Annotated in this window: 51 protein-coding genes and 1 tRNA gene (2 of these 52 cut by a window edge); 37 read left to right on the top strand and 15 right to left on the bottom strand. The window is 46.3% G+C overall.

The features are described from left to right. The 5 genes in view from AXF12_RS04055 to AXF12_RS04035 are tightly spaced (at most 25 nt apart) and all read left to right on the top strand, a layout consistent with a single transcriptional unit that may run on beyond the window. Positions 1 to 617: the 3' portion of a hypothetical protein gene (locus AXF12_RS04055; protein ID WP_066428548.1), read on the top strand. It extends 265 nt beyond the left edge of the window; the window shows 617 of its 882 coding nt (coding positions 266-882); its start codon lies off the left edge, out of view; its stop codon occupies positions 615 to 617. A gap of 25 nt (positions 618 to 642) precedes the next feature. Continuing rightward, positions 643 to 903: a hypothetical protein gene (locus AXF12_RS04050; RefSeq protein WP_143325006.1), complete on the top strand. Its 261-nt coding sequence runs from the start codon at positions 643 to 645 to the stop codon at positions 901 to 903. Then, a complete protein-coding gene (locus tag AXF12_RS04045; protein ID WP_066428543.1) occupies positions 891 to 1349 on the top strand; it encodes a phage holin family protein in 459 nt (152 codons plus the stop codon). Before AXF12_RS04050 ends, AXF12_RS04045 begins: the two co-directional genes overlap by 13 nt. 19 nt (positions 1350 to 1368) lie before the next feature. Beyond that, entirely contained in the window at positions 1369 to 1881 is a 513-nt protein-coding gene (locus tag AXF12_RS04040) for a glycoside hydrolase family 73 protein (protein ID WP_066428541.1), read from the top strand. After that, complete coding sequence (locus tag AXF12_RS04035) at positions 1874 to 2356, top strand: hypothetical protein (RefSeq protein WP_066428540.1); 483 nt, start codon at positions 1874 to 1876, stop codon at positions 2354 to 2356. Before AXF12_RS04040 ends, AXF12_RS04035 begins: the two co-directional genes overlap by 8 nt. A gap of 36 nt (positions 2357 to 2392) precedes the next feature. Here AXF12_RS04035 and AXF12_RS04030 read toward each other — a convergent pair whose 3' ends face one another. Continuing rightward, a complete protein-coding gene (locus AXF12_RS04030; protein WP_066428538.1) occupies positions 2393 to 3136 on the bottom strand; it encodes an NYN domain-containing protein in 744 nt (247 codons plus the stop codon). Positions 3137 to 3366: 230 nt separating this feature from the next. Here AXF12_RS04030 and AXF12_RS04025 point away from each other — a divergent pair, with 230 nt between their 5' ends. From AXF12_RS04025 to moaCB, 24 genes are all read left to right on the top strand, one after another. Next, a complete protein-coding gene (locus AXF12_RS04025; RefSeq protein WP_066428537.1) occupies positions 3367 to 3927 on the top strand; it encodes a hypothetical protein in 561 nt (186 codons plus the stop codon). Positions 3928 to 4115: 188 nt separating this feature from the next. Beyond that, positions 4116 to 5333, top strand: a complete 1218-nt coding sequence (locus AXF12_RS04020) for a beta-ketoacyl-[acyl-carrier-protein] synthase family protein (protein WP_066428535.1) — start codon at positions 4116 to 4118, stop codon at positions 5331 to 5333. 213 nt (positions 5334 to 5546) lie between these two features. Then, positions 5547 to 6602 carry an MFS transporter gene (locus tag AXF12_RS04015; protein WP_066428533.1) on the top strand — a complete coding sequence of 352 codons (1056 nt, stop codon included), beginning with the start codon at positions 5547 to 5549 and terminating at the stop codon, positions 6600 to 6602. 90 nt (positions 6603 to 6692) lie between these two features. Continuing rightward, the gene (locus AXF12_RS04010) at positions 6693 to 8945 is read left to right on the top strand and encodes a molybdopterin oxidoreductase family protein (protein ID WP_066428532.1); all 2253 of its coding nucleotides are present in this window, start codon (positions 6693 to 6695) and stop codon (positions 8943 to 8945) included. A 100-nt stretch (positions 8946 to 9045) separates the two neighbouring features. After that, positions 9046 to 9621, top strand: coding sequence for a 4Fe-4S dicluster domain-containing protein (locus tag AXF12_RS04005; RefSeq protein ID WP_066428531.1), 576 nt, complete (start codon positions 9046 to 9048; stop codon positions 9619 to 9621). A gap of 23 nt (positions 9622 to 9644) precedes the next feature. Further along, positions 9645 to 10181 carry a QcrA and Rieske domain-containing protein gene (locus tag AXF12_RS04000; RefSeq protein WP_066428530.1) on the top strand — a complete coding sequence of 179 codons (537 nt, stop codon included), beginning with the start codon at positions 9645 to 9647 and terminating at the stop codon, positions 10179 to 10181. Positions 10182 to 10250: 69 nt separating this feature from the next. Beyond that, positions 10251 to 10550 carry a C4-dicarboxylate ABC transporter permease gene (locus tag AXF12_RS03995; protein ID WP_066428528.1) on the top strand — a complete coding sequence of 100 codons (300 nt, stop codon included), beginning with the start codon at positions 10251 to 10253 and terminating at the stop codon, positions 10548 to 10550. After that, complete coding sequence (gene moaA / locus AXF12_RS03990) at positions 10540 to 11532, top strand: GTP 3',8-cyclase MoaA (RefSeq protein WP_074860767.1); 993 nt, start codon at positions 10540 to 10542, stop codon at positions 11530 to 11532. The genes AXF12_RS03995 and moaA overlap by 11 nt, the downstream gene beginning before the upstream one ends. Before the next feature lie 53 nt (positions 11533 to 11585). Then, the gene (locus tag AXF12_RS03985; RefSeq protein WP_066428525.1) at positions 11586 to 12782 is read left to right on the top strand and encodes a molybdopterin molybdotransferase MoeA; all 1197 of its coding nucleotides are present in this window, start codon (positions 11586 to 11588) and stop codon (positions 12780 to 12782) included. Continuing rightward, complete coding sequence (locus AXF12_RS03980) at positions 12779 to 13117, top strand: winged helix-turn-helix domain-containing protein (protein WP_066428523.1); 339 nt, start codon at positions 12779 to 12781, stop codon at positions 13115 to 13117. The genes AXF12_RS03985 and AXF12_RS03980 overlap by 4 nt, the downstream gene beginning before the upstream one ends. Then, positions 13083 to 13652 (top strand): molybdenum cofactor guanylyltransferase, encoded by a 570-nt coding sequence (gene mobA, locus AXF12_RS03975; protein WP_074860764.1) that lies wholly within the window; start codon positions 13083 to 13085, stop codon positions 13650 to 13652. Before AXF12_RS03980 ends, mobA begins: the two co-directional genes overlap by 35 nt. Before the next feature lie 19 nt (positions 13653 to 13671). After that, a complete protein-coding gene (locus AXF12_RS03970) occupies positions 13672 to 15774 on the top strand; it encodes a TonB-dependent receptor plug domain-containing protein (RefSeq protein WP_066428520.1) in 2103 nt (700 codons plus the stop codon). A 29-nt stretch (positions 15775 to 15803) separates the two neighbouring features. Next, positions 15804 to 16439, top strand: a complete 636-nt coding sequence (locus tag AXF12_RS03965; protein WP_082752971.1) for a molybdopterin-dependent oxidoreductase — start codon at positions 15804 to 15806, stop codon at positions 16437 to 16439. Between the two features lie 362 nt (positions 16440 to 16801). Continuing rightward, on the top strand, positions 16802 to 18889 hold the full coding sequence (locus tag AXF12_RS03960) for a TonB-dependent receptor plug domain-containing protein (protein ID WP_074860761.1): 2088 nt from the start codon (positions 16802 to 16804) through the stop codon (positions 18887 to 18889). A gap of 31 nt (positions 18890 to 18920) precedes the next feature. Next, the gene (locus tag AXF12_RS03955; RefSeq protein WP_066428516.1) at positions 18921 to 19568 is read left to right on the top strand and encodes a hypothetical protein; all 648 of its coding nucleotides are present in this window, start codon (positions 18921 to 18923) and stop codon (positions 19566 to 19568) included. Beyond that, positions 19565 to 21637: a TonB-dependent receptor plug domain-containing protein gene (locus tag AXF12_RS03950; protein WP_066428515.1), complete on the top strand. Its 2073-nt coding sequence runs from the start codon at positions 19565 to 19567 to the stop codon at positions 21635 to 21637. The genes AXF12_RS03955 and AXF12_RS03950 overlap by 4 nt, the downstream gene beginning before the upstream one ends. 192 nt (positions 21638 to 21829) lie before the next feature. Further along, positions 21830 to 22624 carry a hypothetical protein gene (locus tag AXF12_RS03945; protein WP_143325005.1) on the top strand — a complete coding sequence of 265 codons (795 nt, stop codon included), beginning with the start codon at positions 21830 to 21832 and terminating at the stop codon, positions 22622 to 22624. A 22-nt stretch (positions 22625 to 22646) separates the two neighbouring features. Continuing rightward, positions 22647 to 24047: a hypothetical protein gene (locus AXF12_RS03940; protein ID WP_066428511.1), complete on the top strand. Its 1401-nt coding sequence runs from the start codon at positions 22647 to 22649 to the stop codon at positions 24045 to 24047. Between the two features lie 310 nt (positions 24048 to 24357). Beyond that, a complete protein-coding gene (locus AXF12_RS03935; protein WP_066428509.1) occupies positions 24358 to 25830 on the top strand; it encodes an MFS transporter in 1473 nt (490 codons plus the stop codon). 40 nt (positions 25831 to 25870) lie between these two features. Continuing rightward, positions 25871 to 27232 carry an MFS transporter gene (locus AXF12_RS03930; RefSeq protein WP_066428507.1) on the top strand — a complete coding sequence of 454 codons (1362 nt, stop codon included), beginning with the start codon at positions 25871 to 25873 and terminating at the stop codon, positions 27230 to 27232. A gap of 4 nt (positions 27233 to 27236) precedes the next feature. Then, the gene (locus AXF12_RS03925; protein WP_066428505.1) at positions 27237 to 27476 is read left to right on the top strand and encodes a MoaD/ThiS family protein; all 240 of its coding nucleotides are present in this window, start codon (positions 27237 to 27239) and stop codon (positions 27474 to 27476) included. An 11-nt stretch (positions 27477 to 27487) separates the two neighbouring features. Continuing rightward, positions 27488 to 28579, top strand: a complete 1092-nt coding sequence (locus AXF12_RS03920; RefSeq protein ID WP_066428503.1) for a HesA/MoeB/ThiF family protein — start codon at positions 27488 to 27490, stop codon at positions 28577 to 28579. Positions 28580 to 28984: 405 nt separating this feature from the next. Then, positions 28985 to 29359, top strand: a complete 375-nt coding sequence (locus AXF12_RS03915) for a molybdenum cofactor biosynthesis protein MoaE (RefSeq protein WP_150114613.1) — start codon at positions 28985 to 28987, stop codon at positions 29357 to 29359. A 325-nt stretch (positions 29360 to 29684) separates the two neighbouring features. Next, positions 29685 to 30593, top strand: a complete 909-nt coding sequence (moaCB, locus tag AXF12_RS03910; protein ID WP_066428502.1) for a bifunctional molybdenum cofactor biosynthesis protein MoaC/MoaB — start codon at positions 29685 to 29687, stop codon at positions 30591 to 30593. 38 nt (positions 30594 to 30631) lie between these two features. Here the strand turns inward: moaCB and AXF12_RS03905 are convergent, their stop codons facing one another. Next, positions 30632 to 31807: a porin gene (locus AXF12_RS03905; RefSeq protein ID WP_074860754.1), complete on the bottom strand. Its 1176-nt coding sequence runs from the start codon at positions 31805 to 31807 to the stop codon at positions 30632 to 30634. Between the two features lie 137 nt (positions 31808 to 31944). On the opposite strand from AXF12_RS03905, the gene AXF12_RS03900 reads away from it, so the two are divergent. The 6 genes from AXF12_RS03900 to AXF12_RS03875 all read left to right on the top strand — a co-directional run bounded on the left by AXF12_RS03900 (position 31945) and on the right by AXF12_RS03875 (position 44234). Beyond that, the gene (locus AXF12_RS03900; RefSeq protein WP_066428498.1) at positions 31945 to 34743 is read left to right on the top strand and encodes a triple tyrosine motif-containing protein; all 2799 of its coding nucleotides are present in this window, start codon (positions 31945 to 31947) and stop codon (positions 34741 to 34743) included. 247 nt (positions 34744 to 34990) lie between these two features. Further along, the gene (locus AXF12_RS03895) at positions 34991 to 38005 is read left to right on the top strand and encodes a SusC/RagA family TonB-linked outer membrane protein (RefSeq protein ID WP_066428496.1); all 3015 of its coding nucleotides are present in this window, start codon (positions 34991 to 34993) and stop codon (positions 38003 to 38005) included. Between the two features lie 11 nt (positions 38006 to 38016). Beyond that, the gene (locus tag AXF12_RS03890; RefSeq protein WP_066428494.1) at positions 38017 to 39492 is read left to right on the top strand and encodes a RagB/SusD family nutrient uptake outer membrane protein; all 1476 of its coding nucleotides are present in this window, start codon (positions 38017 to 38019) and stop codon (positions 39490 to 39492) included. A 12-nt stretch (positions 39493 to 39504) separates the two neighbouring features. After that, entirely contained in the window at positions 39505 to 41064 is a 1560-nt protein-coding gene (locus tag AXF12_RS03885; protein ID WP_066428492.1) for a PKD domain protein, read from the top strand. Positions 41065 to 41071: 7 nt separating this feature from the next. Beyond that, positions 41072 to 42739: a glycoside hydrolase family 16 protein gene (locus tag AXF12_RS03880; protein ID WP_066428491.1), complete on the top strand. Its 1668-nt coding sequence runs from the start codon at positions 41072 to 41074 to the stop codon at positions 42737 to 42739. A gap of 184 nt (positions 42740 to 42923) precedes the next feature. Beyond that, positions 42924 to 44234, top strand: a complete 1311-nt coding sequence (locus AXF12_RS03875; RefSeq protein WP_143325004.1) for a glycoside hydrolase family 2 TIM barrel-domain containing protein — start codon at positions 42924 to 42926, stop codon at positions 44232 to 44234. A gap of 283 nt (positions 44235 to 44517) precedes the next feature. On the opposite strand, the gene AXF12_RS03870 is transcribed toward AXF12_RS03875, so the two are convergent. The 13 genes from AXF12_RS03870 to AXF12_RS03810 all read right to left on the bottom strand — a co-directional run bounded on the left by AXF12_RS03870 (position 44518) and on the right by AXF12_RS03810 (position 55252). Further along, positions 44518 to 44591: transfer RNA gene (locus AXF12_RS03870), tRNA-Asp, on the bottom strand. Between the two features lie 186 nt (positions 44592 to 44777). Further along, on the bottom strand, positions 44778 to 46127 hold the full coding sequence (gene dgt, locus AXF12_RS03865; protein WP_066428489.1) for a dGTP triphosphohydrolase: 1350 nt from the start codon (positions 46125 to 46127) through the stop codon (positions 44778 to 44780). Between the two features lie 12 nt (positions 46128 to 46139). Continuing rightward, positions 46140 to 46349: a membrane protein insertion efficiency factor YidD gene (gene yidD, locus AXF12_RS03860; RefSeq protein WP_066428487.1), complete on the bottom strand. Its 210-nt coding sequence runs from the start codon at positions 46347 to 46349 to the stop codon at positions 46140 to 46142. 73 nt (positions 46350 to 46422) lie between these two features. Beyond that, positions 46423 to 47232 carry an enoyl-ACP reductase FabI gene (locus AXF12_RS03855; protein WP_066428484.1) on the bottom strand — a complete coding sequence of 270 codons (810 nt, stop codon included), beginning with the start codon at positions 47230 to 47232 and terminating at the stop codon, positions 46423 to 46425. Positions 47233 to 47562: 330 nt separating this feature from the next. Continuing rightward, positions 47563 to 48942 carry a prolyl oligopeptidase family serine peptidase gene (locus AXF12_RS03850; protein WP_074860750.1) on the bottom strand — a complete coding sequence of 460 codons (1380 nt, stop codon included), beginning with the start codon at positions 48940 to 48942 and terminating at the stop codon, positions 47563 to 47565. 44 nt (positions 48943 to 48986) lie between these two features. Then, complete coding sequence (locus AXF12_RS03845) at positions 48987 to 50492, bottom strand: sulfatase (protein WP_082752969.1); 1506 nt, start codon at positions 50490 to 50492, stop codon at positions 48987 to 48989. A gap of 91 nt (positions 50493 to 50583) precedes the next feature. Beyond that, on the bottom strand, positions 50584 to 50982 hold the full coding sequence (locus AXF12_RS03840; protein ID WP_066428478.1) for a DarG family dialkylresorcinol biosynthesis protein: 399 nt from the start codon (positions 50980 to 50982) through the stop codon (positions 50584 to 50586). Beyond that, entirely contained in the window at positions 50979 to 51419 is a 441-nt protein-coding gene (locus tag AXF12_RS03835) for a hotdog family protein (RefSeq protein ID WP_066428476.1), read from the bottom strand. The genes AXF12_RS03840 and AXF12_RS03835 overlap by 4 nt, the downstream gene beginning before the upstream one ends. An 89-nt stretch (positions 51420 to 51508) precedes the next feature. Further along, positions 51509 to 51925, bottom strand: a complete 417-nt coding sequence (locus tag AXF12_RS03830) for a hotdog family protein (protein WP_066428474.1) — start codon at positions 51923 to 51925, stop codon at positions 51509 to 51511. 74 nt (positions 51926 to 51999) lie between these two features. Then, complete coding sequence (darB, locus tag AXF12_RS03825) at positions 52000 to 53136, bottom strand: dialkylresorcinol biosynthesis protein DarB (RefSeq protein WP_066428472.1); 1137 nt, start codon at positions 53134 to 53136, stop codon at positions 52000 to 52002. Positions 53137 to 53221: 85 nt separating this feature from the next. Beyond that, a complete protein-coding gene (locus AXF12_RS03820; protein WP_066428470.1) occupies positions 53222 to 54118 on the bottom strand; it encodes an NADPH-dependent FMN reductase family protein in 897 nt (298 codons plus the stop codon). Beyond that, positions 54118 to 55014: an LpxL/LpxP family acyltransferase gene (locus tag AXF12_RS03815; RefSeq protein ID WP_066428468.1), complete on the bottom strand. Its 897-nt coding sequence runs from the start codon at positions 55012 to 55014 to the stop codon at positions 54118 to 54120. Before AXF12_RS03815 ends, AXF12_RS03820 begins: the two co-directional genes overlap by 1 nt. After that, positions 55007 to 55252 (bottom strand): phosphopantetheine-binding protein, encoded by a 246-nt coding sequence (locus AXF12_RS03810; RefSeq protein WP_066428466.1) that lies wholly within the window; start codon positions 55250 to 55252, stop codon positions 55007 to 55009. Before AXF12_RS03810 ends, AXF12_RS03815 begins: the two co-directional genes overlap by 8 nt. A gap of 445 nt (positions 55253 to 55697) precedes the next feature. On the opposite strand from AXF12_RS03810, the gene AXF12_RS03805 reads away from it, so the two are divergent. Together AXF12_RS03805 and AXF12_RS03800 are read left to right on the top strand one after the other, a co-directional pair. Beyond that, positions 55698 to 56948: a sulfate adenylyltransferase subunit 1 gene (locus AXF12_RS03805; protein ID WP_066428465.1), complete on the top strand. Its 1251-nt coding sequence runs from the start codon at positions 55698 to 55700 to the stop codon at positions 56946 to 56948. A gap of 138 nt (positions 56949 to 57086) precedes the next feature. Beyond that, positions 57087 to 57671, top strand: partial view of a C45 family peptidase gene (locus AXF12_RS03800; RefSeq protein ID WP_066428462.1) — the beginning only. 1056 nt of this gene lie beyond the right edge of the window; only the first 585 of its 1641 coding nucleotides appear in the window; it begins with the start codon at positions 57087 to 57089; the stop codon falls past the right edge of the window.

Raw genomic sequence — 57671 nt, 5'->3', positions numbered from 1 at the left:
TACTCAGGCATTTTTCTTCTCTCTCTTTTGAGGAAATATACAAGGCTTTTCAGCTCGACCGTAGCAATCAGCTCGCTGGTGATGAACAAAAGATACGTACAGTTACCGAACATTACCAATTTTTTGATGTAAGTTATGTAACTTCTGTACTGGTGAAATACCAGCACTGGCTCCGCCAACTGCAGCGCGACCACCATCTGCCTATTGCCCCTGAGAAGTCTGCCCCTCAGTTGCCAAAACATAGCTATGATACTGAAGTAGAGGCGTATATGATACAAACATTTGAGGATTTTAAAATGACAAATCAACTGCCTACCTTGTGCAGTTTTGTCTATAATTGGTGGGGAAAGCAGGGGGTGCTAAAGCCTTTTCTCAATGCGCTTAGCCAGAGGAAATTACAACAATTCCGTGAGGAAACAGCTCAGGTTCTAAGGCAAAGAGTACGAAAAGACATCTCGTGGAGTGTTGCTTACAAAACCTTCCTCTCTCAAGGTGATGTTGATTATCAGGGCTCTGGTAACAAACCACTTACAGACGCATTACGGAAAATACTCTCTGTAAAAAAGGAAGTTTTACTACGGGCTTTTTACCAGTGGAAAATAGAGAATAATACATAATAAATTAAAATCTAACTACAGAAATATGTTGCATACTATTGAAAATGTTGTCATACAACAGACTGCTTGCCCACTGATGAAGAGTCACACAGGGCTTAAACTCTTTTGCGGTATTGCCCGCAAGCACACTTTGTGTACTTATCGTGAGATAGGTGAGTATCTTCACCTACCTGTCAGTAACATAGCGTATTACACCACAAAGCACGCCATGCTACTGAGTAATGATGCCTACAAGCACCTTTTTAAGAATATTGAAAAAACAATTTTAGAACTATGGAAAAATTAATCACCCTAATAGCCATCATCTTAGGTATCTACCTACTGGTGATGATAATGATTTTAGCCGATTTATGGAGTGGCATACGAAAAGCAAGGCAGTGCGGAGAAGCTAGAAATTCAATAGGTTACCGCCGAACTGTCAGTAAATTTGCACAGTATTTCAATATGCTCATCGCACTGACTGTGATGGACGCAATGCAGATGAGCGCTGTGTGGTTTTTAGAGGTTTATTACAGCTACGCCTTGTGGATGTTTCCTTTCTTGACCCTCTTTGGGGCTCTTTTCCTCTCGTTTATAGAGTTAAAGAGCATTTACGAGAAAGCCGATGAAAAACAGCGGTTTAGCAAAGGGGCAGAAGTTCTTTTAGAACTCCTGAAAAATAAAAATGACTTAAAAGAAATCTCAAAAATACTAAAGCATCCTTCTGAAACGAGTGCTAATGATGCGAATTAACATTTAAAAGCAAACTGATATGATACGAGAATTTATTGAAAAGTATACACCTTATGCCCTTGAAAGTGAGCGGAAAACAGGTATTTCATACCTTTTTATATTAGCTCAGGCTGCCTTGGAAAGCGGTTGGGGAATACACACCCCTTTGTACAACTTTTTTGGTGTAAAGGCAACTAAAAACACTCCTATGGAATGCAAACAACTACTAGTAACCAAAGAAATAACTTTGAAACAGCAGCTAAAACTACCACAGATTGTCACGGTAAAGCAATTGCCTGATGGGTGGTATCACTACATCGTCAAGGATTGGTTTATGTGTTATAAAAGTCCTGAGGAAGCCTTTACTGCTCACGCTCGTCTACTGAGTGAAAACAAGCGATATGCTAAGGCGATGCTTTATAAATCAGATGCTTATAAATTTGCTGATGAGGTAGCCAAAGCAGGATATGCCACTGCGCCTCACTATGCAGAGCGCCTCAAAAAGGTGATCAAAACTATTGAAAAACATCTAAAAACGCATAAGAATGAGTAAAATTGTTGTAATATGTAGTCTATTAGTGTTGTCGCTAAGCTGTAAAGTGAGGCAACAACAAAGTAGTATAGCACTTTCTAATGAGACAAACATTGTAAAAAACACCACAGATACTACTAAGGTTAAAGCCTTTATAACAAGTGATTTATCCCTTATAACTGACCTTATTATTGAGTCAGAATACGATAGTTTGGGGCGCAGCAGGCCACTTACTTTGAGCCATACACAAGAGGGGAACACTGAGGTGTTGAGCATTACTGGAGGACACTTACACTGGCGATCTTCCTATTGCAAAAAGCAACAGAGCATTGCTCAAAAAGAACAGTATACCACTGTGAGCGAAACTCTTAATGAAATCACAGCACAACAATACACCTATAAAAATGAAAGCTATCCAAGACTTCGGAAATGGCGTTGGTGGGCGTGGATAGGAGTACTTTTAGGGATGATTGTACTACACTTTTATAGGAAGTAAAAAAGAGTTGTATTTGTGCTATTGATGAAAGCGTTCTTACTCGTGCTCAGCTTCTTGAGATTTTTTAGGTTTCTTTTTGGTTGCCTTAGAAGCCCTCTTATTGTTGTCTTTCTTGTAAAGTGACATCGTTGTTTTATCGTCGTGCAAGTAAGTGTCGTATCCTTTTAAGTCCTTGCAAAAAGAAGTGAGATTTTTGTACCCAAAGGAGCGGTAGTCAAACTCAGGATCCACCTTTTTTAAGGCGTCAGAGAAGCGTGATAGGAGTGCTAATCCATTGACTGACACGACCATATCAAAAGCCTCTTCAATGAGTTTGTAGTTGTTGAACTCCTCTATAGGTTTTTCTTCCTGCGAGAGGTTTTCCTCCAAAATAAATGAACCACAAGCCTTTTTAAATGCCTCAGGAGTCTGGCGCTTTCCAATGCCAATGATGGTCATCCCCTCCTCGCGAATGCGGTTTGCCAGCCCTGTATAATCACTGTCGCTTGATACAATACAGAAACCGTCGATAATCTTTGAGTGAAGCAAATCCATTGCATCAATGATAAGTGCCGTATCGGTTGAGTTCTTTCCTTTGGTGTACTCAAACTTCTGTATAGGTCTGATAGCGAATGAATTGAGCTTATCTTTCCAGTTCTTATTATGTACATTCGTCCAATCGGCATAAATGCGACGAATCGTTACCTGTCCGTATTTTCCTGTCTCGTTGATTATCTGCTCAATCAGGTTGCTATTGGCATTATCCGCATCAATCAGGAGTGCTATTTTCTCTTTTTCCATCGTGAAAAATCTTTTGTTATAAGGGCAAAGATACGGATAATATCTGTACTTGCAAGTTTTTATTCACGGAAATTTATTTTTTATGGAAAATACACTCTTTGTATATCCTTGATTATCAAGTGGATTGTTGTGTTGACTACGTTTTACAACTTATTTACAACTTTAAAACTTGACATAATTCAAAAACGTCGTATTTTTGCATCGTTGAATCAATAAATATTTTTTAAACTATGGCAGTAAACAAAAACAATGTCGTAATTGAGGGGCTAAGTGGTAAAGTTGGTAAGCAACTTGTTTTTAGCCAAAGAAACGGACACACTATCGTGTCGAAAGCACCTGCGAAGCGCAGCAAAATTGCACCTTCGCAACAGGTGCAAATGGACAAATTTGCTAAGGCTGTACGCTATGCCAAATCTGCTTTGGAAGATGCAGATCTGAAGCAGAGTTATGCTGAAGCTGGCAAGAAGTACAACCTCAGCGCCTATAATATGGCGATCTCTGACTTCTTGAAACCTGCTGTAATTGATGCAATTAGCATTGATGCTTACAACGGGACTGTGGGTAGCACCATCACTGCAAAGGTGTCGGACAACTTCAAGCTCACCAAGGTGGGTGTAAGGATTGAGAGTTCGGCTGGCACTACTATTGAGCAGGGCAATGCTACCCTGAAGGATGGTCAATGGGTTTATGCTGCAACAGTGGCTAATGGTGCTGTCAGTGGTGGTAAAATTGAGGTAACGGCTACCGATACCCCAGGTAATATCACCAAAAAAGAGGTGCTTTTACCGTAGTCTGTTGTAAAAACTACCTTTTGTTGTCTGTTTTATTACAACATCCCTCAAGAGTTTTTCTTGGGGGATTTTGTTGTAAAAAATGGGTTTGTTCTAAGCCTCAATAGAGATTTCTAATTAAATATTTGGTAATATGAGGGGTTTTACATACTTTTGCAGCAGAAAATGGTAAAAGATATAAAGAAGATATGAAACATAGAGTAGTTATTACAGGGATGGGGATTTACTCCTGCATAGGCACTTCGCTTGCCGAGGTGTGTGCTTCGCTGCGAGCAGGGCGATCGGGTATTATTTTTGATGCGCAGCGCAAGGCGTATGGCTACCGCTCGGCACTGACGGGCTGGGTGGCAAACCCCGAGTTGAAGGGCGTACTTGGGCGACGCGAACGCATCTCAATGGGACAGGAAAGCGAGTTTGCCTATATGGCTACGCGCGAGGCTTTGGAGCAGGCAGGCATTGATGGCGATTATCTCAAGGCTAACGAAGTGGGTATCCTCTACGGCAACGACAGCGTGGCTGAGTCGGTAATACTCACTAACGACACTATCCGCGAGAAGGGTGATACCACCTTAGTAGGCTCGGGAGCGGTGTTCCGCACGATGAACTCCACCGTTACGATGAACCTCTCCACGCTCTTCACCCTCAGGGGTGTAAACCTAAGCGTAAGTGCGGCTTGTGCCAGCGGGTCGCACGCCGTAGGCTTGGGCTATTTGCTCATACAGAGCGGTATGCAGGATATGATTATCTGCGGGGGTGCACAGGAGATCAACAAGTACAGTATGGGTAGTTTTGATGGGCTGGGCGTGTTCTCAATGCGCGAAGATGACCCCCAGAAGGCTTCACGCCCCTTTGATGCTGCACGCGATGGACTGGTGCCCAGCGGCGGGGCTGCCACTTTGATATTGGAGAGCTATGAGTCCGCCCACAGGCGTGGAGCAGTGCCATTGGCGGAAGTGGTAGGCTACGGATTCTCATCAAATGGAGGGCATATCTCAACCCCTAACGTTGAAGGACCTGCCCGTGCGATGGCGCGTGCCCTTGAGAATGCGGGTATGAAGGCGAGCGAGATGGACTACATCAATGCACATGCTACTTCCACCCCCATAGGCGATGCCAACGAGGCGCGTGCCATTGCGCAGATTTTCGGCAGGGGCGTGCCTGTGAGCTCTACCAAGTCGATGACGGGGCACGAGTGTTGGATGGCGGGTGCCAGCGAGATCGTCTACTCAATGCTGATGCTTCAGAATGATTTTATAGCCCCGAACATCAATATTGACCATCTGGACGAGGTAGCGCAGGGGCTCAATGTGGTTACTGAAACCCGTGAGGCGAAGATTCGCGCTTTCTTGTCGAACTCCTTTGGCTTCGGAGGTACAAATTCTGCCGTTGTGATACAGAGGTTATAACGAAGGTTAATTTCATATAAAAGACTGTAATTTAAATGATTGCAGTATTTTTTTATATAGATTGAGTATAAATATTACAAATATCTATTTTTTTTATTGTAGGAATTGAATTTTGGTTTATTTTTGCACTGGAAATATATAGGACAAGAGGAGCTTCTTTTGAGGTAGGTTTGAATGGAGGCTCGTTATAGTTTTTTCTAAATTAGATAGGTTATGTTTAAGATTTTCACTTGGAGGCTCAATAAGAAGGCTTTTCGCAATGCGATTATAGCTTCTTTGGTGGTGATCGCCATTACGGTGGCGGGGTCGGTGAACTTGCAGAATTACGATGCGGCGCTGATGATTTACTTCTTTGGCACCATTGCGATGACTTTTGGCTTGGCGTATCGTTATTCTATTTGGATGCAGCGCCCGCCTACACAGCGTTATTGGAAGCGTTCGTGGGAGGTGATGCGTCGCCATCCGTGGGAGTATACTAAGAAGGCACTTTTTCTTTCGGGGCGTAACATCGCTTTGCAACGCTTTATTGCACCGCGGGGGACGATGCGCTGGTGGGGTCACTTTTTGCTGGCGACGGGCTGTTTGCTATCGTTTGCGGTAACTTTTGGTCTTACCTTTGGTTGGATGCACTTTACGCTGAAGAACGGCACGACTGATATGTATGAGATGCATATGTTTGGCATCACGTTGATGGAATTTAATGTCAATACAATTATTGCGATGATGATGTTTCATATTTTGGTGTGGACGGCTATCTTAGTGATTATCGGCTCGCTGATTATGATGCATCGCCGCCTTACTGATGAGGGGCAGATCGCTACGCAGTGGTTTGAGCGCGACTGGATACCGCTCTTCTTGCTGATTATAGTGTCGGTTACGGGGCTTGGCATTTGGTTTGATTACACTTTTTTGGAGGGTAAGATGAGCCAGTTTATGGCTATTACGCACGCCATTACGGTAGCGATGTTCTTGATGTGGATGCCTTTTGGGAAGTTTTTCCATATCTTTCAGCGTCCTGCACAGGTGGCGGCGAGTATCTACAAGATAGAAGGTGAGAAGCAAGGGATGCAAATATGCCCACATACTAAGGAGGGGTATACTACAAAGATGCATATCAATGACTTAAAAGAGATAACTAAGGAGCTTGGGTTTAACCTAGAAAACGAAGAGGGAATGAGCTACTTAGAGCTTAGTCCTGAGGGCAAGCGTTGTACCTTAGCAAAGGCGCACCTGAAGGCGCGAGAAGCATCAGGAAGGTTCTTTGGTTAGCCGTAGGGCGGCATCCAGTGATAAACTAATGTGATTTAGGCATTAGTTTGATATTAAATAGATTATCATTAGTGATTAATAATAAAAGAGATGGCAACATTACCTGTATCAGCAGATAAGATTATAGAGAAATACGGACCGCACAAGCATTATCCTAAGGATACGAATGCAAAGTCGGCCACGCAATTTGACGAGCTTGTGAAGACGCATTGCTGCTTCTGCGGTTTGCAATGTGGTATCAAGCTCAAGGTGAAGGACAAAAAGGTGGTAGGCTTTGAGCCTTGGCGTGAGTTTCCTTTCAATGAGGGGCGCTTATGCCCTAAGGGGGTGCAGCGTTATATGCAAGACAATCATCCTGATAGGTTGCTTACGCCCATCAAGCGTGTAGAAGGAGTAGGCTTTGTGCCTATTGAATGGGATGAGGCTTTTGATACGATTGTTAAAGAAGTGCATCGTATACAAGAAAAGTATGGGCGCAATGCTTTTGCAATGCTCTCAGGGGTGTCGCTCTCTACGGAGAAGAGCTATATGGTAGGGAAGTTTGCCCGTGTAGCGCTTAAAACAGCGAACTTAGACTATAACGGTAGGCTTTGTATGGTGAGTGCTGGGGCTGGAAATAAGAAGGCTTTCGGTATGGATAGATCCTCAAACAGCTGGGCTGATTTGGCGCACGCTGAGGTGATTATCGCCACAGGAGCTAACATCAGTGAGTGTTTCCCTGTGCTTACTTATCGCATTTGGGAGGCGCGCGATAATGGGGCTAAACTTATCGTGATTGACCCCCGTGTGATACCGCTGGCACGCACGGCTGACATCCACTTGCCACTGCGACCAGGCACGGATACTGCCTTGATGAGCACTATGCTCAAGGTGCTTATTGACAATGATTGGCTCGATCACGACTTTATTGATAACTACACCTCAGGTTGGGAAGAAACCGCCAAAGAGGTAGAACACTGCACCCTCGAATGGGGTGAGAAGATCACAGGGGTGCCTGCGGATCTGATCTATAAGGCAGCTGAGATGTGGGGCAAAGCGAAAACAAGTTTCCTCGTACACGCGCGCGGCATTGAGCAGCATCGTAAAGGGGTGATGAACGTGCTGAGTTGTATCAACTTGGTGTTGGCGACAGGGCGTATCGGAAAGCCTTACTGTGGCTATGGCACTATCACAGGGCAGGGTAACGGGCAGGGAGGCCGTGAGCACGGACACAAGTGCGACCAGCTGCCAGGTAACCGCGATATTACCAACCCTGAACACCGACAGTTAGTGGCTGACTTCTGGGGGATACCCGAAAGCGAGTTGCCTCAGAAAGGCCTCAGCGCTTATGAGATCATCGATGCTATTAACAAAGGTGAGATTAAGGGTTTACTATCAATATGCTTTAACCCGCTTATATCGTTACCTAATAATAGCTATGTACGCTCTGCCTTAGAGAAGTTGGAGTTCTACGCGGGTATTGACTTTTTCCTCTCGGAGACTTTGCGCCACGCGGATATAGTGCTTGCAGGATCTTTGCAAGAGGAGGAGGATGGTACAACTACTTCTTCTGAGGGACGTGTAATCCGTATCACAGGTGCGGTAAAGCCACCTGGAAAGGCAATGCGCGATATGGACATTCTCAAAGAACTCGCACGTCGATTGGGTGTAGGTGATAAATTTAATTACTCCTGCTCAGAGGATGTATTCAATGAACTACGTCACATATCTAAAGATAGCTATGCCGACTATTATGGTATTACCTACGAGAAGATAGAAAAGAATATGGGCGTGTTCTGGCCTTGTCCCACCTTAGATCACCCAGGCACACCGCGTCTTTGGGAAGACCGCAAGTTTAAAACCCCTGACGGCAAAGCGCATTTCAACCCTACCCCGTGGATACCCCCTGTAGAGGAGCCCGATGAGGAATACCCAATCGTACTGACCACAGGGCGCGTAGTGAGCCAGTACCTCAGTGGTACACAAACACGCCGCATTGGTAAGCTCGTAGATATCTACCCCGAACCACTGCTGGAAATACATCCTGAGCTCGCTGCTAAATACGGTATTGAAACTGATGACTTGGTGCGTGTGTACTCCCGCCGTGGATCGGCAGTCTTTCCAGCAAATGTGGTGGAGACTATTAGGAAAGACACCGTGTTCGTACCTTATCACTGGGGAGGTGTTAGCTCTATCAACCAGCTGACTATGGGATTAGAGGGCTTAGACCCTATCTCGAAGATGCCAGAATTCAAGGTCTGCACTTGTAATTTGGAAAATACAGGCAAAAAACGCGCCGCCAACTCCGCCGATTACGCCTATATGAGTAGAGATATCCACTATTTAGAAGAGGAAGGAGAGTAAGCACGCAACGGAGGAACAACGGAAGAGTAACGCATAGGAGACTCTTTCACAAGTGTTCAATAATTAATATCAAAGATTTTATACCTAAAAATATTTTCTTATGGCTGAAAAGTTTGAGAATTTCAACGATATGGAGTTCTTCTTAGATATGCAGCGCTGCATAGGCTGCCACTCCTGTGAGATGGCTTGTGCAGAATGCGAAACTAATGGAGAAACCTCAATGATACATATACACTATGTCGATAGGGCTGAAACCGTACAAACCACCGTACAGGTGTGTATGCACTGCGATGACCCCATCTGTGCCAACGTCTGCCCTGCGGATGCCATCACCAAAGATGAGTTTGGTGTGGTGCACTCAGCTGACGTCTCCAAATGTATTGGATGTGCTAACTGCGTGATGTCCTGCCCCTTTGGTGTACCTAAGATACCCGATCAAAGTGCAATGCTGATGATGAAGTGCAATATGTGCTACGACCGCACCAGCATCGGCCTTAAGCCGATGTGTGCCACCGTCTGCCCCAGTGGCGCCCTCACGTTCGACACCCGCGAGAACGTCAAGAAAAAACGCCCTAAAAGCACCCCTGTCAATAAGTTTATCTTTGGTAAGGAAGTAGTAACTACCAAAGTGAACATTATGATGCCCGAAGGCAGTGAAGAACTCAAAGTTTTCTAACCGTTTAATATATCTATAAGACAATGACAAATAAGCAAAATATACCCGATTGGAAAGCTGATTTTCCCATTAAAAAGCGCGAAGCAGGCTACGTCTCACGCCGAGAATTTCTCAAAGTGATGACCTTCTTCTCTGGGCTGATGGCAGTTACCAATGTCTTCATACCCTTGTTCAACCATTTCCACAAACGCAAGCGTATTAAGGATTATTACACAGGCATCGACGTCGATACCCTGAAAGTAGGCGAGCAAACTACCTTCTACATCAATCAGGACCATCGTAACCCTTATATGCTCATCCGTATGGCTGAAAATGAGTGGAAGGTGTACGAGCAAAAGTGTACACACCTCTCCTGTGGGGTGATCTACAAGCACGAAGAGGGAGTCATCTTCTGCCCTTGTCACCACGGTATTTTTGATGCTGATTCAGGGAAAGTGCTCCAAGGTCCTCCACCACGCCCACTGCCCAAATTGGCAGTAGTGGTTAAGGACAACCGTATCTATGTTGAAGATTACGACTACAGCAATGAGATACAAAAAAACCACAAGATGCACCATTAATCAAAAACTTTTTGTACCTTTGCCGCCAAATAGCCAATCCTATTTCCTAACCATTAAATAAAAAGAACTATGCCTATCAGAAAAAAACCAATAACAAAAGTAACCTTCCGCATCAACGAGATGCTCTCTTTTGTTATTGCAATATACACGATGTTTATTGCCTTGCAGATGTGGCTACTCTATGGCACGATCAATAAGGCGTTGTACTTATACAACACAGAGATCAACGTACAGACCTTCGCTACTTGGGCTGCAATAGGCTCAACGGTGATCTTCCTCTGCCTGCTCTTCTTCCTCAGATACATACCTCGTATCCCTACAGGGAAAATATACAAAGGAGACGAAAAAGAAGAAGAAAATGAGTACTGATTTAGTAGACTCATTCGGGCGGCGGCATACCTACCTACGTATTTCAATCACCGATAGCTGTAACTTCCGCTGCCTCTACTGTATGCCCGACGAGCCCTTTAGCTGCACTGCTGCCTCAGGACTGATGACCCCTGAGGAAATCTACGGTATTGCGCGTGTATTTGTCGAGCATTTCGGCATTGATAAGATACGTGTAACGGGTGGTGAGCCCTTGGTGCGGCACGACTTTGCATTGATAATGCGTAAATTGGCTACCCTAAAAGTAAAAATAGGAGTAACTACCAACGGCGTGCTCCTTGATAAGTATTTTGAACTCTTTGAAGAGATTGGGCTTAAGGATTTGAACATTAGTATCGATTCACTCATTCCAGAGCGTTTCAAGCAAATTACTAAACGCGACACACTGCCTAAGGTATTTCAGAATATCATTCACAGCATCGATAGAGGCTATAATGTCAAGCTCAACGCTGTGATAATGAAAGGGCTTAACGATGATGAGCTCCTCCCACTGGTACACCTCTCTGAGCTCTACCCTATTGAGATGCGCTTTATTGAGTTTATGCCTTTCACCAAAAACGACTGGGAGCGTGAGAAGGTGATGCCTATCAAAGAAATGCTTGAAGCAATCGGCAGTGAGCATAACTACCTAAAGCTCGAAGATGGTGTACACGATACCTCGAAAAAATACCGTCTCAGCACAGATAGCAAAGGTACTTTTGGCTTCATCTCAACGATGAGTGCCGCCTTCTGTGGAGGTTGCAACCGCATTAGGCTCACCTCCGACGGCAAAATGAAAAACTGTCTCTTCGGCGCTGAAGAGTTTGACCTGCTGAGTCTCTATCGTGAAGGAATACCTTTGGAAGAGGCTATCAAAGACGGCATTTGGCGTAAACACAAAGAAAAAGGAGGTCAGTTCTCATCAATGAAAACCGTCCGCCAAGAGCAGATCATCAATCGAAGTATGATAAAAATAGGAGGTTAGTTTTTTTTAAATATCCATAGGTAAAAATAGACATAACGACAAAGCATTCTAAGATGAATTATTTCATTACTGTATCCGAAGCACGGCGCCTCATCGAGGCTGAGCGATACCTCACACAGCCGACCTTCAAGCCACTGATCAAGAGCTTGGGGCACTACACTGCTGAAGCTATTGTAGCTCCAGTGGCTGTCCCCTCGTTTGATAACTCAGCAATGGATGGTTATGGCTTTCGCTATGCTGATCTCGCCGATAACACTCCACTGACCGTTACTCAGGTCATTGCTGCAGGCCAGTTGCCAACTGATTTTCATCTCGGTAAAGGCGAGGCGGTACGTATCTTTACAGGGGCAAAAGTACCAGAGGGTGTTGATACAGTTGTCATCCAAGAAAAAGTAACTCTCGAGGGCGACCTTATTCACTTCAATCGCGAGGAAGTAAAGCAGGGTGACAACATCCGCCTCAAAGGCTCACAAACCGAGATAGGCACTACAATTCTACCTGCTCATACTCTGATCACTCCACAGGTGATAGGCTTCTTAGCAGGATTCGGTATCCCAACGATATGCGTATATCACAAGCTCAAAATAGGTGTTTTGGTCACAGGCGACGAATTGCTTGACTTGGGCGAACCCCTCGTTGAAGGAAAGATATACAACTCCAATGCCTACACCCTCCACGCTGAACTCATAGCCTTAGGGCAACATTTGCAGCGCATTACAATGGTCAATGACACCAAGGGGGCTACCCTCAATGCCATAGAAAAAACCCTTGCCGAGGTTGACGTCCTACTGCTCACAGGTGGCATCTCAGTAGGTGATTACGACTACGTGCGAGGTGCCCTTCAAGAAGCAGGCGTTACCGAAATCTTCTACAAGATAAAGCAAAAACCAGGTAAACCCTTATACTTCGGCAAGCGGGGCGATAAATATGTATTTGCAATGCCAGGCAACCCAGCCTCGGTATTCACTTGCTTCCACATCTATGTAAAACCTTTCCTGCTTGCCCTCACAGGTGCACACGATAGCTTCCACGAGCAGACAGAAGCAACTCTCCTCTCTACAATAAAGAAAAAAGGAAAAGAGCTCACAGTATTCTTCAAAGCAGTACAAACTCCCCAAGGGGTAAAGCCTCTTGAAGGGCAAGAGTCCTACCGTATGGATAGCGTAGCAAAAGCTAACTGCTTGATAGAATTTCCTGCTGAAAAAGACTTCTTACCACAAGGCGAAACCGTAAAAATATATCAACTATGAAAATCAAAGGACATATATGGTTTGAAACCGAGACAGGCTTACAGATAGGCTATGGGCGTGTAAAACTCTTAGAGTGCATCGACGACTTAGGCTCCATCTCCGAAGCTGCTAAAAAGCTCGAAATCCCCTACCGCATCGCTTGGGGAATGATACGCAGCATCAATGAAAATGCCCCCGAACCCGCCGTTATTAAAGAAGTAGGCGGAAAAGCAGGAGGGCGTAGCTCCCTTACCGATTATGGGCGCAAACTCGTAGCTGATTACAACCAGTTAGACAAAAAGTTTAAAGAATTTGCAGAACGTGAAGGCAGTAATCTTAGCAGGCGGAAAGAGTAGCCGAATGGGGCACAATAAAGCCCTCATCCCCCTCAATGGCAAACCAATAGCTCAGTATATCACCGATACCTTGCAACAAATCTTCCCTCAGGTATACATCTCAGGCGAGGCCTTTACGGCTCCCGCTATAGTGCGCAATATTCCCGATAGCGACCCCGATAAGGGACCAATGGGCGGTATCTGTGCTTCACTAACCTACCTGAAAGAGGACTCTTTTTTTGCGCCCTGCGATATGCCTTTTTTGTCCAAAGGAATTGTAAAGGAGGTACTTGCTAAAAGCGTTAAAGGAACTCTCAGCGTAGTGCGATGCGCTGGTAAAGTCTATCCTACGGTAGGCGTTTACCCTTATGTTGTGCTACCTGCCCTGCAGCAAGCCTTAGCCGCTAATAAACTCAAAATGGTAGCCTTCCTCAGCGAAAACCAAGTGCATTACATCAATTTGTCTGAGCACTACGCCCCCTTCTTGCAAAACATCAACACCCCTGAGGCTCTGACCCAAGCCCAGCAATTCATAGAAAAAGAACTAAACCATTAATATTCAAATTTTAAGAACGATGAAAAATCATTTTACAACCGCTGCTGCACTCCTTTTAACAATGAGCGTTGCAGCACAAAGTCAGCCTGAGAATAAAGACTCACTTGGGCTATTCTACCAATTACAAGAAATAAAGGTAACAGGTGTAAAGCAAGCACCACATTCTATCAATAAGGTCGATGCCAAGCAGATAAAGCACTACAACAAGCCCAACGTCACCGAGGCGCTCAACCTCTTGCCAGGGCTTGCCATCACCGAGATGGGTGCCCGCAATGAAGGCAGCATTACCCTTCGTGGCTTCGATAACCGCCGTACCCCTGTCTTCTACGACGGCATCCCTATCTACGCCCCTTACGACGGCAATTTCGACCTCAACCGCTTCACGGCTTATGACATAGCCTCCATAGCAGCCGATAAGCGTTTGCTTTCAGTCAAATACGGGCCCAACACTATGGGCGGCGCTATCAACATCATCTCGCGCAAACCTACTAAAACTGCCGACATCAACGGACAGATAGGCGCTGGCTTTGCCGATGGAGCAGGGGTAAACTCCTACTTCGGTACGATCAACGCAGGTACTCTACAAGAGAAGTGGTACGCTATGGGAAGCCTTACTATTGATAAAGCCAATAACTTTATGCTCTCTAAAGATTTCGAAGCCACTCAGTACCAGCCCACAGGCGAGCGTCTTCACAGCGCCCATCAAGATGCCAAAGTAAGTGCCAAAGTGGGCTACACCCCTAACCAAACCGATGAGTACTCGCTGAACTTCCTCTCCCAGATGGCGCGCAAGGACATCTCCACCAACAGCATCAATGGGGCTACCTACCGCGATTATCCCATCTACCAGAAGAGCAGTATCTACGCTAAGACCCACACACTGATAGCCCCTAAAACCTTTATGAACTTTACGGGCTATTACGACGCTTATTACAACATAATGCGCCAGTTCGACAACAACACCTATACACTCCAAAACAACGATCGCCGTCCACCGAGCTTTACCAGCATCTACGACGATTACACCCTTGGGGCAGCCCTCAACTTCACTACTGAGGCACTGAAATACAACACCATTACCCTCTCATTTACCGATAAGTACGACCACCACACCGAGCACAATGCCGAGATCCCTGCCAACACCCTCACAGGGCAGAAGTACCGCGCAGGCGAGCCCGAACAGCACTATAAGGACAATACCCTCTTTGTGGGCTTGGAAGATGTGATCACTCTTGCCAAACCATTGAGCTTAGTGCTCGGCGGCTCATACACTACGCGCAATAACATCCTCGCACAAGAGTACGGCACCCACTACCAAACCAACCAAAAGGACGTCCTTTACGACTTCCCCACAGGCTCCGATAACTCCTTTGACTACAAGGGCGGACTGCTTATCACCCCTGCTGAAGGACACCTCATCACCCTCTCAGCTGAAAAACGCTCACGTTTTGCCTCTCAAAAGGAACGCTACTCAGCCCGATTTGGGTCTGCAGAACCTAACCCCGACCTCAAGTCGGAGTACACTATGGCTTATGAAGTGAGCTACTCAGGCAATATCAACAACAAACTCAGCTATGAAGTCGCTGCCTTCTACAACGATATCACCGACGCCATTTACGACAAAGTGATCCGCACCGAAGTCATTCAGCAGCGAAGAGGCACCACCACCCAAACTATCTATCAAAACCAAAACATCGGTAAGGCAGAGTCCAAAGGCTTTGAAGTAGGCTTTGGCTACACACCTATTAAGTACATCACCTTCGGGGCTAATTACAGCTATATTGAGATAAAGAACAAAGAAACCAACTCATCCGAGGAATTCACAGGCGTGCCTAAATACAAAGTGATAGGCTATGCCAACTTCCACATTCCACAACTGCGCACCCATCTCTACGTCAATACCGAGACTTATGGCAAGCGCTATGTTGACGATGTGCTCTCGAAGAAGAAAATAGAGGCTCACGACTTTACCCTTATCAATGCCAAGCTCAGCTACGACATCCTCCCCACACTCGGCGCCGAGGTAAGTGTAAAAAACCTTCTCGACAAGGACTATTACCTCACTATGGGCTACCCCCGTGCAGGGCGCAGCTTCCTTGTAGCCCTCGGCTATCATTTTTAAAATACTAACGCATTAATACACAAATACCAATGAAAAAAAGAACAATCCAATTATTCCTTGCAGGGCTTGCGCTTTCATTAGCCTTAGCCTGCAACAACACCCAGCAGAAGCAGGCTACTGCCACACCCACTACTGAGCAGGAAGCCACCTCCGAGCATCAGCACCCTGCCGACACTATGAAAACCGACTGTGGTGTGCCATTCGACGGTGGCGGCAAAGAAAGCTACATCAGCCACGAAGTCAAAGTCGTCGGTGAGGTTGAAAACCCAATGACCCTCACCGTCGATAAGCTCAAAAAGATGAACGTCCACGAGATCAAAAACAAGCAAATTATCTGTAGTTCAGGTGAAAATCGAGGCGATATCCACACCGCTAAGGGCGTCCTCTTAAAGGAAATCCTCTTCGATGCCGATATCAAGCAGAAAGACCATAAAGACCGCAACTTCTTCATCGTAGCCCGTGCCACCGATGGCTTTACAGCAGGCTTTTCGTGGGCAGAGCTCTTCAATAGCCCCAATGGCGAACAGGCTTACGTCATCTTCGAGGAAAACGGCAAACCCCTGACCGAAAAAGGCGAAATGATCGTAATGTCCTTCAACGACACCAAAACAGGACCACGACACGTAATGTGGCTCAAAACCATCGAAGTGCATCGCATTCCATAAGCCCAAAATTATCTAATACATATTTTCCCAAGAAGGAGGCAATCCGCAGCAGGTGCGCCTCCTTTCTTTTCTATGATCTTCTAAGAAACCGTTACTGAACCGTTACTGAACCTACCGCAAACGGATCGTATACGATTTTTATTTTGATAAAAATAACAAAACCTAAATCTCTTGTGTTTGCTATTTAAACAATTATTAAACAGCGAGTTAACAGTAATATTTTACTTTGATTTTTCACAATAATTAATAAAAATTACTTTCTTTTATAAATTTTCTTCTTTCGATATAGCATCGATATGAAAAAAATATCATATCTTTGCTGCGAGAAATCAATTAACATTTATATTCAAAAATTAATAACAATGAGATATCATTTAATAATCGCTGTTGTACTCGTATTCACTATGGGTGCAATAGCACAAACAAGGAAAGAGAAGAAAGACACTCTTGGGCTATTTTACGAGCTGCAAGAGGTGAAAGTAACAGGCATAAAAGAGGCTCCACACACTATTGATAAGATAGAGGCAAAGGAAATTAGAGCCTATGACAAAGGAAATCTCGCTGAGGTATTGAACTTATTGCCAGGGATTACTATCTCACGCTTTGAAATGAAAAATGAAAGTAGGATTAGGCTACGAGGTTTTGACACAGACCAAACCACTCTTTTTTATGATGGGATACCGTTCTATGCACCTTATGAGGGGACTTTCGATGCAAGCCGCTTTTTAGTTGATGATGTAGCTGGAGTTTCGGTAGATAAGAAGTTGCTATCAGTAAAGTATGGACCTAATGCGATAGGAGGTGCTATCAATGTGGTTTCGCGCAAGCCTACTAAGGAAGTAGATATTAATGGACAATTAAGGGTAGGGTTTGCTGATGGAGCAGGGGTAAACTCTTATTTAGGAACTATCAATGCGGGTACTTTGAAGGAAAAATGGTATGCAATGGTAAGTGGTAGCGTGGATAAAGTAGAAAACTTTGTACTCTCAAAGGATTTTGACCTCGAACGTACAAGGGCTAAAGGGCAAAAAACTTATGTGAGAGACGACAGCAACCAAACCGATACAAAAATAAGTGCCAAATTAGGTTATACACCCAATAAAACGGATGAGTACTCCATCAACTTTATGTCTACGATGGCAAAGAAAAACCTCCCAGGAAGTGTGATGACTACTGGACGAAGTGTTGCTTTCCCTATTTACGAAAATGGGAGTATTTACCTGAAAACACGCACGCTGATAGCCCCTAAAACCTTTATGAACTTTACAGGTTATTACTACCGCCATTACGATATAATGGGCTGGTATGACGATACCTCGCGTACACTTCTGAATAACCGAAATAGCAGTAAAAGTGTGTATAACGACCAGAGTATGGGGGCTATTTTTAACGTAAGTACTGAGGTTTTAAAACGCAATGTGATTACGCTATCACTAACTGATAAATACGACCACCATACAAAGTACGATAAAGAGATTGCAGCCAATAGAGCCACAGGACAAATATTTAAGGAAGGGACACCAGAGCAACATTATAAAGACAACACATTTTTTGTGGGTTTGGAAGATGTAATCACCATTGCTAAGCCATTGAGTGTGGTCTTAGGGGGTTCATATACAGTTCGCAGTAATATTTTAGCGCGAAAGTACGGCTCCAATCCGTTTACTGGAGAGACAAAAAGCGCCCTTTTTGAGCTGCCCAAAGGCTCAGATAGTACTTTTAATTATAAGGCAGGCGTGCTGGTAACTCCACTTGATAATCACACCATTTCACTTTCAGCTGAAAGACGTACGCATTTTGCCTCACAGATGGCGCGCTACTCCTCATCATACGGGGCAAACAGCACCTATTTGCCTAACCCTGATTTGAAATCGGAATATGTGATGGCGTATGAACTGAGCTATTCGGCAAATATAAATAACAAGTTAAGTTATGAAATATCATTGTTCTACGATGATACGAAGGATAAGGTTTACACCAAAAAAGTAGGCACACGCCCCGATGGAAAAGATATTAGGCAAAGCCAAAACGCAGGAAATGCCGACACAAAAGGAGTCGAGTTAGGCTTGGGTTATGCCCCTATTCAATATGTAAGGTTGGGGGGTAGTTACAGCTTTATTGAGCTAAAAGGCGAAGATGGTAATGGCAAAACAATCATATTTTCAAATATACCCAAGCATAAGATAGCAGCTTTCGCTAATTTTTCAGTACCTCAAATCCGTACAAGGCTATTTGTAAACTCAGAAAGCTACCTTGAGCAAAAGGATTATGATGAGGAGGATATGCCCGATTTTACAGTTGTCAATGCAAAACTATCGTATGATATGATAAAGGAATTAACCCTTAGCTTTAGTGTAAAAAACGCATTGGATAAGAACTATTATTTCTCTTCTGAAAACTTTCCAAGTCCTGGACGCAGCTTCTTAGTAGCTTTGGAATATAGATTTTAATTTGTGTATAGTTTATAATTAATAATTTATAATGAATAGAAAAACAATCAAATTAATACTTTTAGGGGCGCTGCTTTCATTAGTGATGGCTTGCAACAATTCGCAGACATCGCAACAGAGCATCACTTCAACCAAAACGCAGACCACAGTGCAACAGGCTGCTGTAAATATAAAAAATGTTGAGGTGGAAGCTGCTCCTAAATGTGGTATGCCTTATGATGGCGGTGGAAAGGATAACTATGTAAGCAAAGAGGTAAAAGTAATGGGTGAAGTAGCCAACCCTGTAACACTTACAGTAGCATCATTGAAGAAAATGAATGTGCGCGAAATTAAAGATAAGAAAATGATTTGTGCCTGCGGATCGGATAAGAATATGGATGATATTCACTCGGCTAAAGGGGTGCTTTTGCGTGATATCCTCTTTGATGCAGATATTTTGCAGAAGAACCACAAAGACCGTAGCTTTTATATTGTAGTGCGTGCTACTGACAATTTTACAGTACTCTTTTCTTGGTCAGAAATCTTTAACACTATTATAGGTGATGGGGCTTACCTCATTTTTGAAGAAAATGGCAAACCTCTGACCGATAAAGGCGAGATGATGGTAGAGAGCTTTAATGACAAGAAGATGGGGCGGCATATCAATTGGGTAAAAAGTATAGAAGTATATCGACTATGAAACAGTATAGCATCATCACGCTCCTCGTGGCACTCCCAACCTTTGGGCTGGCACAAACTCAGCCTAACAAAGCTGATACACTGGGGCTATTCTACCAGCTTCAAGAGGTGAGAGTAACTGGCGTGAAGCCCGTGCCTCATTCCATCGATAAGGTCGAGGCAAAGCAATTTCTCAATTACAACAAGTTTAACGTCACCGAATCGCTCAACCTCCTCCCTGGTATTTCTATTTCCTACGCAGGGGCGCGCAATGAGGGTGGCATCAATCTGCGTGCTTTCGACAGTAGGCAGACTGCCGTCTTTTACGACGGTATCCCTATCTACGCCCCCTACGATGGCAATTTTGACCTCAATCGCTTTACGGCTTTTGACATAGAAGCCGTTTCGGCAGATAAGCGTTTGGTATCTGTAAAATACGGACCTAACACGATGGCAGGGGCAGTGAATATTATCTCACGCAAACCTCTCAAGCCCGTCGATATCAGTGGTAAGGTAGGGGTAGGCTTTGCCGATGGGGCAGGAGTGAATTCCTATTTTGGGAGTGTCAATGCAGGCACACGACAGGAGCACTGGTACGCGATGGTGGGGCTTACAATCCGCAATGGTGACGACTTCATTCTTCCCAAGAAATTCGAATCGAAGTACAACCCTGAGCGCACGCGCAAACGCACTGCCTATCAGGATGCAAAGGTAAGTGCCAAAGTGGGCTATACCCCCAATGCCACCGACGAGTATTCGCTGAACTTCCTCACCCAAGTAGCCAATAAGCAGATTGCGCCTAACGCTTACGCCAAAGGTCCTTTCCGCGATTACCCGATTTATAACAAGAGCAGTATTTACGCCAAATCGCGCACGCTCATTGCTCCTAAAACCTTTATGAATCTCACAGGCTACTACGATATGTACTACAACCGAATGGCATTCTATGACGACGATAAATACTTGCTACGCAACACGGCGCGCTTTTTCAACAGTGTCTATGATGATTACAGCGTGGGGGCAGTGCTCAACCTGACAACCGAACTATTGAAATACAACATCTTGACGCTTTCCTTTACCGATAAGTACGATCACCACGTCGAGTATCTCAAAGGCATTAAAGCCAACCCTGCCATAGGGCAGATAGAGCGCAAGGGAGAGCCTAAGCAGCACTATAAGGACAATACCCTCTTTGTCGGGGTCGAGGATGTGATTACGCTTGCTCGCCCGCTCAGTGTAGTGATAGGAGGTTCGTACAGTGTCCGTTACAATATTTTGGCTCAGGAGTACAGCAAGATCGACGGGAGGCGCGATCAGAAGGAATACCTCTGGGATTTTCCTAAAGGTGCTGACCACGCTTTGGGCTATAAGGCAGGGGTTATTTTCACTCCTGCCGAAAACCATAGTGTAAGTCTTTCGGCAGAAAGGCGCTCGCGTTTTGCCTCACAGAAGGAGCGTTATACTTCTCGTTTTGGGATGAAAAAACGCAACCCCGACCTCCGCTCGGAGTATACAATGGCTTATGAGTTGAGCTATTCAGGTGGCTTAAAAGGAAAGTTGAGCTATGAAGTATCTGCTTTTTACGATGATATCACCGACGCCATCTACGAGAAGAAAGTGGGGTTACAGCCCAACGGGAAAGACCCTTTGGTGCAGAACTCCAATGTCGGCAAGGCAGAAGCCAAAGGGGTTGAGCTTGGCTTTGGCTATAAGCCTTTTGAGTATCTTACCATAGGCGGCAATTACACCTATCTTTCGATGCGTGCATTGGAGAACTTTGGCAATGAAAATGAGGTTTCCTTCGTCAATGTACCCCGCCATAAGATTATAGGTTATGCCAATGTGAGTGTGCCGCAGATCCGTACTCATTGCTATCTGAGTAGTGAGACCTCAATGAAGCGGCTCAACCACGATGGGGAATATATGCCCAATTTCACCTTGGTGAACGCCAAACTCTCGTACGATATCGTGCCACAACTGAGTCTTGAGGTGAGTGTGAGCAATGTTTTTGATGAGCTCTATTACTATTCCAATGAAGGCTACCCACGTGAAGGACGCACTTTTATAGCTGGAATATCATTTAGGCTTTAATTAGCTATTCGTTAGCTGTTCGTTAGCTATCCGTTGGTTGTAACTAACCTTCATAAAATCAAGGGGGCGAGCTGCACAAGCGTTGTTGGATGCTTAGGCGAGTAAATCAACGTCTCCAATGCCAACGCAGATCGTGAAATCGATCCGTGAATGACACAAAGAAAAAAGTTTAAACAAGTTCACTGTAAATATATGAAAAAGAGAAATTTATTATTATGGTTGAGTGTTTGGCTACTCCTCTTGGGGGCAATGTCTTGCCATAAGGATGAGGCGCCACCGTTGCCACCTGATATTCCTGAGGAACCTCCGTATGTGCCTCCAGCTGACGGGCTTAAGTACATCGAGGCAAAGGATGCTGTACAAGCCGATTTTATCAACAATTTGAACCAAACGGTACGTGTACACGGGCATTTAGTTGTTAGGTCGGGGCGCTCTGCTTTTGAGTTCAAGGATCACTTTCGTGTGGAGCTTTATATCGATAGAGCTAAGCTCGCTACTTTCCCAGCTGATATTAAGGCGAAGTTACTTAAGGAAGGGCAAGAGCTGACCATTGTGGGCAAGTTTATTGAGTTTACCACAGGTAACGGTTTTGTCAAGAAGCAGATAGAGTACAAGAGCATTCAAGATCTTGTTTTTGACAATACCCCACCACCACCGCGCCCGCCTGCTGAAACTATACCGCTATTAGAAGCCTCAAAGATCACGATGGCAAAGGATTTTGTGCAAGGTAAAGAAATTAGGCTGCACGGGGTGATCACTCACCTGCGCATACTGGGGGTTAAGAACTTTACTACTCGCGCCTTTATGACCCTTGCCGACGGCAATGAAATACAGATATACAATGAAGACCAAAACACTTATCCGCAAGAGATTAAGGATAAGCTCTTCAAGGTGGGTACAGAGCTAACGGTGCGGGGTATTTTCAATGAGTATTACACCCGCGAGGTGCTCTATAACAGTTTGGACGACATCACTTTTCACAATTGAGAAATTTTAAACCATAAGCTATATGAAATTATTGAAATTAAGGCAGTTAATGTTGGTGTTGAGCCTACTTGCGCTCACACTTTTTGGTACCGTATCTTGTCAGAAAGACAATGATGAACCCATCCGCCCCGAAGTGCCTATAGCCAAAGCGCTTGAGGCACAAAGTGCCACTCAGGCAGACTTTAACACGAACCTCAACAAGCTGGTAAAGCTGCACGGCAATATCACCGTTAGTGACGGCAAGGCTTACTTCACACTCAAAGATAACTTTGAGGTAGAACTCTATGGTGAACCTGCCGTGGTAAGTGCACTTTCAGCCGAGGCTAAAGCCAAACTCGCCACCGATGGGCAAGAGGTGACTGCAGTAGGTACTTTCACTACCCTTACTGAAGGCAACACCGTCAAAGCGCGTTTGGTTTACAAAGCAGAAAAAGATCTCACCTTTGGCAAAGTAACGCCTGCTGAAACTAAGAAATTAGAGGCTGAGAAACTCACTAAGGCTGTGTACACCCAAACCAAAGCAGCCAACCAAACAGCCATCCTTCACGGGAAAGTGTTCCTCAAAGAAGGAGTTGCTCAGTTTAAGACTGCTGAGAGTACCTTCTTTGTGAAGATAACCCCAGCGCAAGGGCTCACTCTCGCTGCACAAGACCTCGAAAAGCTCCTCACCGAAGGCTATGAGGTTACTGTCACAGGGAAGTTTAAAGATGAGGGGGCTCAGGCTCAAATCATTTTTGAGCAAGCCAAAGACTTGGTTTTTGGGGCTGCACCTGCTAAGCCAGCTGCCCCCGCTGTTCTTTCGGATAAAAGCGCAAAAGCCTCTGACTTCACCGCCAACGAAGGCAAATGGGTAACCTTAGATGGGAAGATCGTAGCCAAAGATAAAAAAGCTTATATTACATTCGATGGGGTAGAAGTAGCCTTGTACAGCCCTTATACTGACGCGATGTTTCAGCAGACGCTTTACCAGTTAGCGGAAGGCGAAACGGTGTCGGTAACAGGTAAGTTTGAAACCCTCACCAATGGCAGTAAGGCGCTTTCGTATGCTGCAGAGAAGAACGTTACTTTTGTAAGCATCGCTTATCTGAGAGCAGAAACTGCTACTCACGATGATTTTATGAAGTATATGAACCCTGACAAGGCGGATAATATACAAGTGATCCTCAGGGGGGTTGAAAAAGCGATTATGGACACTCAGAATAACCATTATAGGACGCACGTTTTCTTTGGAGATAAGACAGATATAGAGATTGATATTCCTGACTTTAACTCACTTAGCAAAGAAACTCAGGACAAACTCAATGATGAAAAAGGAAGAGACTTTGTGGGTAGAGGTCGTTTTTGGGGCAAGCGAGGAGGAGGTCCTGTGATTAAGTGGAATAAACTGAGTATTTATAAAGAAAGTAATATGATTATAAAGTAAATATTTTTAGGTTTCCTTTTCGAAGCGCTTGGCAGGGATGTCGGGCGCTTTTTTATTTTACAGCCTTTTAAAGGACTTTTAGAATAAATACAGGGTTATCTTATAAATAAAATTAGAATGTTGATTTACAGCAAATAAAAAAAATACTTAATTGCTTAAAAATAAAAAGTTCTCTTCTTGTGAAAAAATATTGCATTTTCTTTTTTCTATAAATAAAAAAGGTGTATTTTTGCCCCAGAAATTATAGTATGAGCTTGAGGTCTCGGGCTATATCAAAGGAGAAATGAATTATAAAGATAAGTAAAATAAAATGGATACATCAACATCACTTAAACAATCGCACAAGGTGCTATTCTTTAACACGCTGGCATTCACGATTTGCTTTGCCTGCTGGACGCTCAACGGGGTGCTGGTTACTTACCTTGTTGATAAAGAAATCTTTAACTGGTCAGTAGTCGAAACAGGCTGGCTCTTAGGGATTCCTATCCTCTCGGGGTCTATTATGCGTGTACCTATGGGGATACTCACTGATAAGTATGGTGGAAAGATTATATTTTCCTCACTACTAATCTTTTGTAGCATCCCGCTTTTTCTGCTGCATTTTGTGAATTCCTATTGGATGTACTTCACACTCAGCATCCTCTTTGGGATGATCGGTACGGGTTTTGCCATTGGAATTGCCTTTACCTCAGTGTGGTACCCCAAGAACTGGCAAGGGCGCGCCCTTGGTATCTTCGGGATGGGCAACGCAGGGGCGGCTTTGACCACCTTCTTTGCACCAACACTGCTCAATTACCTATGCAAGGACAATCCCGACGGTTGGCGCTGGCTACCTGTGATTTACGGTGTAGTGCTCTTAGTAATGGCACTGTGCTTTTTACTCTTTACGAAGAATAAAACAGCCCCTGTACACGGCAAAACTACCCGCGAACTCTTGGCTCCATTAGCGAAAACAAGAGTATGGCGCTTCGGGCTGTACTACTTCTTAGTATTTGGTCTGTTTGTAGCCTTCTCACAATGGCTATTGCCTTATTATGTAAACGTTTATCAGACCTCAATTGTATTAGGCGGAATCCTCACCTCAGCCTTCAGCTTACCAAGTGGCGTGATCCGTGCTGTAGGTGGTTGGCTCTCTGATAAATTCGGAGCTCGTGCCGTAATGCAATGGGTGCTCTACTCCTCCCTCATCTTAGGCGGACTATTGATGCTCCCTAAGATGGAAATCCTCACCCCAGGAAAAGGAGTTGTAGCCAAGAAAAACGACGTAGTCAAAGAGGTAACCGATACCCAGATCGTGCTCGGCAAGGAAACCATTGCCATCAAGCAAAAGCCTCAAATCCCAGAGAAAACCTCAATATTACCAGAGTCGTTCTCGTGGCAAGAGGCATTGGTAAAACAAAACCAAGAAGTAAAAAAGAAAGAACTCTTAGCCGAAGGTAAAACCCTCATCAAGTTCGAGGCTGATATGTGGGTATTTGCCATATTAGTCATACTCATTGGTACGGCTTGGGGTATCGGCAAAGCAGCAGTCTACAAATACATCCCTGAGTACTATCCTAACGAAGTAGGCTTAGTAGGCGGTATGGTAGGCCTGATTGGGGGGCTTGGGGGCTTCTTAGGTCCTATCCTCTTCGGTTATCTGCTCGATTTCTCAGGTTTGTGGACAAGCTCGTGGATCTTCGTATTTGTGATGTCAGCAGTCTGCATCTGGTGGATGAATAGTACCATCAGAAAGATGAACAAGAAAGCAGCCCCTGAGATTGCTGATAAGATAGAAGAATAGAGGTCAGTGATTAGATAAATGATAATTAAAAGATAAATTTATGTCAGAAAAAGGAAACACTAAAAATAATGGAGATTACCTTGTGGGTTATGACCCCACTAATGAGCAATATTGGGAAGCAACAGGTAAGAAAATTGCGTGGAAGACACTTACCATCACTACGATAGCCTTGACGCTGTCCTTTGCTACGTGGTTTTTGTACAGTGCCGTAGTGCTACGCTTGGATAAGATTGGGTTTAGCTTTAATAAGGATCAACTCTTTTGGCTGGCAGCCATACCAGGGCTTTCAGGGGCAATATTAAGAGGTATTAACACCTTCCTAATTCCCATCTTTGGTACACGTAAGATCGTGGCGTTTAGCAACTTTATGAAGGTAATTCCTCTCTTGATGTTAGGCTTCGCAGTGATGAACCCTAACTCATCATTTTGGTACTTTATGCTCATAGGGTTCTTGCTGGGTATGGGTGGAGGCGATTTCTCCTCGTTTATGCCATCTACTTCATTGTTCTTCCCTAAGAAACTCTCAGGGACAGCTTTGGGTATCCAAGCAGGGATTGGTAACTTTGGGGTGAGCTTAGTACAGCTCTTAACGCCTATCATCATTAGCTTATCAATCTTCTCATTTATGGGTGGAGGAGAGATTATCGTAGAGACAGGCAAGACTATCTACCTTGAAAATGCAGCCTTTATCTATATACCATTTTTGATTATAGTAGGTATTTGGGCTTGGGTATCCCTCAGAAGTATCCCTGTAAAAGCCTCTTTTAAAGAGCAACTGGATATCTTTGGCGATAAGCACACCTATTACTGCACGATGACCTACATAATGACCTTTGGTATCTTCGCAGGGATGTCAGCTGCATTTCCTATGCTCATCAAAACGCTTTACGCGCAATACGATTCCAGCATTGACCCGCTTACCTATGCCTTCTACGGACCGCTCTTGGGCTCAGCAACCCGCGTGCTCTTTGGTCGCGTAGCCGATAAAACAGGCGGTGCCATCCTTACCCATATCACAGGGATAGCCCTCTTGGTGCTCATTTTGGCTTTGATATTCGGGGGTTATCTCACCCCAACAGAGGCTAATTACGCAGATAAGTTCCCAATGTTCTTAGTGATCTGCCTTACTATATTCTTCTTCACAGGGATTGGTAATGCAGCCACCTTCAAGCAATATCCAGTGATATTCCAAGAGTCACCACGTAAGGCAGCAGGGGTTATCGGGCTCACTTCGGCTATTGCAGCCTTTGGTCCGTTTATCTTCAACGTATTTATCTCACAATCTAACCAGCACACAGGCGATGCAAGAGCCTTCTTCTGGTTTTTGGTGCTGAACTGCATTGTAGCTACAGCAATTAACTGGCATTTCTACACCCGTAAAGGTTGCGAGCGCCCAAGTTAGCCCTATGAAGAAATTACAAATGAAGATCTTTGGTCGGCTTACCGATATCTTTGCCACAACAGACTATACTCTGCACACTCAGGCAAACACCGTAGGCGAGCTCCGACAAGCACTCGAAGAGACTTTCCCAGCTCTACGCGGAGGAACTTACTTTATCGTAGTCGCCAACCATAAAGCAAGCGATGAGCAGGTTATAAGTGAGCGCGACAACATAGCACTATTACCCCCTTACTCAGGAGGTTAAGACAATACAGTATGGACTTACAACGCTATAACAGACAAATCATACTTCCAGACTTTGGCAGGCGCGGGCAAGAAAAGCTCGCACAAGCCAAAGTCTTGGTTATTGGGGCAGGCGGATTAGGCTGCCCTGCCCTACAACTGCTCACCAGCAGCGGCGTAGGGCATATAGGCATTGTAGATTTCGACATAGTAGATAAGCACAACCTCCATAGGCAAATCCTCTTTACCGAAGCCGACATCGGGTGTCCTAAGGTAGAAGTCGCTAAGCAAGCCCTACAACACCTCAATAGCCAGGTAACCATAGAAGCCTACAACACACAGCTCACTCAGCAGAACGCCTTAGCACTTATAGCCCCCTATGACATAGTGCTCGACGGCACCGACAACTTCAACACCCGCTACTTGGTCAATGATGCCTGCCTGCTCTTAGGCAAACCCTTAGTGTATGGAGCCATATTCCGTTATGAAGGACAAGTATCCGTATTCAACGTAGAGAAAAACGGGCAGCGCACCTCCTACCGCGACCTCTTCCCACAAGCCCCCGCCCCCGACGAAGTGCCCAACTGCAATGAAGCAGGCGTATTGCCCACACTCTCAGCACTGATAGGCACACTCCAAGCCAATGAAGTGATCAAAGTCCTCATCGGCTCAACGGACGTACTGGCACACAAACTGCTTCTATTCAGCATCAAAACCTGTCAGACCTTCACAATAGATTATACCCTTATTGCAGATAAACAATATCCCAAAACCCCAGAGGCTTTCGCCTCATACGATTATGCACAATTCTGCGGACACAGCCCCCTTGAGCAGCTCACATCAGATACCCACCTGCAAGCATTCCTCAGTGAGGAGGGCAGCGTCCTCATCGATGTACGGCTGCCCGAAGAGCAACCTAAATTGCGCTACCCACATATACAGATCCCCCTCCAAGAATTAGAGGCGCGCATCACAGAGCTTGCAGCCTATCCACGAGTATGCTTTATCTGTGCAGCAGGTATCCGCAGCGAAAAAGCATTGCACATTGCCAAGAAACATTACCCCGAGAAAGTGCTCACACACTACGCTGGGGGCGTAAAAAATATTTTAGCTTTTACAGAATAGAAGTTAGAGGATAGCAAATAGTTTTTGTTTAATAGAAATTATTTATACCTTAAGTTTTATCTTGTTTAGCGCTCTGTGGTGGCATTGGAGGCGTGGCTGAGATAGTCAAGCGAGGGCACACAGCTTGAGTATGTCACATAGGAACGAGCGTTGAAAATCTCTACTGTCTGAGCGACCGTAGGGAGCGAGTTTAGAGATTTTCAGCGAGAGACGTTGATTTTCTCGCCTAAGCATCCACAGCCTTGAATTTTTGGTTCTTTTGTTTCAAGACAAAAGAACAAAAGAAAACTAATCAATTATGAGTTATAATATCAGAAAATTAACTATAATATATTAACAAATGGATATAAAAATAAAGAATATATTTAAAGAAGGAGCAATCCCCCCAGTTTAGTAGCCGAGAGCATTGCCAAGCACCAAGTAAAAACCGAGATTGGCGGACACAGCATCTTCCTCGGACAAATACGTGCTGATCAGCGCGACGGCAAGAACCTCACAGCAATGGAGTTCACCACACATACCGAAATGGCATTAGAACAAGCAGCCATCATACGCGAGGAAGTCATCACAAAATACGCCCTTACCTGCGCCCACTTCTACCACTCCGTAGGAGAAGTCAAAGTAGGCGAGCTGTGCTTCTTCGTCTTCACCTCCGCACCCCATCGCAAGGCAGCATTAGACGCCTGTGCCGAGATGGTAGAACGCTTCAAAAAAGAAGTAGCCCTTTGGGGAAAAGAAATCTTTGAAGATAACACACACACTTGGAAAGAAAACAAATAATTTAAAAGCCAGTAGGCAGTAGTCATAAGCCAGTTTAAACTTTATCTTGTTTAGCGCTCTGTGGTGGCATTGGAGGCGTGGCTGAGATAGTCAAGCGAGGGCACACAGCTTGAGTATGTCACATAGGAACGAGCGTTGAAAATCTCTACTGTCTGAGCGACCGTAGGGAGCGAGTTTAGAGATTTTCAGCGAGAGACGTTGATTTTCTCGCCTAAGCATCCAAAGCCTTGAATTTTTGGTTCTTTTGTTTCAAGACAAAAGAACAGAAAAATGAATCGATTGTAAATCAATTATATAAAATTCTAAACACAAACAGATACATATTATGGTCAATATCACACACAAATCACCCACACTGCGCAAAGCGATTGCACAAGCAGTCGTAAAAGTCAGCGCACAAAGCACCATTGAGGCAATACAGCAGAAGCTCGTCCCCAAAGGCGACGTATTCGAAATGGCAAAGGCAGCAGGGCTCTTCGCAGCCAAGCGCACCGCAGATATGATACCCGATTGCCACCCACTGCCCATTGAGTATACCGCAGTAACCTATCAAATCAACGGACTTGAGATCACCGCAAAGGTCGAAATACACACCATCTACAAAACAGGCGTAGAGGTCGAAGCTATGCACGCCGCTTCCGTAGTAGCCCTCACGATGTACGATATGCTCAAACCCTTAGACAAAGCCATTGAGATCTCCAACATAAAACTCTTAGAGAAAAAAGGAGGCAAGACGGACTATAACGAAGACGTAACGGATACGTACGCCTCAGTCATTGTCTGCTCCGATAGCATTGCAGCAGGCAACAAAGAAGACAAGGCAGGCAAGGCGATCATAGCACACTTAGAGCGCTTAGCCATCAAAGTGCTCGATTACACCATCATCCCCGATGAAGTGCCTGCGATACAAGCCCTTGTAAAAGAACAGATTACCAAAGGAAGCAACTTAGTGATCATCACAGGAGGCACAGGGCTCTCACCACGCGACGTCACCCCCGAGGCACTGCGTCCACTCCTCGACCGTGAGATAGAAGGCGCAGCCGAGGCTATCCGTGCTTATGGGCAGCAGCGCACACCTTATTCGATGCTTTCGCGCAGCGTAATGGGCACCATCGGCAACGCCTTAGTGATGGCACTACCAGGCTCCACCAAAGGCGCCAGCGAGTCAATGGACGCCGTATTCCCCGCTATTTTGCACGTCTACAAAATACTCAAAGGCGGAAAACACTCTTAGCTTTTATGGCAAACAACCTAAATACTAATCGGTGAATATTAAAAACTACTCTTAAGCACAGTCCATTTGTAGTAAAGCCCTATGGCAAAGTGATTGAAATGGCTGTCGGGCTTATTCAGAAGACTGCTGTAATGGAGGGTATTTCCCACATAAGAGGCAAAGAATTGAAGGTCTTCCCCTGAGAGAGGAGCATACTGTAACACTGCCACATATTGGTAGTTATAACGTAGGTTCTCACTGAGCTCCTTGCGGCTACCAGAGGTCTCAACACTACCTTTAAGAGAAAAGCTCCAATGGGGGGTAAGCTGCTGGTCGTAGCGTGCTACTGCCGTTTTGTAGACGATCCCCTCTTGCAGTAGGTAATGCTCCTTGACTGCCCCTTTGTATTCATTGATAAGATTAGAAGGCAGCAGCGCAAAATCAACCCCCATATCTGAGTATACAAGGTCTATATAAGCCGCCCAGCGATCGGCTTTGTACTGGTTGCCCAGCGAAAGGGTATGGGTGTAATAGCCCTTAGCAAATTGCGAGATATTGTAGGAATAGAGTGTCTGGAAACGCCCCAACTGTCCTGCCCAAGCGAGGTATAGCCCCAAAGGTGTTTCAGGGGCTTCAAAACCCGTATCTACATAGCCATTGGCTTTCAGGTGCGATGCAAAGGAACTGTTGAGTGTGTTGTGCACTTGCAGGCGCAAGCTGTGGTTTTCGCCTAAACGTCGGGCGAGGGTTGCGGCAGTGACAAATACATTTGAGTAGTAATTGAGGTAATCGGTATAGAAGAACTCGCGCAGGAAGGGGCTATCGGTTTCCCACGAGCCCACTTGTGCTACCTGCTTTCCGAGGGTTACCTCCCACTGGCGCCGCTCGCCTATTTGGTAAGTGAGGAAGGCAAAATCAAGCGCGCGTGAGGCATTGTCTACATCGTCTGGGGTCATTGGGCGGTTGAGACGAAAGCGTACGAAGTACGACAGCCGATCGCCGTAAGCCCCCATAAGCCCTACACGCGCTTCATCAACATTGAGATAGGCTCTTTCGGCTGTGCCTTTGCCACTGTCAGAGGCTGCTGAGGTTTTTAAGAAGAGCAATAGGTTGGCGGTTCTTTCGCCTTTAGTAGCTTCATTATCAATCTTCAAACTATCTTTAACCATTTCTTGTGCAGCTACTTTGCCTATCATTGTAGCGACTGCACTTAGTAAAATACACCATCGTCTCATAACTTATTTGATTTTGTTGGCGCAAAGTAACGGCTTTTTTCGCAAATAAACAAAGAAAAACGGCTTTTTTTGATGCTAAAAGTTGCGTTTTGTGATTTTCTTTGTACTTTTGTCGCTCCTGAGAAACTAATTATTTTATGAAACAACTCATCTGCCTACTTTTTGCGTTGATCACCAGTGTGCTTTACGCTCAGTTGCCACCCTTGCATAATTACACTCCTTCGGCTTATGGAGGCGAGAATCAGAATTGGAAGATATGCCAAGATGGGGACAAGAAGCTCTATTTTGCTAATAATTCGGGCTTGCTCGTCTTCGATGGCGCTTCGTTTCGTCTCTACCCTTCTCCCAATGGTACTATTTTGCGTTCGGTGGCGAGCATTGGCGATAAGTTGTACACGGGTTCGTTTGAGGAGTTTGGCTACTGGCAGCATGACCCTTTTGGCAGCTTACAATATACTTCGCTAAGCCGCAAGATCGAGCGTAAAGCTATTGAGGATGAGGAGATTTGGAAGATCATCCCTTATGAGCGTTGGGTACTTTTCCAGTCGTTGCACAGGCTTTACATCTACGACCTCAGTTCGAGAAAATTCAACATTATATACAGTAAGAACAGTCTGCCTAAGCTCTTTAAGTTGGGTTCACAGCTTTATTTTCAGAAGATGAATGAGGGGCTTTTTAGTTTTGTAGATGGTAAGGAGGTGCTGGTAAGTGATGCGCCTATCTACAAGGAGCATATCATCATTAATATGGTGAGGCAGGCTGATGCTACGCTGGTTATCACGCAGGATAGAGGGATTTTCCGAGAAGATAAAGATGGGCTTGTTGAGTGGGCAGTACCTTTCAATGTGGTAGCTAAAGGGCTGAATGTGTACAGCTGTGAGGCGCTTAAGGATGGCTCGCTACTGCTGGGCACTATCGCCAAGGGTATTTATCACCTGAGTGGTGAGGGGGTGCTTTTGGAGCATATCACTCAGCAACACGGGTTGCAGAACAATACGGTGCTCTCAATCTACGAGGACGTGGAACGCAATGTTTGGCTGGGATTGGACAATGGCATCAGTAGGATTAATTTTTCTTCGCCTTTCCGTGTGTATAAGGATGTGGATGGAGCGTTGGGGGCTGTGTATGCCTCAGCGGTGTACAAGGGTTTGCTTTACTTGGGCACGAATCAAGGGCTTTTTGTGCGTGCTGAGCACTCGAATATGCCTTTTGAGCTCATCAAGGGCACTGAGGGGCAGGTGTGGCTGCTCAAAGAGATTGATGGGACGCTCTTCTGTGGACATAATTCGGGGACTTTTGTGGTTGATGGTAAGGGTGTGGAGCTGGTGTGTGGACAGCTCGGTACGTGGGATATAAAGCCTATTCCTCATAAGAAAGGATGGCTGATGCAAGGTAATTATGAGGGATTGCACATTTTGGAACGGCAGGGAGAGGCTTGGCGCTATCGGCATAAGGTGAGTGGTTTCAACGTGTCGAGTCGTTTTTTTGAGTTTGTCAACGACAGGGAGTTACTGGTAAACCACGAGTATAAGGGGGTGTATCATCTGCATCTGAGTGGTGATTACACCAAGGCTGAGAGGGTAGCAATGGAGAGTTCGGTGCCGCGCGGGGTGAAATCGTCGTTGGCGCGCTACAATGGCAAGGTGTTGTACTTTCTCAAAGAGGGTGTTTTTGCGTATGAGCCTCAACGAGGGAAGTTTGTCAAGGATGTTACTCTTTCAAAGAGTCTTTTTACTGATGAGCACTTTGCTTCGTGGATATTGCGCGAAGGGCGCAATGGGCATTTGTGGACTTTCTCACAGGAGAATATCATTGAGGTAGCACAGGGGCGGTTGGACAGCCAGCCACGCATTGAGAAAGTGCCTATTTCAGCAGCATTGCGCAAGGATATCGTGGGGTTTGAGAACCTTACTGAGCTGGATAACGGCACGAAAATCATTGGGACGACCTCTGGCTTTATCAGTTTTGGTGATGAGCGCAAACCGTTGCCGCCTTATCGTATCCGCCTTGAGAAAATAGCTGTGAACCGTATTGACGCTGCTGGCAAGCCTTTGTCGTTGCAAGCCTCAGGGGTGAAGTTGCCCAATGGTGAGAACAACCTATACTTCTCAATGAGTGTGCCCTATTATGGTGAATTTGTACAGCCGCTTTACCAGTACCGCCTTGAGGGGCTGCACGAGCATTGGAGTGCTTGGACACCTTCGCCTGTGATCACTTTTGAGAACCTTCCTGCAGGGGATTACATCTTAAAAGTGAGGGCTAAAATAGGCGATACCCCTACACAGAATACTGAGACCTTCCGCTTTACTATTGCTAAGCCTTGGTATGCCACCGATGTAATGCTGCTACTCTACGTGCTGCTGTTGGCGCTGGCATTCTTTACTCTTAATAGGGTGTATCGTATCCGCTATAAGCGTCAGAAGGCTAAATTAGAGGAGGAAAAGCGTAAGGAATTAGCGTTATTGCAACTTGAAAATGAGAAAATGCAGATGCAGTACGAGAGCGATAAGCTACAAAATGAAGTAGACACGAAGAACAAAGAGCTTGCGGCTACTACGATGAGCATTATCAAGAAGAATGAGCTGCTTTCCTCAATCAAGGAGGAGTTGCAGCAAGAAAAGCAGAACCCTTATATAAAGTCAGTATTGAGTATTATTGATAAGAATATCACAGGTGAGAATGACTGGGAGTACTTTCAGGAGGTATTCAACAATATGGATCGGGATTTCCTGAAGAGACTTAAGAGTCTCCATCCAGAGCTTACTCCGCACGATATAAGGCTTTGCATTTACTTGCGTCTGAACCTTTCTTCTAAGGAAATTGCCTCTATATTGAGTATCTCACCGCGCAGTGTGGAGATCAAGCGTTATCGACTTCGTAAAAAGATGGACTTAAATCATAATGAAAACTTAATAGATTACATATTAGGACTGTAATCTTTCGTTACGAAAGAACGACAGAACACCTCAACATTACCTCAACAGTGGAGGAATAGACGCAAAAAACTACCTTTACAGTTAAATTATTTTCTTTTGTTTAATTGGTTGTAAGTAAGAATGTTGATGAATAGTTGATCCTCTACAAAGTGTTATTTTTGATGTTGTATACTTTTTATATAGGCATTTTATTTGGCGTTACTGATAATTACTTTTACTTTTGCCCCGTAAACCAAATAAGATACTTATGAAAGCATTCAGACTTACAATCTTGTTTATTTTTATCATAAGTTTGGCTCACGCTCAGACCTATGATGTAAAGGGTACCGTAAAGGACAATACAGGTATGCCACTGGTGGGTGTATCGGTAGTGGTGAAAGGTACTACGCGTGGGGCTTCGACTGATATGGATGGTAATTTTGCCATTAATAAGGTTGAAAAGGGGAAGGTATTAGAGTTTTCCTACATCGGCTACGTTACGGCTTCGTTACCTGTCCGTTCGGCTTCACCTATGAATGTAGTCCTAAAGGAGGACAATCAGCAGTTGGATGAAGTGGTGGTGATCGGCTATGGACTTCAGAAGAAGAAGGACGTAACGGGGGCGGTATCGCTCGTGGGTGAGGAGACGCTCACTGAGCTTAAGCCCGTGAATGCCTCAATGGCTTTGCAAGGGACGACCTCAGGGGTAAGCGTGAACACTGCCTCAGGGTCGCCTGGGGGGAATATCAATATCCTTATTCGCGGGGTAAGCTCTAATGGCAACAATGCGCCCTTGGTGATTGTCGATGGCTATGAGGGGGCACTTAACAGTATTAGCCCTGACGACATCGAGAGTATCACGGTGCTTAAGGACGCTCAGGCGGCGATTTATGGTATTAAAGGTGCCAATGGGGTGATCTTAGTAACCACCAAAGGCGGACGCAAAGGGATGGCTCCGAAGGTGAAACTCAGTACCTACACAGGGGTGCAACAGACTACCAAGAGGCTCGACTATATGAATGCCACTGAGTATGCCGCACTGCTCAACGAAAGCTATGCCAACAATGGCGAGGCATTGCCTTTCCCGAACTTGGCAAGCCTTGGCAAGGGCACTGATTGGCAGGACTTAGTGTTCCGCAATGCCTTTATGCGCAATGTCAATGCGAGCGTATCGGGCGGTGGAGAACGCGTGTCCTACTATTTGGGGGCTTCTAATCTTACCCAAGATGGGATCGTAGCCAGCGAGAAATCGAATTACACCCGTAACAACGTTAGGGTAAGTCTTGGCATTGATATTACAGATAAGATTAAAACAAGCCTCACTGCCAATTACTTTAACAATCAGCGTAAGAGTATCTCCGAGAACGTATTGGGCTCTGTACTTTTCAATGCGCTGAACTTTGCCCCTACCTTTGGGGTGAATGATGAAGACCGCAAAGGCTTTGTAGGCAACGAGGTGATCAACCCGCTGGCTCAGATTAACAACACTTACAATGCGTATGATGGCAATGGCTTAGAAGGAAACTTCCAGCTTGATTATAAGCCTGTCAAAGGGCTTTCCCTTACTTCGCGCATTGGCTTTAAGACTTATGCTGAGAAGAAAAAGGAGTTTAAGCCTATAGCTGACTTTGGTCCTGGGAAGATTTACAACGTTACCCGTAGTACCGTAGTGCAGGATAAGAACGAGTTCAATTCCTATACTTGGGAAACCTTTGGTACGTATGCACATACTTTTGGTGAGAGCCACAATACAGCGTTCACCCTTGGGGCAAGCGTACAGCGGCAATGGGATAACTACCTCAGTGCCACAGGCTACGATATCCCTAACAACTCTTGGGACTATGCCGATATAAGCCTTACCACAGGTATTAATGACTCTAAGACTAACAGTGCGGCTATCAACGACTCGCGCCTCACTTCCTACTTTGGACGTGTACAGTACGACTATAAAGGCAAGTACCTCCTTTCGGGAATGCTTCGTCGTGATGCTTCTTCTGATTTCCCTAAGGACAATCGCGCTGACTACTTCTCGTCTGTAACAGCAGGTTGGAAGATTTCAGATGAACCATTCCTCAAGGATATACAGTGGCTTGGCTTTTTGAAGATCAGGGGTAGCTATGGTACCCTTGGTAGCAATGTAGGTAAGAACCTCTATAAAGTGCTTCTCAATGGACAGGCAGTCTATGTGCTTAACGGGAAGATTGTCAATGGAGCTGCCCTAGGGGCACTGCCTAACCCTAATGCCAAGTGGGAGGTGGCTGAGAAGACAGACGTAGGTTTTGACCTTAACCTCTTTAAAGACCGCTTGGGTATTGTCTTCGATTATTTTATTGAAGATCGTAATGACCTGCTCATCACTAACTTCCCTGTATCGGGCATATTGGGTACGGGCGCACCAGGGGCTAAGAACCCTACCGTTAATGCAGGAGCGACCCGCAACAAAGGTTTTGAGGTAGCGTTGAACTATAACCATAAGTTCAATGATAATGCTTCTTTCTCAGCAAGTTATAATATCACTCGCGTAAAGGGAGAAGTAACGGCTATCAATGGTGATGTTATCCCTGAGGGAGGTGAGTTTAGCGTAGGGCAATTGAAACCTTCGCGTATGGAAATCGGGCAACCGATAGGTTATTTCTATGGCTTGCAGACCGATGGTATCTTCCAAAACCAAGCCGAGGTCGATGCTCACCCCAGCCAAGCGGCTCTCGGGGCTGAGGCTAAGCCTGGCGATATTCGCTATAAGGACGTAAACGGCGATGGCAAGATAGACTTCAACGACCGTACCTACCTTGGTAAGCCTGTTGCTACTTACTATATGGGGCTGAACCTCAGTGCTAAGTACAAGAACTTTGACCTCTCTACTTACCTCTATGCAGAGCTTGATAAAGAAATGGTGCGCAACTATGAGCGCTCACAGCCTAATGTCAATAAGAACCGCTATTACCTCGGGCGTTGGCACGGTGAAGGCACCAGCAACGAAGTGCCACGTGCTACCACAGGGGCAACTACCAATAACCTCTTCTCCGACTTCTTTGTAGAGGACGCTTCCTTCCTGCGTATGCAGAATGTACAGCTCGGCTACAACCTACCTAAGCACCTACTCGAAAGTCTCAGGATAGAAAATATGCGCATCTATACCTCTGTGAACAATGTCTTTACGCTCACTAAGTATCGAGGGTATGACCCTTCCGCTACCAATGGTGATGCCATCGGTGGGGGGATTGACTATGGTTTTTATCCCCAAGCGCGTCAGTATCTATTAGGCATTAATGTAACTTTTTAACATCTAAAGCTATGAAAAGTATTCAAATAAAAATAATGAGCACCGTAGCACTCTTCTCCTTGTGCTTGGCTTGCTCTGACGATTTCTTAGATAAGACAGATACCTATGAAATCAACTCTGAGGCTTACTTTAACTCAGAAGACGACTATAATAAGGCACTCATCGGTGCGTATGAATTGTTGCACTCCACCTACAAGAATGTGCTTTTAGGTGAGATAGCCTCTGATAATACCCTCTGTGGTGGTGAAAGTGCTAATGATGTGATAGGCTTCCAGCAAGTAGATGCGATGATCCACACGCCTGTGAATGCACAGCTCAAAGATATATGGGATTGGATGTTCGCAGGAGTAAACCGCGCGGCGTATATCTTAGAATTTAAAGACAAGACAGCCTTTGCGGATCGTGATATGATTATCGGTGAGGCGCGTTTTCTCTACGCTTATTATAACTTCGAGTTGGTAAAGTGGTTTGGGGCTATTCCTATCAAACCCGACAAACGCTTTGCGCAAGGTGATGAAGCTAAGTTACCCCGCAGCTCAAAGGCTGAGGTCTATGCCCTCATTGAGCAAAACCTCCTCTTTGCCATTGAGCACCTACCTACCACCCCTCCTAAGGGCGAAGTAGGGCGCGCTACCAAAGGAGCAGCACAAGCATTGCTCGGCAAGGTATACCTCTACCAAGATAAGTTTGACAAAGCTGCGGAGGTACTCGAAGCAGTGATCAGCAGTGGCACTTACTCCTTAGTAGCAGACTATAACAGCATTTTTGAAAAAGAAGGTGAGAACGGGGCTGAGTCTGTATTTGAAGTGCAGTACACCGATGCTGATGGTGCGAGTTTCGACTGCCTACAGTGCAGCAAAGGGAATGTTGCTGTGGGCTTTAATGGTATTCGCAACTACAATGGACCTTTGTTTGACTCTGGCTATAGCTTCAACGTTCCTACCAAAGAGGCTGTCGCTGCTTTTGAAGAGGGCGATAAGCGCAAGGATGTGGCTATATTGGACATCGTAGCATGGGCAGCAGCTCAAGGGGCTACTTACTCCGAAGGCTATAACCATACAGGCTATTTCAACCGCAAATATCTACCTCGCAAAGGCGACCTGAATATGGGAGATGCCAACCTCACCAATCCTAATAACTACCGCGCCATCCGCTATGCTGACGTCCTCCTGATGGCTGCCGAAGCCCTCAATCGTGGCGGTATCAGTGATACACGTGCACAGCAATACCTCAACGAGGTGCGCAAACGTGCCTTTGGCGATGATAACCACAAGGTTACCGCTACAGGTGCCGCCCTCACTGAGGCTATATGGAACGAACGCCGCGTAGAGTTCTTAGGTGAAGGGCTTCGCTTCTTCGACTTGGTTCGCACAGGGCAAGGCGCTAAGATACAAGGCTTTACCGTTGGTAAAAATGAAGTCTTCCCAATTCCTTATGAAGAAATTAAATACGCCAACGGCAATTGGCAGCAAAATCCTAACTATTAAAATACCAGAGTTATGAAATCATTACGATATATATACACGGCATTGCTATGTTTTACGCTCATAGCGTGCAAAGACGATTTCGGCGATACGGACTTGCTCAGCAACGATGTTGCCCCTAAGGACGTAGTCGCTACCTTCAAGGTAAAACAGGACAATTCAGGTGAGGTAACCATCGTGCCCACTGCTACAGGGGCTGTCCTCTACCAGATCTATTTTGGTGATAGTACTACCACCCCTACCACTGTGAAGGTAGGTGAGGCAGCTACGCATACCTATGCTGAAGGCAAGTACAACGTGAAGGTCATCGCTCAAAGCCTCTCGGGCAAGCAGACAGAGTTGATACAGCCCCTTGAAGTCTCCTTTAATGCACCGGGAGACCTGAAGGTGAAGATCACTAACGACACTTCTGTCTCCAAGAAAGTGAACGTTACCGCTACGGCTACTTATGGCATTACCTTCGATGTCTATTTTGGAGAGAAGGCTGATGAAAAGCCCGTCTCAGGCAATATAGGTAGTACCATATCGCACGTTTATGCAGCAGTAGGTACTTACACCATCACCGTAGAAGTCAAAGGAGCTGGCTCGGCAACCACTAAGTATACTCAGGCGGTGCAAGTTACTGCCCTTTCCCAACCGACAGCCTCTGCCGCTACCCCGCCAGCGCGTTATGCTGCTGATGTGGTTTCTATCTTCAGCAATAGCTATACCAACCTTAGTGGAACTGACTTCAATCCTAACTGGGGGCAAGCTACCCAATATACCGCCTTTGCCCTCAGCGGTAATGATATGCTCCAATACGCTAAACTCAATTACCAAGGCATACAGTTTGCCAATGCTACCGACCTTACGGCGATGCAATACCTCCACCTTGATGTATGGGCAAGCGGCGTGAACAGCTTAGAGATCTTCCTCATCAGCAAATCAGGGGGAGCGGCTACCGAGAAGAAGGTGACCAAGACTCTCAAAGCTGAACAATGGTTGAGCATTGATATTCCACTTACTGACTACACCTCACAGGGCTTAACAGTAGATGATATTCACCAGATAAAACTCGTAGGCGACCCAGCAGGAGGCACTGTCTTTATTGATAATCTCTACTTCTACCGCAAGAGCAATAGCGTGCTTGTGGAGAACTTTGAAGGCACTGCCCCTGCGCTTACTTCCTTTGGGGGTATGGCAGACGCAAAGGTAGTATCCAATCCCGATGCCTCAGGGGCAAACACTACCAAGAAGGTAGTGCAGTTCACTAAGACCGCAGGGGCTGAAACTTGGGCAGGCACCTTCTTTGAGACTTCCGCACTGAAAGAACTCCCTACCTATAGCAAACTCCACCTGATGGCTTATTCTCCTAAGAAAGGCGTAAAGGTATTGGTGAAATTAGAGGGCTCCGATAGCAGTATCAACCACGAGGTAAGTGCTACCACCACCGCTGAGAACACTTGGGAGGAACTCACCTTCGACTTTAGCAAGGCCCCTCAAGCTGAGTACCTCAAAGTAGTGGTCTTCTTCGACTTTGGCAACCAAGGTGATGGCACCACTTACTATTACGACGAAATAAAATTAACAAAATAATTAAACAATGAAAAAACTCTTTTTTCTTATCACCGCAATTGTCTTTGGCATAGCAACTTTTCTCATTAGTTGCTCCAAAGATAAGAACTTTGGAGACCTCATAGCTCCAAGTGCCTTAGAAGCCTCCTTTGAAGTGCAAGGAGCCAATGATGCCAATCCTCACGGCGATGGCACAGGCTTTGTCAATTTCACAGTAACGGCTAAGAACGCAACTACCTTCCGTATCGATTTTGGCGATGGCAGACACGAGATGAGCCCTTCAGGCAAATTCAGACACCAATATACCAAAGTAGGTACCAACACCTATACGGCTGTGATCAGTGCCGTAGGCATAGGTGGATTGATGACTTCTGTACAAAAGGAAATCAGTGTGCTGAGTACCTTCTCCGATGTGGAAGCTGAAAACCTCTTAGCGGGTGCCAATGTAGGCGATAGCAAGACGTGGTATTGGGCTTCCGATATGGAAGGCTTTGCAGGCTTAGGTCCTCAGGAAGCTGATAATGGCAATGGAGAATTTGCCTATGCCGCTTGGTGGAATGCTTCTGCCAATGATGCTTCACGTACTTGTATGTATGCTAATTCTTTTATCTTCAAACGTACAGATAGCGGTATCACCTTTGAGCAAACTGCCAATGAAGTGTTTATTCCTGGTGCCTATGGTACAGATGTTTTAGGACTTGAGAAGGATAGATGTTACGGCACTGACGTGGTGAAGAGTATCAAAGGGGTGAAGAATGTTTCTTTCTTCCCATCTTCGTCAAAAGCAGCTAAGGAAGGTAAGTATAACAACAAACCTTATCGTGGCTCTGCCTTTGAGATCTCCGACAATGGTATGACGGGTTGGTGGGTAGGTGCCAGCACTTACGACATCATCAGCGTTACCAACACTACCCTGATCGTGCGTATAATGCAACCTAATAGTCAATATGCTTGGTATCATATCTTTACTTCGAGCAAGCCAGGGGCAAATAGCAACAAAACCACTTTTGACAAGCTCGTATGGCAAGATGAGTTCGACAAAGATGGCGCGCCTGATGCCTCTAAATGGACTTACGACCTCGGCAATGGCCAGTGGGGTTGGGGCAACAATGAAAAGCAATCCTATACCGACAAAGCAGACAACGTGATCGTAAAGAACGGTGTACTGAAAATCACAGCAAAGAAAGAAGGTAGCGGCTATACCTCAGCCCGTATCAAGACGCAAGGCTTGTACGAGTTTACCTATGGGAAAGTAGAGATCAGAGCCAAACTCCCTTCAAAAGCAGGTACTTGGCCTGCCCTGTGGATGCTCGGCAGTAGCATTATCAATCAGGCTTGGCCTAAGTGCGGCGAGATTGATATGATGGAGCAAACAGGCACTAATAAGAAAGAAGTGCTCGGTGCACTCCACTGGCTCAATGCAGCAAACAATCAGCACGCTGAGTACTCCCTGAGAACCAATGTAGATAACACTGCTGAATACCACGTCTATTCAATGGAGTGGAATAAGGACTTTATCCGCCTATTCATTGATGGAAAACAGTTCTACGAGATCATCAATAAGAACGAACTGCCTTTCAACAGCAAGTTCTTCTTGATAATGAACGTAGCCCTTGGCGGTACGCTTGGTGGCAATATCCCAGCGGACTTTACCGAGGATAGTATGGAAGTGGATTATATTCGTGTATATCAATAATAGTTCCTCCTTTCATTAATCACTTCCCTGAAAGAGGGTAGGGGGCTTCATAGCCTCCTGCCTCTTTTAAAGGGAATGTGTTATAGCTTTGGAGGCGCTTATCATATCGAAAGGAGAAAGCATTGTAATAAAGAGACGCTACTAACTGTATAAGGGAAAAGAATTAAGAAAATAAGGGAACAATATGAGAAATAAAATACTGAGTATTATCTTCGCGGGCTTCGTGGCTATTGGCTGCAATAACCCCAAAAAGACACAACCACAGCAACAGGCAGCACCCGCAAAGGTAACTATTGAAAAGGAAAATGGTAAGTTCTCACTGATGGTGAATGGAGCCCCCTTCTACATCAAAGGAGCGGGCTTAGAGTTCGGAGATGTTGCCGCTTTGGCAAAACACGGCGGCAACGCCTTCCGTACTTGGCGTGTGGATAATGGGCAACGATCGGCTAAGGAGATCCTCGACGAAGCTCAAAAGAACGGGCTTATGGTGATGATGGGCATTGAGGTAGCGCGTGAGCGTCACGGCTTTGACTATAACGATAGCGTGGCAGTGCGCCAGCAGAAAGAGCGTATCCGCAAGGAGGTTACCGCCCTGAAGGATCACCCTGCGCTGCTGCTCTGGGGTATCGGTAATGAGTTGAACCTCGAATACACCAATCCCAAGGTGTGGGATGCGGTGAACGACCTCTCAAAGATGATCCACGCAATTGACCCTAACCACCTTACCACTACCTCGCTGGCGGGGATTACACAGGAGAACATTACGCTCATCAAAGAGCGTTGTCCCGACCTCGACCTGCTCTCGGTGCAGCTATATGGCGACCTCGGCGAGCTGCCCACCAAAATAAGGCAGTATGGCTGGGAGAAGGCTTATATCGTAACTGAGTGGGGGGCTACGGGCTATTGGGAAGTGCCTACCACCGCGTGGAAAGCCCCTGTGGAGGAGCATTCTTCGGTGAAGGCGGCTAACTACCTGAAGCGTTACAACGAGGCAATAGCCAAGGATACTGACCAATGTGTGGGCTCGTTTGTCTTCCTCTGGGGCAACAAGCAGGAGCGCACCCCTACGTGGTTTGGTATCTTCCTTGAGGACGGCTCAGAGACGGAGTCTGTGGACGTGATGCACTACCTCTGGAACGGCAAGTACCCCGATAACCAGTCGCCTAAGCTACAAAGTTTTACGCTCAATGGTAAAACAGCTTACGACAACATCACCCTACAAGCAGGCACTACTTGCACTGCACAGGCAAACATCAGCGACCCTGATAGTGACCCATTATCAATTCGTTGGGAACTGCTGCGTGAGGCTACCGACTTGCGCTCGGGTGGCGATGTTGAAGCGCGCCCTGAGGCAGTGCCTATCACAGCGATGAAAGGCGAGGGAAGGCACATCACCTTCAAGGCACCCAGCAAAGGGGCTTATCGCCTATTTGTCTATGGCTACGACGGCAAGGGACACGCCGCTACTGCCAATATACCTTTCCTCATTAAATAAACAATAAGTTGTTAGATTGTCAAGCAAGGAAGGCTATCCAGTTATTTGGGTAGCCTTTTTTATACACCTTCTCCCCTACTCTTTCTGTGCGCCAGTTCCTTATGAGCAGCCTAAAAACAAAAAGATAGCTCTTTTTAAGAAGCCCCCTTTTTCCTACAAAAGCTACATACAACCAATCATACAAAAAAGAAAAGCTCTCCTTAAGACAAGGAAAGCTTTCATTGGTTTACTATAAACCCGTGTAAAAGTATTTACACAAAACAACACAACTAATTCTTCGTTGCGGTCTGGACGGGACTCGAACCCGCGACCCCATGCGTGACAGGCATGTATTCTAACCAGCTGAACTACCAGACCTTCTCAATATGTTTCTCTTACAACCCGCAGCCATTACTGCTTCATTGCGGGTGCAAAGGTACGACTATTTTCTGTACTACCAAATTTTTTCGAATAAAAATGTAATCTTTTTTGAAACTTTTTCAACCCTCTATTGATTGTCAGTAGATTACAAAACCATTCTATAAGTACTAAGCCTATATTACACTAAAAATTGCTACCCTTACTCGAACTTTTCTGATATAATTCCACTGCTTTGCTATCAGTCAGACTTGCAATATAGCAGGTGATTCCCATCACGCGCTCATAAAGTGTCCCTTCGCTGCGATACCGCTCTGGCAGCTTCTTGAGTATCAATCGGTCAAAGGAAGTCTCGCGTCCATTCTCCTCATTGACAATAGCTGTAAAGAAGATGTCGAGCAAACCCTGCAATATCACATAACCCGAAATCTCTTTCTCTACCACCTCTTCCGATTGATAGATGTATTGCCTACTACAATCGAGCACATCCTCAATCTGAGGTCTGTACTTGCTGAGTTTCAACAGTGAAGTGTGAAAATCACCAGCTAAGATGGTTGCTTCATTCTGCAAAAAGATCTCCGTAGCATCTTGCACTAAAGCCCCAATTGAGACCGCTCTAAGGTAGGCAATGCGCTCCTCCTTAGTGCGCAACTTACTGTATTTCTCAGTAATAATACGCTGATCAATAAGTTTACCCAAGTACTCCAAAGCCAGATCCTCAGAGAGTAGCCCCAAGTTGATACCGTCTTCAAAGTCAATGATAGTATAGCAAATATCGTCAGCCGCCTCTACCAAGAAAGCCAGCGGATGCCGTGCGTAGCGCAACTCATCAGTGCCTGCTGTGGCAGTACTCCGCAGCTGCAACACTTCTGCCATCTCTCTAAAAAACTCCCGCTCCGACTGGAAAAAACCGTACTTCTTATCAGCGATATTCGCCGTAGGCTTCACAGGAAGCGACTCCTTGGGATACTTAGTGAAAGCCCCCAATGTGGCATAAGTAAGCCTCACACCACCCTCTACCCCTGGTCGCGTCTCGTTCAGCAGGCGAAACCCATTGGCATTGCCCTCGAAGCTACACAAATCCTGATACTCTCGCTCGGTGAGTAGGTGCTTAATGGCAGTGCCTTTCTTATACTTAAAGAACTCACTAATAGCCCGTTCACCACTGTGCCCAAAGGGCGGATTGCCAATATCGTGTGCCACCGCAGCCGCTGCCACAATCGCCCCAAAGTCGTTCACCTTATAGCCCAATTCAGCGAGGTGAGGATAACGCTCTAAGATGGCACCCCCTACGGCACGCCCTAGGCTGCGCCCCACTACCGATACCTCAATGCTGTGCGTCAGACGTGTGTGCACAAAGCCCGTATGCGAGAGGGGGATCACCTGCGTCTTATCCTGCAAACTGCGGAACGCACTAGAGAAGACCACCCTATCGTAGTCCATATCAAAACTCAGTCGCGTCTCGTGTTCATCACGACGCAAACGCTGTTTGGTGTCGCCGTATTTGTTTAGTGAAAGTAATTTCTCCCAGAGCATAGATTAAAGTTATTAGGGCACAGGGTCATAGCCGCTACCTCCCCACGGATGGCAGCTGCTGATGCGCTTAATCGCCAGCCAACCCCCTCGCCACAAGCCGTGCTTTTGCAGTGCCTCAATAGTGTACTGCGAACACGTAGGCGTATAGCGACACGTAGGGGGCTTCAGAGGCGAAAGCACCCTTTGGTAAAATCGTACTAAAAATATAAGCAAATATTTCATTAGTGGTCAGGAGTCAGAGACCAGCGATCAGAGACAAACAGCAATCTGACCTCTGACCTCTGATCCCTGATCTCTATTCAGCAAACTTTTCTACCACCTCTTGGCTTACGCCTGTGCTCGAGAAGCCGCCATCGTGGAATAGGTTCTGCATTGTTACCTTGCGCGTAAGGTCTGAGAAGAGACTCACGGTGTAGTTAGCACAGTCCAAAGCCGTAGCGTTGCCCAGTGGCGACATCTTATCGGCGTAAGCGATAAAGCCATTGAAGCCCTTTACGCCCTGCCCTGCGGTAGTAGGCGTAGGCGACTGCGAAATGGTGTTTACACGCACTTTCTTCTCCTTGCCGAAGAAGTAACCAAAGCTGCGCGCGATAGACTCCAAATACGCCTTATTATCCGCCATATCGTTATAGTCGGGGAAGGTGCGCTGTGCCGCCATATAGGTGAGGGCTACAATGCTGCCCCACTCATTCATCGCATCGTTCTTGTGCAACACTTGGCACACCTTGTGGAATGATAGTGCCGACACGTCCCAGCCCTTAGCCGTAAAGTCGTAGTTCGACTCCGTATAAGGGATATTTTTACGCACATTCACCGACATACCGATGGAGTGCAACACAAAGTCGAGCTTGCCCCCGAGGATTTCCATAGCCTTCACTACGAGGTTTTGCAAGTCGTCCATATTCGTAGCATCGGCAGGGATAATCTCAGCCCCAGTCTTTTCAGCCAAAGCCTTTATTTGCCCCATACGCATAGCGATAGGCGCATTGGTAAGCACAAACTGCCCACCTTCTTCGTGTACGCGTTCGGCAGTCTTCCACGCAATTGAATTTTCATCTAAGGCACCGAAGATAATGCCCCGTTTTCCTTTTAATAAATTATACATATTCTTACTTATTTTTACATTTAGACTGCAAAGATACTACTTTAATTCTTAACCACAATATTTTTAGCTAATTATTTACTGCCTATTCTCCATTTTCTTGCCCACTAAAATTCACTATCCTCTCTCGCGCTCACACCTCACAGAAAACCCAATAGAAATTTTTTCTAACGCCATCAATACGGATGAGGTACGGTATCAGTACGGTATCAGTACGGATGGAGACAAGTAATTTTTAGGCAAGTCTAAATCAGGTAAAAACATCATTCTTGGATATTTTTACTGTTCCATACGCTTTTTATAGACATTCATTTAAAAAAACTACACTAAAAATCACTCATCATCAACCACTTTCTTCGCCCCTAACTTCTTAAGCACCTTCTTATCCACCTCATACGCCTTAACGCGTGAGGTCTTTACGTAGAGCGTCTTACCCCGTATTTCAGCCTCTACCTTGCCCGACTTATGTTTGTTCTTTATGAGATAGTAAGGATAGCCTGCATTAAAATGCTCGCTGACGGTCTGCACCTTGCCTGTACGCCCAAAGGTAAGCGTAGTAGGCTCTCCCGCTTTCTTCTTTGCTGCATAGTACATCGGCACAAAAGGCGAAGTGAGGCTGTCCTGCTCCATTTTCAGAAGCACATCGCCCTTCTCTATGCCCATCTTACGCGCCGTTACCGTGTCATTTTTAAAGCCCGCTACACGCAAACCCTTGCCCTTGTACATATAATCGTATTTCACCCCAAAATCAGCCTTATTATTCATCACCTTGTCCTTATAAGGCTGCTGCCAAGGCTTTGCCTCAACTAAGGTGTCGAGCTGTTTTAGCTTCAGCCACGCAAAACCACTATTGCTAACATCATCCGCCTCCCAACTGAATTTGGTAGGCATTGTACGCTTATTATTTTTGATAAAGCTGAGCAGCCCCTCCGATTCAGCAGGTAGATAACTCATATCGTGCGCCCCTTCCAAAGCGCGAAAAGTAACGTTAGGGTTGTACTTTTTAAGTATATCCGCTGCCGCCTGCATCTGGTCAAGAGGATAAAGCACATCGCCCTTGGTATTGATGATGTAAAGTGGGCGACCGTTTGTGTTCTCAGGGTAAAGCCCTGCCTTACTGAGCATATTAGCCACCTTCACACTGCCCTTCATCGCAATGAAGCCCGCAAAAGGCTCAGGGTGCTGCATCGCAAAGCAATACACCCCCGACCCTCCATCGGAAAAACCACTGATAAACACCCTGTCTTCATCAATGGGGTACTGCCCCTTCACCGTTTCTATCGCGCTGAGCACCATCTGTTGCCCCACACTGTCGAACCACTCGGCACCCTTCTGTCCAAAGGGGAAGAGCACATAGAAATCACCCTTATCGGCAAGTGCTATCAGGGGCCACTTCTTCGCATAGCCCACAGGGTCAGCCTTCACCGCAGGAGCCGATACCGCCCCGTGCAAGAATACCAACAAAGGCTTCTTCTCACCTCTCGCCGCTCGCTTCTCGCTTTTGCTCCCTGTTCCCTGCTCCCTGTTCCCTGCTCCCTGTTCCCTGCTCCCTGTTCCCTGCTCCCTGTTCTCTGCTCCCTGATCTCTGTCATAAATGACGTATGGTCGTTCCACGCCATCACTACATTTGATTGTAAACTCCTTAAATTGCTGAGCGTGCCCCGCTCCTAAGCCCATCACAAAGGCTACTATTAGGTAATAAATTTTGTTCATCTTAGTTGGTGTGCCCTTGGCACTATTTAATTATTCTATTCAATTTACGGCAATGCCACTGCTTTCCCTGTAGCTTTCACCGTAGGCATTTGGGCACCCGTAGCCTTCAGATGGTTACGGAGCAACTTAGAAAGCGCACGCACTTTCTCAGGATGTTGCGCCGCTACATTATGCTCCTCAGAAAGGTCGTCTTTGAGGTTGTAAAGCTCCTTTGCGCCTGTCTCGTGGAAGTATATCAGCTTCCAATCGCCTTTGCGTACAGCACTGTGGGGCGCAATACCCAAGCCCTCTGCATCCCACTTATTAGGAAAATGCCAAAATAGCGGTCGCTCTGTCTCACCTTTTTTGCCAAGCAATAGCGGCAGAAAGCTCTTGCCATCTACTTGTTGTACGGTTTTAGGGTGTCGCAAACCAGCCACCTCCAAGAGCGTTGGAAAGTAATCCTCAATGATGAGGGGTACCTCGCACTTGCTACCTGCCAGCACCTTTCCCTTCCAAAAGGCGATCATCGGCACGCGCGTGCCCCCCTCATAAGCCGACCCCTTGCCACTTTTCAGCGGTGCATTATGCGTATTGGGTACCCCCGCACGCCCTACAGCACTCAGTCCGCCGTTGTCGGACATAAAGAATACCAGTGTGTTATCTAAGAGCTTATGCGCTTTGAGGTAGTCCATAATATCCCCCAAGCTCTTGTCCATACCCTCCAACATCGATGCGTACTTAGCCTCCACCTCTGGCATTCCTTTATCTAAGTATTTCTGATAAAACCGCTTATCGGCTTCCATAGGGATATGTACCGCATAATGCGACATATACAGAAAGAAAGGTTTCCCCTTGGGGCGCACATCGAGCTTTGCCAAAGCCTCACGCGTGAGTGCCTCAGTGATGAAGATGTCCTGCCCGTGATACTTCTCAAGGCCAGGCACATTAAACGGACTATTGCCACGTGCAAAGTTGTTCGTCCCCAGATAGCTCGCCAAGCCTCCTGCCGCGTGCCCCGCTACATTCACATCGAAGCCCATTGCCAGCGGGTCAGCACTTGAGATGCCAAAAGCCCCAAAGTGTGCCTTGCCCACGTGCACGGTGTAATAGCCCTGCTCGCGAAGCAATTCAGGCAGCGGAGTAGCCTTGTAGGTAAGGCTCTCAGAGGCAGTGCCCACCGAAATGCCGTTGACGTTCCACTCGGGGAGATCGAGCACAGGGTCAGCCCAATCAGTAGGCGTATCGCGGTTGAGCGTCCAATTGGTAACGCGGTGGCGCGCTGCATTGCTACCCGTCATCAGGCTCACACGCGAAGGCGAACAGATCGCCGTGGCATACGCATTGGTGAACTGCATCCCCTGCCCAGCAAGAGCCTCCATTGCAGGGGTCTCATAAAGCGTATTAAAATGGCTTTTCTGCTTATCAAAAGGCAGGGATGTGTCTTGCCAACCCATATCGTCCACCAAGAAAAGCACGATGTTGGGTTTGGTGGTATCCTCCTTAGGCTTCGTAGTGCTGCAACCCGAGAAGAGTAGCAAGCCTACAATGGTAAAAATAAGTTTCTTCATTGGTCTGAAAAATTTGAGGCAAAGGTATAGAGAATATTCGAAACCGCAAAAAAAATGCGCCACCCATTTACGGATGGCGCACTGATCTTTTCTACTCACACCTCGTTGAAGTAAGCCTCTCCACAGTGATGCCCAACACTTCGGCATACTGCTCTAAGCGCTTTTTAGATAGCCGCTTAAAGAAAAACGGACGGGAGTGCAGCTTCACGAGCCACACAGGTAGCCCTACACTGGCAGCAAGCACCCCATAATCCATACGGTTCTTAAGCATATAGTACGGCAACGGACTCCGCTTGCCTGAGAGGGCTTGCTGGCGCGCCTCTTCCATCTGCTCAGCAAAAAGCACCATTGAGGCTCTGATAGCCGTAGTTTTCACATCCCAACCTACGCTTTGCAGGGTGGTGTAGTTGCCTTCTTCATCAGTGGCATAGCACAGCTCTGTAAGCCCGCCGAGGGCACCGAGCTCTTGTGGTACTTCATTTTCTTTCATTGTGTTACATCTGGTTTAATCACTAAATTCATCTCAGCAGAAGCCAGCAGCCGCTCCTCTTCATACACCTGGCACTGCATTGCGCAGAGTATATACGCCTCAGAGTCGAAACGCGAAAGCAATGCTGCCTTAGTGCATACAGTGCTACCCACTGCGGGGAGCGCAAAGATTTCAGCCTGCTTAATGGCACTGATATAGCCTACCACGTAGTTGCTCGAATCCTCAATGCCAAAGAGAAACTGCCCCACTATTGCCGAGCAGGTCTGTGCCATATTTTCAATGAGCCCCACCTCAGCAAAACGACCACCCTCAACGAAGATACAATCGCGCACAACAGCAAACTCCGTCACCACGTGCGTATTGCTGATGTCGGTAATTGTATCCACCATAAGCATCGGTGGCTGGTGGGGTAAATATTTGTCTATCCGTATGTTCATAGTGTTTAGGGATTAGGCTTCGCCAGAGAGTAGAGAGCAGAGAGTAAATTGCTAACGCGCCGAACTCATTACTCATTACTCTCTACTCATTAATCATTAGCTAAAACTGTCTTCATTTCTCCTTCGGCAATACGTTCATCGCCGATAAAGGTCTGCATTTTCACTAAGGTTACGTCCATAAACTCCTGAATGATGACGATCTCAGTGCGCAACACCTCACCCACACGGGGCAATCGTGCGATGTTGATCTGCTTGATAGCTCCAATATAGCCCATAGGTGCTGGTTTCCCATTGAGATAATAGTAATAGCCTTTGTGCAGGGCGATGCTCTGTGCTATATGCTCAATCAAGCCCGACTCCGAGAAGTAGCCTCCTCTGACAAAGAGATTCTCTTCAGTGATCGTAAGTCCAGCCTTTCCCGTTTCAGGCGTATAGGCGAGCAAAGCATCAACCATCACCATCGGTGGACGCTGCGGAATGAGTTGCAATATCTTGTCTTTATCCATTTCAATGTTCAATGATCCCAAATTCAGCTTTTAGCTTTGAGCTTTTAGGGCTAACGTGCTGAACTCTCTACTCATTACTCTCTACTCATTGTAAGAAGCGCGTACGTATACGAAAACCTTCCGCTTTCGGGTACCGACAGCAGTACGCTATCCCCTGCCTTCAATCGCCCTGAGGACATCAACGCCTCGAGCATCAAGTAAGCCGAGGCAGACCCTACATTGCCCACCTCAGGCAAGTTGATAAACCAACGATCCAACGGAATGTCAATACCCACCGACTTCAATTGCGCATAAAGCCGCTCCTTAAAGTAACACGAGGAAATGTGCGGCAGAAAGTAGGTGATATCCTCAGCACGCAAACTGTGCTTGTCGAGGGTAGCGCGCATACTCTCGGCACCCTTCACTAAGATATGCTCATTGAGCAACTTCACATCCTGCTTAATGGCAAATACCGACTCGCTGAGCCACGCCTCGGGGGCGTACTCACTCCACCCTTTAAGGCTACCATCCGCCTGCTTATCGCCGCCTGCATACATACAAGCCTCTAACTGGTGCGCATACGAGTAGGCATCCATCCACTGAATGCGTAAAGAACCTTTGCGCGGCTTATTTTCCAACAAGAAAGCACCCGCCCCATCGGAGAGCATAAACCGCAGAAAATCCTTCTTAAAAGCCACTATCGGCTGTGCTTCTAAGGCAGCGAGTGCCTGCACTTCATTGTCATACTGCTCGCGCCTGAGCCAAGTAGATACGCGCTCCGAGCCCGTGCACACCGCATTACTGCTATTGCCCGAACGCACCGAAAGGTAGCCAAATTTCAGCGCATTCATACCCGAATTGCACACCCCTGCCGAGGAATTCAGCTCCATCGAATGCCCGCCCAAGAGGCCGTGCACCATCGCTGCGTGCGAGGGCAACAGACAGTCGGGCGTAGAGGTGCCACACGAAAGCACCTCTATATCCGCAAGTGAAAAGCCCTCACCCAAGAGTGTGCGCACTGCCTCAGCCGTCAGTTGAGCGTTGGTATGTGTGGGGTGCCCCTCGCTGTCGAGAGCGTAGTAGCGTGTCTGTATGCCGTTATTGCGCAACACAATACGCCGCGCCTTAGAGGCAGCATCGCCTATCTTGCCCAAAAAAGCCTCCATCGCATCATTGCCCACAGGCGCATTCGGCAGATACTTCCCTGCCTTCGTAATATATACCTCGTTCATAAAATTCTCAATAAAGGGCAAAAGTACAACTTTTTTGGAAATAGGAAATAGTTGTGGAAGAAAAAACTGAAAATATAAGGGCGTACTACACCCCTCTCGCCTCCTGCATCTCCCTGCGTATCTTCTTATACGCCAGCGGGTAAGTAAGCCAATACAACAACGCTACTATCGGCATCAACACCCAAATCGCCACATACAGATACGCCCGAAAACACTTCAACAAAAACTCGCGGCGAGGGCTACCATAGATAAGTCGCGCCCAGATGCCAAAGAGCCTATTGCCCTTCTTCTCCGCTGAGAGTAGAAAAGGCTTTAGGTGCACTGCCCCACGCGCTACAAGCTCCCTTTGCAGAGGGGCGTAATCGCCTTGCAGGGTATAGTACGAAGCGAGTTCACCATAAGCAGCTGCCCCCTTGATATCGTCCTCAGACACACCCGCCTTAGGCAGCCATCGCTGCTTAGGCTCAGGGTTGCCGCTGAACATCCATTGCACTATGGTAATCACGCTGATATGGTTGGCGTGCCTGTCCGTCAGGGCGATATTGCCCACGAGCTCCGCCCCTACTCCACTCAGCAAGGCTTTGACTTTCTTCTGAGCTTGCACCCACATATTGCGCGTGCCCGAGAGCGTAATCACAGATTTGCCCGCGATGAGCCGCTTGCCTGCCTCGCTCTTTAAAAAAGAAGTAATAGGAATTGAAGGTGAAAGATACCACACCTGATACGCCAACACGATAAGGTCGTAGTCCTTCTCAGCAATCGACTCAGGAATAGGCTGTAAGGCTTGTGGCACTTGCAGATACGACTCAGGAAAAGCCCCAAAGAACGCCGCATCCGTCCACGGAAAAGGAAAGTCCTCCACAGGCTTTATCTCGTACCAATCCACCGCGATGGACGTATCTTCAAAGCCCCGCATAAAACGCTCGGCTATACGCCGCAACTGCCCCGACTGACTGTAATAGACCACTAAAACCTTCTTCATCACTTTTGCCAAAAATCAAAATAGTTAAACCACTGCAACGGATAGCGCCGCAGCATCTGTTCCGTATGGTCGATATAAGCATTGAGCAACCCCTGTGCATCGCGGCGCTTCACCTCAGCCACACGGGCGTAAAGGTGATAGTGCAGATGGCGCTCCTTCATCACATACACAAAAATCACAGGAGCCTCCAAACGCGAAGCGATCAAGAAGGGACCCGCAGGAAACTGCGCTTCCTTGCCCAAAAAAGGCGCACGAAGCGACTTCGAGCCTTCAAAATAGCGATCCCCCGTAAAGCAAATCACCTCATCGCGGTTCAGTGCTTGGTGTATCTCGAAGATATGGCTCATATCATCCTTGATGTAAATAAACTGATTGGTAGGATGTTGGGTACTGATACTGTCGATGTAGTCCTTAATCACCGAGCGCTCCATATCGGTAGTTACCGTACTGATCTGCAACTCCAAATCCACCTTGCGAAAGAAAGGCTCAGCGATCTCAAAGTTGCCTATATGTGCCGAGATGAGCACCCCACACTTGCGCTTAGCGAGCAACTGCGTAAGGTGCTCCACCCCATCGAACTCAAAGGTAAAACGGTCTTCCAAGCCCGAAAGGATAGCGATCTTATCGATGATCGTCTGCCCGAAGACGAAGTAATTCTTATAAAGAGAAATCACCGATCGCGCGCGCGAATAACCCTGCCGCTGGCGAAAATAAGCGTACAGATAGCCATTGGAGCGCCATTCAGTAAGAAAATAATAGAAAGCGACGAATATAAGCAAAATATAAGCCGCATAAAGCCCCAAATGCTTTATCAAAAACACAAAAATACGGTAGCCAAGTACCGTACCTTTTGATTTGCCTTGCCATTTCGTCTTGGCATTCGCCTCCTTATCCATTGATTTTCTGATCTAAGGTAGTGTAAAAGTCATCAAAAGTAACCACCGACTTAAAGTCAGCTTCTGTGAGTTTCACCCCGAGTTGAGCCTCAATCACCACTACCAAATCCACGTAGTCGAGGCTGTCCAAGCCTAAACTCTCGCGCATTGGTGCCTCAGGGGCAATCACGCTCCTATCCACCTCAAACTCATCGACAAAGATGTTATCGACAATCGTTATAATCTCTTCTCTGGTCATAAATAAAACTGCTAAATGTTCTCAGGCGGCAAAAGTACGATTTTTTTTTCAAACAGCAATACTCTGACTCTCCACAAAAAAGAAAATCACACACCACGCCCATCGAACACCTAACGGAGCCATATCGGAGCGCTATCGAAGCAACCTCGTACAGCAATCCCCTTGAATGGCTCAAAAAGCAATCACTGCACTTTTTGACATAGGTGTTCCTGCCATAAATAAACACCTTACAAAACTGAGCAAGCAAAGTAAAAAGCTGATGCAGAGTATGATATTTTTAATAAACCCAAAAAGATAAACGCTGACTTCGACAAAGAAATTGAACAGATACTCAAAAAAAATACACTTGTAGGTTGAACCTGCTCTCTTAAAATTATCCATTATTCATTGTACATTATACATTATTTCGTATCTTTGCCGCTCATTTCAATAGAAGATCAACTTTATGGATATACTGAGATTTATCACTGCGGGAAGCGTCGATGACGGTAAAAGCACGCTCATCGGGCGACTTCTTTACGACAGTAAGAGCATTTTAGCTGACCAACTCGAGGCTTTGGAACAGCAATCGAAGAATAAGAATGCTGATGGCATTGACCTTGCCATCCTCACTGACGGACTGCGGGCTGAGCGTGAGCAGGGCATCACTATCGACGTGGCTTACCGCTACTTTGCTACCCCGCGCCGTAAGTTTATCATAGCCGATGCGCCAGGCCATACACAGTACACCCGCAATATGATCACGGGGGCTTCGAACTCCGACCTGATCGTCATTCTGGTCGATGCCCGTAATGGGGTAACCGAGCAGACCAAGCGGCACTCTATCATCGCCTCGCTGCTCAATATAAAGAAGGTGGTGGTCGCTGTCAATAAGATGGACTTAATGGACTACTCCGAGACGGTATTTAACACCATTAAGAAGGATTACGAGGCAGTAGCAGCGCGCTTGGGCTTGAAGGATGTTACTTTCTTCCCTATATCGGCTTTTGTGGGCGACAATATCGTCAATACCTCTGAGGCAATGCCTTGGTATAAGGGCATTTCACTTTTGGATTACTTAGAGACGGTAGAGATCAATGCACAAGCGTATGACGAGCCGCGCTTCCAAGTGCAATATGTGATACGCCCTCAGACGGAGGAACTCCACGATTACCGCGGCTATGCAGGCCAGATCATCTCTGGCACGTATAAGCAAGGCGACAAGCTCAAGGTATACCCACAAGAGATCGCTACCACCCTCAGCAAGATAGAGATTGCGGGCGAGGAAGTGCCCGAAGCACGTGCAGGCGAACCTGTAGTGCTGCACATCGCGGACGACATCGACATCTCACGCGGCGATTACCTCATCCCTGAGGGGAGCACCCCTGAGATGGGTCAGGAGGTGGAAGCCGTAGTCTGCTGGCTCGACAAGCGACAGCTCACCGAAGGCAACAAATACCTCTTGCAGCAACGCAGTCGCACCGTGAAAGCTATTGTGCGTGAGATTGACTACAAGATAGACGTCAATACCCTTGAGCACACCGATGCCTCTGAGGGTGTAAAGCTGAATGAGATTGCTCGCATACACCTGAAAACGGCTGCACCTCTCGTGTACGATGCCTTTAAAGAGAATGCGCCTATGGGCAGTGCTATCCTCATCGACGAGACAAGCAACGCCACCGTAGGAGCCCTTATGCTGCGAGCCGCAGAGGCATAATGTAGGACGACAGCCAAGTTAGTCGTAGAACAACAAGCTAAGTTATAAAAAAGCTGACCCACACAAAAGGTCAGCTTTCTTTTTCTCCTTTCTCTATTTCCCAAAAAAGTCGTATCTTTGCCATAGAAATACAGCCGTATGAGATACCTATTAATCACATTATCAATGCTACTGACCTCGTGTGGAATCTTCTACAAGAAGATTACCCCACCTGAGGTATCGTATACCTACACAATACCACAAGTTAATACAGTAGGCGATAGCTTGTGCTATTTCGAGGATAATTACCTCATCAGGAATCGTCAGCAGCTATGGGAGCTTTACCTCTCGGGCAATCCTTACCAATTAGGGCTCAACTCGGGGGCACTGACCCAGCGGCTCTATCACCGTCAGGACAGCCTACTCTTTACGAAACTCAACGACTTTGTCCCTTCGGTGCGCAAACAGCGGTTTTTAAGACGATTTATCAAGTGGTTTAACCGCGACATCAACAACTGTATCATTCCACCTTTAAAGGAAGAACTTTTAGGGCAATCGCGCTATTCGGATACACTCTTCAACTATATTGCTCCCCCTTATGAACGAGCCCTTTACCTGCACTCGGCACACGACTTAGGGCACGCCTTGCAGGACTTGATGCTCGTGGGCTGCTCATCGCTTGCCGTATGGGGCGACTACACCGCTGACGGGCAGCTGCTCATCGGGCGCAACTTCGACTTTTAC

The sequence above is a fragment of the Capnocytophaga haemolytica genome (assembly GCF_001553545.1).
In the GTDB taxonomy this organism is placed as follows: Bacteria; Bacteroidota; Bacteroidia; order Flavobacteriales; family Flavobacteriaceae; genus Capnocytophaga; species Capnocytophaga haemolytica.
Note: the sequence above shows the minus strand (reverse complement) of the source record. Positions and strands in the feature narration are given on the sequence as shown.

What these genes read in the sequence shown, in the direction of transcription:
- AXF12_RS04000 (WP_066428530.1), top strand. Translation starts at nt 9,645, where the DNA reads ATGACAAATAAGCAAAATATACCCGATTGGAAAGCTGATTTTCCCATT.
- AXF12_RS03835 (WP_066428476.1), bottom strand. Translation starts at nt 51,419, where the DNA reads ATGAACATACGGATAGACAAATATTTACCCCACCAGCCACCGATGCTT.
- AXF12_RS04010 (WP_066428532.1), top strand. Translation starts at nt 6,693, where the DNA reads ATGGCAACATTACCTGTATCAGCAGATAAGATTATAGAGAAATACGGA.
- AXF12_RS03895 (WP_066428496.1), top strand. Translation starts at nt 34,991, where the DNA reads ATGAAAGCATTCAGACTTACAATCTTGTTTATTTTTATCATAAGTTTG.
- AXF12_RS03960 (WP_074860761.1), top strand. Translation starts at nt 16,802, where the DNA reads ATGAGATATCATTTAATAATCGCTGTTGTACTCGTATTCACTATGGGT.
- AXF12_RS03845 (WP_082752969.1), bottom strand. Translation starts at nt 50,492, where the DNA reads ATGAAGAAACTTATTTTTACCATTGTAGGCTTGCTACTCTTCTCGGGT.
- AXF12_RS04050 (WP_143325006.1), top strand. Translation starts at nt 643, where the DNA reads ATGTTGCATACTATTGAAAATGTTGTCATACAACAGACTGCTTGCCCA.
- AXF12_RS04020 (WP_066428535.1), top strand. Translation starts at nt 4,116, where the DNA reads ATGAAACATAGAGTAGTTATTACAGGGATGGGGATTTACTCCTGCATA.
- moaA (WP_074860767.1), top strand. Translation starts at nt 10,540, where the DNA reads ATGAGTACTGATTTAGTAGACTCATTCGGGCGGCGGCATACCTACCTA.
- AXF12_RS03885 (WP_066428492.1), top strand. Translation starts at nt 39,505, where the DNA reads ATGAAATCATTACGATATATATACACGGCATTGCTATGTTTTACGCTC.
- AXF12_RS03970 (WP_066428520.1), top strand. Translation starts at nt 13,672, where the DNA reads ATGAAAAATCATTTTACAACCGCTGCTGCACTCCTTTTAACAATGAGC.
- AXF12_RS03840 (WP_066428478.1), bottom strand. Translation starts at nt 50,982, where the DNA reads ATGAAAGAAAATGAAGTACCACAAGAGCTCGGTGCCCTCGGCGGGCTT.
- AXF12_RS03945 (WP_143325005.1), top strand. Translation starts at nt 21,830, where the DNA reads ATGAAAAAGAGAAATTTATTATTATGGTTGAGTGTTTGGCTACTCCTC.
- AXF12_RS04025 (WP_066428537.1), top strand. Translation starts at nt 3,367, where the DNA reads ATGGCAGTAAACAAAAACAATGTCGTAATTGAGGGGCTAAGTGGTAAA.
- AXF12_RS04040 (WP_066428541.1), top strand. Translation starts at nt 1,369, where the DNA reads ATGATACGAGAATTTATTGAAAAGTATACACCTTATGCCCTTGAAAGT.
- AXF12_RS04035 (WP_066428540.1), top strand. Translation starts at nt 1,874, where the DNA reads ATGAGTAAAATTGTTGTAATATGTAGTCTATTAGTGTTGTCGCTAAGC.
- AXF12_RS03880 (WP_066428491.1), top strand. Translation starts at nt 41,072, where the DNA reads ATGAAAAAACTCTTTTTTCTTATCACCGCAATTGTCTTTGGCATAGCA.
- moaCB (WP_066428502.1), top strand. Translation starts at nt 29,685, where the DNA reads ATGGTCAATATCACACACAAATCACCCACACTGCGCAAAGCGATTGCA.
- AXF12_RS03930 (WP_066428507.1), top strand. Translation starts at nt 25,871, where the DNA reads ATGTCAGAAAAAGGAAACACTAAAAATAATGGAGATTACCTTGTGGGT.
- AXF12_RS04045 (WP_066428543.1), top strand. Translation starts at nt 891, where the DNA reads ATGGAAAAATTAATCACCCTAATAGCCATCATCTTAGGTATCTACCTA.
- dgt (WP_066428489.1), bottom strand. Translation starts at nt 46,127, where the DNA reads ATGCTCTGGGAGAAATTACTTTCACTAAACAAATACGGCGACACCAAA.
- yidD (WP_066428487.1), bottom strand. Translation starts at nt 46,349, where the DNA reads ATGAAATATTTGCTTATATTTTTAGTACGATTTTACCAAAGGGTGCTT.
- AXF12_RS03830 (WP_066428474.1), bottom strand. Translation starts at nt 51,925, where the DNA reads ATGGATAAAGACAAGATATTGCAACTCATTCCGCAGCGTCCACCGATG.
- AXF12_RS03810 (WP_066428466.1), bottom strand. Translation starts at nt 55,252, where the DNA reads ATGACCAGAGAAGAGATTATAACGATTGTCGATAACATCTTTGTCGAT.
- AXF12_RS03985 (WP_066428525.1), top strand. Translation starts at nt 11,586, where the DNA reads ATGAATTATTTCATTACTGTATCCGAAGCACGGCGCCTCATCGAGGCT.
- AXF12_RS03980 (WP_066428523.1), top strand. Translation starts at nt 12,779, where the DNA reads ATGAAAATCAAAGGACATATATGGTTTGAAACCGAGACAGGCTTACAG.
- AXF12_RS03900 (WP_066428498.1), top strand. Translation starts at nt 31,945, where the DNA reads ATGAAACAACTCATCTGCCTACTTTTTGCGTTGATCACCAGTGTGCTT.
- AXF12_RS03925 (WP_066428505.1), top strand. Translation starts at nt 27,237, where the DNA reads ATGAAGAAATTACAAATGAAGATCTTTGGTCGGCTTACCGATATCTTT.
- AXF12_RS03805 (WP_066428465.1), top strand. Translation starts at nt 55,698, where the DNA reads ATGGATATACTGAGATTTATCACTGCGGGAAGCGTCGATGACGGTAAA.
- AXF12_RS03820 (WP_066428470.1), bottom strand. Translation starts at nt 54,118, where the DNA reads ATGAAGAAGGTTTTAGTGGTCTATTACAGTCAGTCGGGGCAGTTGCGG.
- AXF12_RS03940 (WP_066428511.1), top strand. Translation starts at nt 22,647, where the DNA reads ATGAAATTATTGAAATTAAGGCAGTTAATGTTGGTGTTGAGCCTACTT.
- AXF12_RS03875 (WP_143325004.1), top strand. Translation starts at nt 42,924, where the DNA reads ATGAGAAATAAAATACTGAGTATTATCTTCGCGGGCTTCGTGGCTATT.
- AXF12_RS03950 (WP_066428515.1), top strand. Translation starts at nt 19,565, where the DNA reads ATGAAACAGTATAGCATCATCACGCTCCTCGTGGCACTCCCAACCTTT.
- AXF12_RS03935 (WP_066428509.1), top strand. Translation starts at nt 24,358, where the DNA reads ATGGATACATCAACATCACTTAAACAATCGCACAAGGTGCTATTCTTT.
- AXF12_RS03995 (WP_066428528.1), top strand. Translation starts at nt 10,251, where the DNA reads ATGCCTATCAGAAAAAAACCAATAACAAAAGTAACCTTCCGCATCAAC.
- AXF12_RS03815 (WP_066428468.1), bottom strand. Translation starts at nt 55,014, where the DNA reads ATGGATAAGGAGGCGAATGCCAAGACGAAATGGCAAGGCAAATCAAAA.
- AXF12_RS03965 (WP_082752971.1), top strand. Translation starts at nt 15,804, where the DNA reads ATGAAAAAAAGAACAATCCAATTATTCCTTGCAGGGCTTGCGCTTTCA.
- AXF12_RS04015 (WP_066428533.1), top strand. Translation starts at nt 5,547, where the DNA reads ATGTTTAAGATTTTCACTTGGAGGCTCAATAAGAAGGCTTTTCGCAAT.
- AXF12_RS03905 (WP_074860754.1), bottom strand. Translation starts at nt 31,807, where the DNA reads ATGAGACGATGGTGTATTTTACTAAGTGCAGTCGCTACAATGATAGGC.
- AXF12_RS03955 (WP_066428516.1), top strand. Translation starts at nt 18,921, where the DNA reads ATGAATAGAAAAACAATCAAATTAATACTTTTAGGGGCGCTGCTTTCA.
- darB (WP_066428472.1), bottom strand. Translation starts at nt 53,136, where the DNA reads ATGAACGAGGTATATATTACGAAGGCAGGGAAGTATCTGCCGAATGCG.
- AXF12_RS03850 (WP_074860750.1), bottom strand. Translation starts at nt 48,942, where the DNA reads ATGAACAAAATTTATTACCTAATAGTAGCCTTTGTGATGGGCTTAGGA.
- AXF12_RS03890 (WP_066428494.1), top strand. Translation starts at nt 38,017, where the DNA reads ATGAAAAGTATTCAAATAAAAATAATGAGCACCGTAGCACTCTTCTCC.
- AXF12_RS04030 (WP_066428538.1), bottom strand. Translation starts at nt 3,136, where the DNA reads ATGGAAAAAGAGAAAATAGCACTCCTGATTGATGCGGATAATGCCAAT.
- AXF12_RS04005 (WP_066428531.1), top strand. Translation starts at nt 9,046, where the DNA reads ATGGCTGAAAAGTTTGAGAATTTCAACGATATGGAGTTCTTCTTAGAT.
- AXF12_RS03855 (WP_066428484.1), bottom strand. Translation starts at nt 47,232, where the DNA reads ATGTATAATTTATTAAAAGGAAAACGGGGCATTATCTTCGGTGCCTTA.
- AXF12_RS03920 (WP_066428503.1), top strand. Translation starts at nt 27,488, where the DNA reads ATGGACTTACAACGCTATAACAGACAAATCATACTTCCAGACTTTGGC.